We start from the raw sequence: 55,050 nt of genomic DNA, 5'->3' as shown, positions 1-55,050 counted from the left end.
GGTCCCTGCAGTTCGTAGACCGTGCCAGCAGTCGGGGCCTCCCATTTACGGCGGGGCTCAGCACGCGGAACCGCTACATGCCGGGTGAAGTCCTCGGCAAAGCCATTGTCAATGGCGGAACGGAACGCCTCAAAGTCTCCTGACTGCTCAATCAAGCCAGTGGTTGTGTTGTGATCAAGCCCCTTGGTGAAGCTCATCGCGTAATTCGCGGATTCGTAGCGCTGTTCGTCGCCATTGGCTTGATGGCGCGGGTGAATGCGACCGGCAGCTAAAGCATTGGCATCTTCTCGGACGCGTTGAGCCGTGAGTTTGCGTTGATCTGTCATTTTCAAAAATACAAATGGATGATTTCAGCGGAGTTCATGCTCCGATTCATTCACCATTGCCGGATTCAACTGATCACTCGATGATCTGAATCAGCGGAGATTGTGATCTTGCTCACAGAGCCGATGGCTCCCAAAACTCAGCCTGGAATCCATAGGCTCTGGGGCCAAAAGCCTGATGTCAATCGTTGCTTGACCAGTGCCGTAAAGCCTTATTAATAGACAATGATAATCAACTTCTCTGAAAACCCATGATTCAAATCGCACTTTGGATGAAAGTCTTGCTAAGCCTATTTGAACCTTTTGGTGCACCGGAAGCTAGCGCTAAGAGCTTTGCGCCAAGCTTTGATTGTAGCCGTGCACATTATCCAGATGAAATCACAATTTGCAGTGACCGCAAGTTGTCTGAGCTTGATCAAATAGTCTCGCGCGGTTATAGCCAAATCAAGGGAGAAAGGCGATCCATCGCGCAAGATTTTCTTTTATCGTCCTTGCGTGCTCGCCATGCTTGCGGGAGTAATAAGCTCTGCATTCTTGACACTCAGACTCAGGTTATTGACGGACTTAGTGAGTTTGGAGCACATGTTTCTAATCCGCCATGGATTGGTGCGTTCAGGCTTTCTCTTATCGAAAACGGTAAGACACCCATGGTGAGTGGCGTGCCTGAGAGAGTCGGGACTTGCTCTCGAACCAAGATCAAAGCAATCGGTACACGGTTTCATGACCGACCGATGGTCATCCCGCCTAAGGATTACACGCAAGACGAAGGAACAACCATTCAATATGCCAATGGAGGCGTTCAAGTCTCATATGAATTTAACTCCGATGTGGCGGCATCACGAATTGGTGATCAAGTTGTTTTCTGCCTGGTATCTATTCCCCAAAATTGCCCGCCTGGTGATGATCGCGGCAAGGTCTACTCAGCAACAAATCTCCGTAATCAAAGGTCTTGGATCATGCCAGCAACCCAGCACTCGTGCGGGGGGGCGTAATTACTGTAATCGCGATAGTTGAGCTTCTTCCCGTACCTCTGAGGGTCGCAAATAAGCCGCACACGCAGGTGCGCGCGAGTAGGCCGCTTGTGTCGGCGTTATGCCGCTGTTGATGTTGCCAATGCGCCTCAACCATGGCTACACCGGAGCACGTCGCTTGTGCCAGTCGGTGACTTGCTCATACGCACGTGCGAGCTTCAAGACGCTTGTGTCCGCCCCACTCGGCCCGGAGATCTGCAAGCCGATGGGGAGCCCCGCGCTCGTGAAGCCGCACTGCACAGATATGGTCGGCCACCCCAGGAGATTGAAGGGTGCGGTATTTCGTATGGTTCGGGTTCCGAGAGTCATCGACGTCTCGACATCCTTGCCGACCTCGGCCAGCAGAGGAGGCGGAATAGGTGTGGTCGGTGTGACAATCACATCGACTGACTTGAACGCCTCGCCAGAGGTTCGACGGATAAGCTCCACTTCCTGCCGTCCGCGGACGTACGAAGCAGTGTTCACCGCGGCATCAGCGCGTAACCGCCTCAAGGTCTCAGGCTGGTAAAGCTCAGGGCTCTTCTGGACAAACGCCTCGTGGTACGCGTACGCCTCCCCGGCTCTCACCGTTGCCCGCAGGTCGAGCAAGGCTTGTGCGGTTCCCGGCAACACCACATCACTGAGGCTCGCCGCGAGCCGCTTGAGCACCCGAAGCGCCTCGGTGACCGCCTGGTCGATCTCAGGATCGAGGTCCTCAAAGAAGAACGCTCGAGCAACGCCGACGCGAAGAGGCGACGCCTTGTCGAGAAGGGCGGCACCGTAGTCAGGAATCGGCATCGACCGGCCGCCGATATCGGCATGATCGTTTCCGGCTATGGCTTGGAGCAGCAGGGCCGAATCGGTGACAGTGCGAGCGAGCGGGCCGACGTGATCGAAGGTCCAGGACAACGGAATCACCCCACGCGCGCTCACAAGGCCATAGGTCGGTTTCAACCCGACGATCCCGCAATAGGCTGCCGGTTGCCTGATCGAAGCCGCGGTATCGGATCCAAGCGCTGCAAAACACAGGCCAGCAGCGACAGCGACGGCCGACCCGCCAGATGATCCCCCTGAAATTCGGGTGGCGTCCCACGGGTTCCGGACAGCGCCGAAGTAGCTCCCAGCGGATGTGGCGCCGTACGCGAACTCTTGCATGTTCGTCTTGCCCAGGAGCACGGCACCGGCATCCTTCAATTTCTTCACGACCTCTGCGTCCTCCTTAGGAACCCGATCCTTGAAGAGCGCACTTGCCGCGGTCGTTCGCACATCGGCGGTGTCGAACAAGTCTTTCAATGCGATAGGAATTCCGTGGAGCGGTCCGCGCCAGTGGCCTCGCTGAATTTCCGCTTCAGCGGTTCGTGCGCTTGCCAAGGCGGACTCGGCGGATACGGTGATGAACGCATTCAGCAAGGGATTCAATCTTTCGATCCTGCTGAGACATGCGTGCGTTAGGTCGACAGGTGAGAGACGTTTACTCCGAAGCTGCTCCGAAGCGTCTTGCAGCGTCAGTGTGGTTAGTTCTTCTCCCTTACTCATGTTCGCTCGAATCCGTCGATCCGAACGCCAGAGACCCAACTACCCCCGCAAGAGCCAGAGCAATGAAGGACCTCCGCGGAGGCTCCGCCGGCTCTTTGGATAGGTCTGGTCTGGAATCGGTCATGGAAGCCCTGAGATAGTGATGATGTTGAGTTGGGCATAACAGTGTTTCGGCGGTCCGTAGAAGTTTTCACAAAGAAGATTTTTAACGCGTAAGCGAGCCATCTACTTCTTCAGGCTGGATCAGCTCTCTCCAGGTAGCAGTCAAACCCCACCAGTGTTTTCATCTCCTCAAAGCTGAGCATCTGCTCGGGAGTTTTGCCTGATTGGAGATCAACCAGTGCCTGCCGCATCGCGAAGGCGGCCGATGAGAGCAGGGTGAGTGGGTAGGCCGCCAGTGCAAAGCCCATTGCCCCCAGACGCTCGGTCGACAACAACGGTGTGATGCCTCCTTCCAGCATGTTCGCCATGCGTTTCCCTGATACTTCGTCGCAGAATCTGAGCATTTCCTGCTCGTTCCGGGGTGCCTCTAGAAACAGCACATCTGCACCAAGCTCAGCAAAGGTCTTCAAGCGCCAGAGCGCTTCCTCCAGGGCGGCCTCATCACCGTGGCTGGTTGCCAGCGCCGATCGCGCATCGGTGCGCGCCACGATCACCAGATCGGCGCCCTGGTTGCGGGCATCAACGGCTGCCTGAATCCTGGCGATCGCCGACTCTCGATCGACGACAGCTTTCACTCCGGTGTGGCCGCAGCGCTTGGGAGCCACCTGATCTTCCAGCATGATTCCGGCAAAGCCCGCTTTTGCAAACTGGTGCATCGTGCGCTGCACATTGGCGGCATTGCCGTGGCCGGTGTCGCCATCACCGATCACCGGAATCGATACGGCATCGCAGATCGAGCGACCCTGATCGAGCATCTCCGTCACCGTGAGCAGGCCCGTGTCCGGCAGGCCGGCGCGGGCTGCCGCCACGGAGAAGCCACTCATGAAAGTGAGCGCACAACCGGCCTGCTCCACCAGCCGTGCTGACAAGGCATCAAAACAGCAGGGCATCAGATGGCAGGTGTCCTGCTCCAGCAAGGTGTGGAGCTGCTCAGCTGATCCTGCTCTTTGGGGCACGGTGTGCGATCAATCGTGGTTCTGGCTCACCATCTTCAACGATCAGCGCCTGATCGATCGTTCAGGCCAGCAACGCTGCTGATGAATTGGAAGGAAGCGGTTCGATTCGGGCGCTGATTGATCGGAGATGGCTACCTCAGGGGAGACCAGCGTGCAGAGCCATTCACCATGACAATCACCACGCGGCAACCTGAACTCGCCCTTCTCAAATACCAGCCTTTCCCCTCAGCGCAGAACCCTTGCTTCAGCCACATGCTGGTTTGCAGCACCGCACCCCTGGAGGCTGAGAGGCCCTTTCGCTTGGCTCTGACGCAACCCGATTTTCGAGCGGATTTTGACAACAACGCCCAGAACTTCGCGCAGCTGCGCACTCATCTCTTCGATTACTTCCAACGGCAGCAGAGCAACGGCAAGTCTCAGCGTGTGCGCGTGGTGGTTCGCATCCACGGCTACAACGTTCCCTTGAAGAGTGTGAGGGAGGAATACAAGCAGGCGGAACGCAAGTTCAGAGACGACGCCTGTCGGCTCACTGAATCACCACCTGATGATTATGTGTTGTTTTTGCACTACGCCTGGCCGTCCGAGCGGATTGGTGCCGGAGGCCCCTTGCGCTGGATCCGTGCCATGCCGATGGGCCTTTGGTTGCTGTTCGCGCTCGGCAGCCTGCTCGCGTTCTTGGCTGCAGGTTGGCTCGCAGCCATCGGTCAATTGTGTCTGGGGATCGGAATCACACTGATGCTGCTGCGCATGGTCACGTACTTCCGCGACCGTGAACGCGCCAGCACGTTTGGTGTGTTCGATGCCGTTGAGATGGTTAGAGCTCTCCACCACCTGGTCAAGGAGGTCATCCCCGATCGCAGCTATTTGTCTGATCTTCAGAGCGGTAAGGAGCCGCGGATCAGCCTCAGTTTCCTGGGCCACAGCATGGGCACGTTCCTGACAACCATGCTCATCCGTGTTCTCACCAATGTCTTCGATCCCGAAGCGGATTCTCACCTCTGGTCGGCTAATACCCAGTCAGGTCCCTTTGGTGGTCCAAGCTGCCCGCCGTCCTTCGATGAGCAAGCGAACGAACGACAGCGAGAACAGCTCGCGCAGATTGGCGATCTGTTCAGCCTTGATCGTCTGATCCTCGTTGCTGCCGACATTCCTGTCTGGACAATCACCACAGGACGGTCCAATTACCTGCGCAGTTGCTTGCGCCGTTTTCGCCAGACATTTTTGTTCGTCAATGATGCAGATATGGTGTTGCGGCTCGCCTCAACCCTGGCCAATTACTTCGTGTTTCCCTCGGGCACGCGCATTGGTGGCTATCGCCTCGGCAATCTGAGCATCAAAGGGCGTACACGATTGCAGGGTTACGGCAAGCGTGTCGGCGACCTGAGTGAGCTTGAACTCCATGGCGCGTTGCGGACGCAAAGCCTCTGTGATGAGAGCACATTCCGCTGTCAGCGATGGATCGGCTACCCGCTCAATGTGATCGACTGCACCGACTACGACGATGGCGGGCGCTATCTCAGTGTGTTCACGGCTCGCAATGCCGCGCAGAGGTTTTTCAACTACACCGCCACGCTCATGGCGATGCTCGCTGGGTCGTTGAAACTCAGCAAGATCGATGGCCATGGTGGTTATTTTCAGGGCAAGTTCTGCATGAATCTCCTCTACGAGTTGGCTCTTTATGGAGATAGCAATTCAGAACAGCCACTCGTCGGTACAGACGACAAGCTGCGTCAACATCAGATCAGCTGGATCGCGATTCCAAGCCATCAGCCTGGATTCGATTAAGGGGGGCTGCCTTGTCGAGTTGTCCATGCCGTTGATGATTCCACCGTTGCATAGGTCTTCGATGTACGTCACCTGCGTTCACGTCCACTTGAAATCCGAACGGATTGGGGAGTTTCCTCAGACCTCCATCCTCAATCAAGAGGAATCCATACAGAAACCTGGCAATCAATGCTTTGACATCTCAGCCGGGTGCAAATTGTTCAAGTGATATCGATCCAGTCGTTAGTTTTTCTATCAGAAATTAGTCCCTATGCATGCGTTTGTTTAATTTGAGATTCTTGGCAACTTATACGCTACTCGCCGGTCGCATGGGCAAGAAATAATATTTAACCAGCTTCGCTTGGCTGATAGTTTGCGTTTGGCCAGGCTTTATTTATCTCTTCTGCTTGTTGCTCTGCGTTAAATGACTCCCAAAGAATCCCGTTAACATCCTTTGATGCTGTAAAAGCTTTTGCATTTGAATCTTCAAAGCCAAGATGCCTTAGCTCGCCTGGATTGCAGCTAGCGTCTTGCCTTATTGATAAATTGATTTGCTCTGTTCTCCATAATGCATATTCATCTGGAACAACAATGCTTTGCTCTACGCCCAGCCTTTCTGTGTAATCTCTTACACTTTTTTCTATTTCATTGGTGGCGATCGCTAGGTGAATAACTTTCATTTGAATGCTTTCTGAACAATTGAACGATTGATTGGAGGTTTCCGGCAACGACCTCCGAGCAGATTCAGAATTTTTTGTGGTGCATGCTACGTAGGCTTGGACGTCCAAATCTTAGTCATGGATCACGGGCCTGATAGCCAGAAATCAATAAGAGCACAAAGATGTAAATCGTGCTCCATGGCATCTATTCGTTACTTGGAACGGACATTCGCCTTCCCAGCACAGAGATCGCATCATCCTTGTCGCTAGTCAATTTAGGACTGTAAATGCATTCAAAAACTTGATTGTCTATTGAGGCAAGGTCCTCTGCAATGTTGATAAAACTACGTCTTAACAGTACGTCGACTGATTTGCTATATGTGCTTCACCAGGTTTTAAGTCTATTCTCAGCAAATATTAATCTTGTAGTTTTAATGAGCAAATGTTGTGTTTTTCTCGGTGTTCCTTAAATTCCATTTAAGGACTCTTGCTTGTTGGCATGCCATTAGGCGACATCGTTGGTAAATCATCTGCCTTGACGGTCGTTACCCCGCTGTGGTGTTCTTGGATTAACCGTTTTTTGTTTGCTTTATATCGATCCCTTCCTGCTCAGTTTTTCCCGCTGGTGAATCTTCAAATGATCCATTTTGCAAGATGGGTGATTTTGCCGAAGGATCGATGGCCCGGGTGCTCCGAAAAGTTTAAAACGCGTTATTCGTACCTTTTGTTTGCCTCAAATTTCAATGGGACCTGGGATGTCTATTTGGATGAGTTTTCGGATGTGATCTCATTGGGGATGGACACCATGTGGTATCGCAGTATTGGCTATCCAAAGTCGATCCCAAGCAGCCCATTCAAATCTTACATCGACGACAATTCAATAGAGTGTTCTTACTATTACAACGCCCTTCCGGGATATTCGCTGCGAGATGTTGCTAGTGCCTTGAGAGTACGCAAGGCAATTAATTATTTAGAGGAGCAGCTGTCTGACATTAATACAGATCAAGATAAGACTGATGCAACGAAGGATGATTTGTTTTTTCAACACTTTCAGTCTGTCATGGCGAATTTGGCCAATCATTTCCCTTCCACCGGTAAGCCACCTCCGCACTCACTCGACAACTCTCTAACTCAATTTTCAACGGAGAGTCTTTAATATGCCGAGCCATGAGGCAGGGTTTTATCAGTTGACGGCATTGTTGCCGATCAAGTCTGGTCTATATACTAGTTTGCCATGCCAAGAGAATGTTTCTGGCCCGTGTGATGGTACTCAATCGTATGCTCATCACCTTAAAGCCTATTTGAATCAACTATCTGATTCGTTCCTGAAAAATATTGATCCTCAGCTGTCAGAATTGTATAAGTTGCATTTATTTGATCATACGCGCTGTACACATTTTGCCAGATTCGTTGTTGTTGATCAGCTCTTCTACAATGGTCGCCGCAGGAATGACTCCCTGATTGATTTTTTTAGGGTTTTGCTTGGAAATAAGGATCTTCTCTCAAAAAAAGACAGAATCGACAAACTTGAGTCGCCCTATCTCCTAATAGCTATTGATTTCGATTGTCATCCCAGTTCGACGTCGTGTGTCCAAGACTATTTATCTGAGTTATGGCCCTACGCGAGCTATGAGTTGACTAAAATTTTTCATCATTGTGAGGGATTTTCTCTTCCATCTCCTCCTCAAAATCAGAAGACTTTGGAGTCATATCCTCAGTATTGGCATGCTTATCACACGGTAGAGCGATTGCTCCTGTCTCATGAAGTTGAGACGACATATCCATTTTCTGCCTACTTTTGGGTTGCCGACAAAGTGCAACGTTGGAACCCATCAACAGATCAAGTATCACCTTCTGAATTTAAAAATCGATGGGCTCTGATCATTATAGGAATTTTGCCCTTCATTTTAGTTGTTATGGCTCTTCTCATGCTGGCTATTTGTTTAGGAAGTTTGTTCTTGAATCTTTTATATGACACAGCATTATCGCAAGTGAATCTGAGTGATGTTTACCAAGCATTGAATCAATGGTGGCTCATAGGTTTTGGCGGGCTCTCTGTCGCATCCTTGGTTTTATTTATGTTTGCATGGCGTTATTTTATCAAGAGTGCAAATATGCCTCTGCCTCAAATTGATGGTGTTGATTTAAAGTCAATTGCAAAATCATTGTATCTTCAAGGAAAGCTTCTTGAAATGTATGGCGATTGGCAGGAAAGCGATCGGTTTGATAAGGGCAGAATTCGCCAGCGCTTTTCAAGTTTTTTAGACGACCACAAGCCTTCCGATATTCACTCCCCTTCCTTGCAACCTGGCAAATATTTTTCTATCCGTTAACGCCATGACACTAATTTTTGATCGTCTTGATATCCAGGGAAATATCTTGCTCCCCTATGGTCGATCTTCCTACCCTGTTGCACGTCACTTCATTTTTAATGTTCGTGATCAAGACGAAGCTCGAAAATTTCTGAGTTGGATTCAGCCTCAAATCACGACAGCTCAATTTTTCCCGTCAAAGCGATCTGATCAAATGCAGATTCCTGCGGATCAGCTGAGAAAGGATATTCCAGAGGTTCTGCTTAATATTGCTTTTACTGCATCTGGCCTTAATGCTCTAGGAGTTCCCAATTCAGTGCTTCGTCAATTCCCAGATGCTTTCTTAGATGGAATGTGGGAAAGAGCTGAAATGTTGAATGATAATCGACTCGATTGGAATAACGCCTGGAAAGATAGTGAGCACGATAAAATTACTCATATAATGATCAGCTTGCGTGTTGCATTTAATTCTTGTTTGAAAGAGGTCTGTCTGCGTAGTGGTGATTCCTTCTCGAAGTCTGATTATCACTCTCAAGAGACTTTTAAGTTAGCCCGATCCATGATGATTGAAAATCTGGATCAAGTGTCCAGGCACTTACTGGAACAGGCTGAACGGCACAGTTTGGTTGCTTTGACAGGACACTCCAGTGCTGATCCTGAATCGAAATGGCTTGAGTGTGAATCATTGTGCCACTCGCGACTCCAGGATCTTGCAATTGCCGGCATCAGTGAAGATCAGTATTTAGCTGATTTAGATAACCAAAAGAAGCGCCGGCATGTTGCATCATCAGCAGATCTTACAGATTTGCGATATAGCGAATATGAACACTTTGGATTCTTTGATGGAATTGGAGATCCTGTTTTTAATGGTCAATACCCAGCTTCTTTTCAAGCTGAGATGGCACAAGGGCAAGGTCATCTTTCTTGTGGTCAGTGGAGACCAATCGCCCCAGGAGAATTCCTCTTGGGTTATCCCAATGAAGCTCAGGAAACCACGTGCCATCCAATGCCCTATACCTTCAGCAGAAATGGAACATTCATGGCTGTTCGTAAATTAGAGCAGAATGTCACCGCGTTTCATAACGCCTTGCTGAATCAGACTCCATTGATGGAGCATTGGCTTGATCAGGTTGAATGCTCTACATCTTCTAAGCAGCCTTCCACTACTTATCAATTCACCAAAGCGTTAAAAATTCTTCGTGCGAAACTTGTTGGGCGTTGGGATGATGGCACGCCTTTAGTGCATGCTCCAACGTATGAACTATGGCTGAGCTTTCGAGAACGTCTTCTGACATTGGCAGGCGAGGCTAGAAAGGGTGGACCTGCTGCAAAAGAAGCTTGGAAACAATTCAAAACTAAATTTACTCGCTTTACCTTTGAGTCTGATGATACAAAAGGCAGAAGGTGCCCATTTGCCTCACATATACGTCGGAGTAATCCTCGAGATAGTGGTGATCCTTCAGTGCGCAATGATTCTGATCCGTCAGAAACATCTCAAGCAAGCTCTCTGCTTGTGAATCGACGACGGATATTAAGGCGTGGTATGACCTATGGACCACCTTCGGAGCTGAAGCACGAGAATCCCATTGATCATGATCAATCCACTCCAGCTGATTCAGAACGAGGTACTTTTTTTGTCGCTATTTGTGCAGATCTTGCAAGACAGTTTGAGTTTATGCAGCAGCAGTGGTTGAACTATGGATCTGATTTCAATTTAGGTAATGACATCTGTCCTATCGCTGGAGCACTCCATCCTTCTGATGTGAGTGACAGGAATAGTACAAAAGTGATGATCTCGTCTGAACGGCCAGATGGTTCATGCTCGCTTCCTTTTGTTGCCAGAACTTCACCACAGCCAGTTGTGTGTAGAGGTGGAGCTTATTTCTTTGTACCGAGCCTTTCAGCGATCCGCTTGTTAGCTGAGAACCGTTTCTGATGTTCATGGCTAGTTATCCGATTCACTCTCTTGCTTTCGTGTTGGTGCCATCTTTCACCATTCTTTTCCTCACGATCTCAGAGGATCTGTCCTCATTTGTAGATGTCGCTTTGGGGAGTGTTGGAAAATGGATTGAGTTATCTGGTCAACGAACCGAACCTTTTCTTGATGCATTGTTGTCGCATTATGAGTTTGTTTTGTTTGCGGCGGTACTTCTCTATTTTTTCGTGCGTTCGTTGCGCATGCTGTTTTTGTATAGTCTGCAGTTGATCGAATTTGTTGTACGCGTGCTTCGCTTCGTAGGCGATTTGCTGTCTGAGTTGTTTTGGGTAAATCCCCGTTTTCGTATCAATCGTGAATTCAGCTATCGTTCCGATACGAGCTTTACCCTGGTTTCTATTTTTGCTCGTTTTGTCAAGGAAGTCTTGTTGCTCCCTATTGATTGGATTCGCTCACTAGGCATTAACGGTGTTTTTGGCCCGGATCCACTTACTGAAAGTAAACACTACAGAAAAACAGCATTTTATCCTTCTCTGCTGCAGCGGTTGTTGGTCATAAAAAATAAGCACATCACGGTTTATTTTTTCTTATCGATGATGCGTCTATTTGTACATCGCTTTACTCTGCCCGCATGGTTTCCAGGCGTCAACATCAAGGAAAACAGTCATGGTGATGAGTTTCCTGTCATGCGACAACTTCATCTCTTGAAGCGACACGATGTGGAAGAAGTGTTGGAACGTTCCGAGGATTTTCGCGTTGTTTATGGACCGAGAATGTGTGATGTCACGCAGAACGGTCATTCATCTGGAAATTTTCTTCTTGGCATGCAATCCACATCACCAACCTATATCCGTGATATTTCTAATATGAGATTAATTTTTCGTCGCGATGATGTGCATCGATGTCGCAGGATTGCTGCCGATGCATCTGTTGATAGTTTTCTTGCATTCGAATCGCGAGTCGATGTTCTTCGCGATCTCGATGGCTCGAAGGTTTTGAGTTTGCCAAAAGATCTTGTTCTACCTGTTATTAAATCATTTATTGAACAATATTTCGGTGTACGTCTTCCGCTTCAGGCTGAGAATGCCGACGGAACAACCGAGATCGATTTCAACTTTGTTTGGTTCTCACATCTCTTCAACTATATTTTTTACGACCTTAATGGTGACGATAGTCGTGAGGCTGCCTTGGCTTCTGCAGTCTTGCTGAATCAGGATCTTGATCGTCAGATCGCTGCTGTAAAGCAACAATCCAGTAAACACTTAGAGCCTGCCAATACCGTGCTTGCTCGGTGCCTCAGGCTCCAAGAGTCCGGTACCCCAGGCATGGATGATCTTGCAATTCGGATCAACCTGACGGGATTTCTTGTTGGAGCAGTCCTGCCCTTGATCAATACGATATGCCAGGTCATTGACGAGTTGATCTCTCGTCCTCGCATTCTTGAACAAGCTGTAAGCACTGCTACGTCTGCGACGGAGGGGGGGCAATCGTTTTTGAATCCGTTACAAGGATTTGTGTTGGAGGCACTTCGATTTTCCCCAGGTGATCCTGTGATTTATCGTCACTGCAAGACGCGAACTGAGTTGGTGAGTGCTTCTTGCCGCTCATCGGTCTCAGCAAATACTCTGGTGATGGCCTGGAATTCTTCTGCGATGTTTGATCCAAAATATGTGGATCAACCGTGGCAATTCAATCCAACTAGGCCACCCAGAGATTACTTGCACTTTGGCCATATGTATCATGTTTGTGCTGGTAAATACATTGTTATGTCAGTCATACCGGCTATTGTTCAGGAACTTCTCTCTCGTTATGAGTTGTTTAGGATCCCTGGTGCGCGTGGATATCCCGTAAAACATGGAATCATGGTTTCGGGATTTGATGTGCTTGTCCGCCCCCGTGGCTCTGCTGATTAAGTGAAACCGATTTTTCTGCAATGACTTATTCTGAGCGGCCAAAAAATCATCTTTCGACAGATCGTCTTCCGATTCGCTCTGATGTGGTTGATTTGCTTAGGCGCGCTGGTGTGGAATTCTTTCGATTCCCTCTGTCTCCTGAGGGTGAGGCAATGCAGGAATACTTCAAGTCGGATGATTATATTCATTGTCAGTTTACGTCCCCGGAAATATTGGAGTCAGGTTCTGCGCTCTTTCTCTTGCAATCATTTTTACAAGATGTACATCCAGACGATCGGGAATATATGTCTAGTGTTGCTCAGCGGCTGTTGGAAAGTGATGGTTTTGGTAATGACATCACTAGCCGGCCATTTCGTGGTGTTTCTCCCGAGGGTCGTTGGTCGTGGTACGAGGTGAGGATGACTGTTACTCGCCAGAAAGATCTCCTGATCTGCGAGGGACTAATGGTTAATGTCGATGTTCAACAGAAGTCATCGCTTTCACTGCAGTCAAGTCTCTTGTGTGATCAGCTTACTGGTTTGGGGAATTTAAAAAGTGCCTATGCACTCTTGAAAGATATTATCTCCACTGGGTTGCCTGTTTCTCTTGTATGGCTCGATTTGAAGGGTTTTGGTCGCCTCAATACTTATCTTGGCCGAGCAAAGGGTGACGAAATTCTACGTGCCACTGCCGACGTTTTAAAGGATTGGCTTCAGGATGGTGACTATTTAATTAGGCCTGACTCTGACGAGTTTCTGATTATTTTAAATGGACGCGATTCCAAGGCTGCGCATTCTGCTGCTCTTCATCTTGTCGAGCATTTGCCATCTCTATTGGAATTGCATGTTGATGGTTTTTATGGTCTCGGTTTTCACGCAGGCATCAGTTCATTTCCGGACCATGGAGACAATGAAGATTCCATCCTTTCCAATGCAGCATCTGCCTTGGATCAGGCACGGCGAATTAATTCTGTATCAGAACCAATTGTCATCTTTGGAGACGACATTACAACGAGAACGGCCGAATTATTGAATCTTGAACTCAGCCTGCGTCAAGCTGTTGTCAATGATGAATTTCGACTTGTTTTCCAGCCACAATGGAATGTCTCAGGGCAGATTGTTGGTGCTGAGGCTTTATTACGCTGGGATAGCGCAAGACTTGGCCCTGTCAGTCCGGGAGTTTTTATTCCACTTGCTGAGCAAACTGGTCAAATCCATTTAATTGGTGAGTGGGTCATAGAAGCTGCTTGCCGCGCTCTTTCTTCGTTCCATAGAGGTGTTGATAAAATACCTCCGCTGTCAATTAATATTTCGGCCAGTCAGCTTTCTTCTCGGCAGTATGATCTCGTGGAAACATTGTTGGTGAATCTGCAACGTTTTCGGGTCTCGCCTAAATCTATCCATGTAGAGATTACAGAATCTGGATTCTTAGACGACCTTGCTATTCGTCGGCTGAATGGCCTTCATGAGGCAGGTATCTGTCTTCATATCGACGATTTTGGAACAGGTTTTGCAAGCCTTTCAAGTCTTCTTTCTTTGCCGATCTATTCTTTGAAGTTGGATCAGAGCTTTGTTGCTCAGCTTCATTCTTTTGATTCCAGCAACCTTGAATCTGTTCCCTCTTTTGCTATTTTGAAGGCGAGCCTTGCTCTGTCTTCGTCGATTGGTGCTGAAGCGATTGTTGAAGGGGTTGAGGATTTCCGTCAGTTCGATGCCCTTCGCCGTATGGGCTACCAATTCTTCCAGGGATATTATTTCTCCAGGCCATTGGAATTTGCCGATTATTGTGATCTCTTGGGAAATCAAGCCCAAAAGTCTGCCCTCTTTTCTGCACCTTCTGATGGTGATTCTGTGTAATTGTCTATGAGAGTGCCTTGATTCCTCTTGATCACTTTCTCTTGTTTGCAGTCTCAACGGTTGATATTTAAGGATTGCTCGGTGGTTGTTGAATTGTTCTCAAAGTTTTCGAGTGTTTTCATCTCCTCGAAACTGAGCATCTCCGCCTCGCTGTGCGACGGCCGTCAATCGCCAGAGCGCTTCCTCCAATACAGCCTCCGGCCTCACGCTCACTTCCATTGACGAGCGCACATCACCCCTTCACGCCAGTTCGCCGCTCACGCGCAGCCGCTGGCTGGAGCTGAGCATTCGTTCCAGCAACTCTCGTTGTGGATGATCAGGCGCCAAGGCCCTGATATCCAATGGGTCGAGATGCAATGGGCAACTGAACTTCACTGAGGCCTGTGTGGCCGCAAGGAAGCCTGCTCGCTGGATGGTTGGATTGGAAGTCACCATTACACAGGTCTTCGATGTACGTCACCTGCGTTCACGTCCGCGTGAAACCCGAACGGATCGAGGAGTTTCGTCAGGCCTCCATCCTGAATCACAAGCAATCCATCCAGGAATCTGGCAATCAACGCTTTGACATCCTCCAAAGCAAAGACGACTCCAGTCTTTTTTTGCTGTACGAGGCGTACGAATCCGAGGCCGCAGCTGCAGCCCACAAGAGCACAGCGCATTACCTCAAGTGGAGGGAAACCGTCGCGGATTGGATGGCTGAACCGCGGAAGGGGGTTCCCTACGAATCCGTTGCACCATGACGGTCTCGTTTTCTTTTGCGCGCGTCCCACCGATTCACTGCGGAACCGGAACGCTGAAAGAGATCACAGCCTGGCTGCGCTCACTTAAAGCTGAATCTGTTCTTCTGGTCACAGGCCGGGCTTCGCTGGAGGAGATGGGGCAGCTGAGCGTGGTGACGAGCTTGATCGCTGATGCCGCAGCCAAGCATGACCATGTGGTGTGTGCTGGTGAACCCAGTACAGAGCTGGTGGATCGAACCACGCAGCAGTTTTTTAACCATGGCATTGATGCTGTGATTGGCATCGGCGGCGGCAGCGTGATCGATTTCGGCAAAGCGATTGCCGCGATGATTCCCCATGGAAACTCTGTGCTGGATCACCTGGAGGGGGTTGGCCGTGGTCTGGCTCATAGCGGAATCACCCTGCCTTTTCTTGCGATACCCACCACATCAGGAACGGGTGGAGAAGTGTCTAAAAATGCAGTGCTGAGCCATGTGGGCACTGATGGCTACAAAAAGTCGTTGCGCCATGACAACTTTGTTCCAAGCGCAGTGATCTTGGACGGGGCTCTCCTGACCGGTGCCGCTGTCGATGTGACGGCAGCGTGCGGGATGGATGCCTTCACGCAGCTTCTTGAGCCCTTTTTCTCCCCAACGGCATCACCTCTGAGTGATGCGATTGTCTGGAGCGGGCTTCAACATTTAGTGCCGAATTTGCGTCGTGCCTGTGGAGAGGGATCAGCCGACCCGCAAGTTCGCCTGAACATGGCCTATGGCTCTCTCTGTTCAGGGATCGGATTGGCAAATGCCGGCCTGGGAATTGTTCATGGGTTGGCGGGGCCGATTGGGGGTTGGTTCCCGATGCCCCACGGCGTGATTTGCGGAACGTTGATGGCTGCAGCTCAACAACAAAATTGGCGTGCTCTAAAACAACGCGATCCCCACAATCCTGCGGTTGAACGGATGGCCCGTGTTGGCCGTTTGATGCCTGGTGGCTGCCACCTCACTCAGAACACGTCAGCAGTGGATCACCTCACGGCCTGCCTGGGGCAATGGGTGGATGAGCTCAAGATTCCTCGCTTGAGCGACTACGGCATCACCCATGGAGATCTGGATCGAATCGTTGGCGCAGCAAGCAACCGCAATAATCCAATTGCGCTTACACCATCAGAAATCAAGACATTGCTGGAAATAAGGCTTTAATCATGCGCTTGCACCTGCCTTGTCGAGTGCGGCGGAGAATTTTTTGGCATAACTTTCAATCAGATCGGCTTTGTCCATGCCGTTGATGATTTTGCGGGCGTGAAAGTAGTCCACGATTTGCCCCTTGTGTGGATCTCCGATGAAGTTCTTCAGAGCCCATCCTGTGAAAACTCCACAAAACATGCCGTCAAACATGATCACTGCCGCATAGCGATCATCTTTAACCGCATCTGGGTGTTCAGTGAAATCAGGCGCTTCGGGGAAGATTGATTGCACCACGCCGCTCATTTTTGTGTAGTTGGTTCGGCCTGTGAGCTGCACAAAGCCTCGCCCATGAAACCTGGCTCCATCACCAGGTTCAGTATTGCCAAGGTCAGAGCGATTCTCGTACATCTGTGTGAAATAGGCTGTATCTCCGTATTCATCAATCGGTTGCATCGTGGAAGCTGTTTCATGTTTTGTGGTGGCGAGCATGTAAGCCAGCCACCCGATTGAGCGGATGTCCCAGTTGGTTTTGAACGCGCCTGTGGGTGGGTTGGCTGGAGCGTCCCAGAAGTTCAGGATGGCCTCCATTCCATTCACGTTCTGCTGCCTCAGCACCCCGTTGAACAGATCATCTCGAATGCAGTCGTAGAAGATCTTGCGGTCCAATCGTCTTCCCTTTCACGAGGCCGGAGACTAGTCGGACTGTCTGTTGCCGGCATGGCGTTCCCTTCTCAGCTGCTGCTGGGTTGGTCGGGGCCTGAAGGGACTACCGCGCCGGGAGATGATCAGGATCTGAATTCGTTCACCGCTGCTTTCCATGCTGCGCATCGCCCAGGCTTTAGACACCCAGTTGCGTGAGGCGATGCAGCGGGCCTTCCCCGACGTGGATGCTCTGCTGGATCCCCAGTTGGCGCCTGCAAACAAGCCGGAATTTGGTGATTTTCAGGCCAATGGCGCCTTGCCCTTGGCCAAGCCTCTCAAGCAGGCTCCACGCCTTATTGCCGGGGCGATTGTGGAGGCGCTTCAGGCTGATCCAGCCTTTGCCGCCCTGTGTCTGGAACCCCAGATTGCTGGTCCTGGTTTCATTAATCTCACCATCCGGCCAGAGCGCTTAGCGGCTGAAGTGTCAGCACGGCTGGGTGATCCGCGCCTGGGGGTACCAGAGGTGCAGAGCGATGCAGCGGTGGTTGTGGATTTTTCCAGCCCCAACATCGCCAAGGAGATGCACGTTGGCCATCTGCGCTCCACGATCATTGGCGACTCTCTGGCTCGAGTGCTCGAGTTCCGTGGTCATCGGGTGCTGCGCCTCAACCATGTGGGTGATTGGGGAACTCAGTTCGGGATGCTGATCACCCATCTCAAACAGGTGGCTCCCGAGACCCTCAACAGGGCCGATGCGGTTGACCTTGGAGATTTGGTGGCCTTTTATCGCGAGGCCAAGAAGCGTTTCGACGAAGACGAAGCTTTTCAGGCCACGTCTCGAGAGGAGGTGGTGAAGCTTCAAGGCGGGGATCCGGTGTCTCTCAAGGCGTGGGGATTGCTCTGTGATCAGTCGCGGCGTGAGTTTCAGAAGATTTACGACCGGCTCGATATTCGTCTAAGCGAACGAGGCGAATCGTTTTACAACCCGTATTTGGCGTCAGTCCTCAGTGGCTTGAAGGAGGCTGATTTGCTCGTCACCGATGACGGTGCGGAGTGTGTCTTCCTTGAGGGTGTGAACGGGAAGGATGGCAAGCCCTTGCCTGTGATTGTTCGGAAAAGTGATGGTGGTTTCAATTACGCAACGACCGACCTAGCTGCGATTCGCTATCGCTTTGCGCTGGCTCCGGATGGCGATGGTGCGCGCCGCGTGATTTACGTCACCGATGCGGGTCAGGCCAATCATTTTGCTGGTGTGTTTCAAGTGGCGAAACGGGCGAATTGGATTCCAGAGCACGGCCGGCTGGAGCATGTTCCCTTCGGGCTGGTCCAGGGCGAGGACGGCAAGAAACTCAAAACCCGTTCGGGTGACACGGTTCGGTTGCGGGATCTGCTCGACGAAGCGGTGGAACGGGCAGAAGCCGATTTACGCCGGCGCTTGGAGGAGGAGGGGCGTAGCGAGGACGACCAGTTCATTGAGCATGTGGCTGGCACGGTGGGGCTCGCGGCGGTGAAGTACGCCGACCTCAGTCAAAACCGGATCACGAATTACCAGTTCAGCTTCGATCGGATGCTGGCCTTGCAAGGGAACACAGCCCCCTATTTGCTGTATGCGGTGGTGCGCATTGCTGGAATTGCGCGCAAGGGTGGAGATCTTGAGGCAGAAGCGGGAATGCTGCAGTTCAGCGAGCCACAGGAATGGTCCCTGGTGCGTGAGCTGCTGAAGTTCGATGCGGTGATCGCCGAGGTGGAGGAGGAGTTGCTGCCCAATCGCCTCTGCAGTTATTTATTCGAGTTATCGCAAGTGTTCAATCGTTTTTATGACCAGGTCCCAGTGCTCAAGGCTGAGGGCCAGTCCCTGCCATCCCGTTTGGCGTTGTGCCGTCTCACCGCCGATACCCTGAAGTCAGGTTTGGGATTATTGGGCATTGCCACGTTGGAGCGAATGTAGTGACACCATTCCGGGCCAGTTCAGGAGCTGTGGTTCGAATTCACTTTCACGTTCTGATCGTTTCGTGACGTGGGATTTGCTGTGAACGGACACCCTCAACGCAAAGCACCCCGCGCCCGGCCTGAGGTTGAGCAGCTCAAGGCCTACAGCGCCCCTCTCGAAGGGCGACGCAACTTGTTGCGGCTCGACTTCAACGAAAACACGATGGGTCCCAGCCCCAGGGTCGCGGAGGCGATTCGCGCCTACCCGGCCGATCAAATCGCGATTTATCCCGAGTACGACGGCCTTCGCGAAGCCCTGATTGCCAATCTTGAGTCTTCCCCGGCAGGCTTGGCCTGTGCGTTGACGCCTGCGCACGTTGGGGTGTTCAACGGGGTGGATGCTGCGATCCATGCCGTGATTCATGCCTATGGCGCGGCCGGCGACACGCTGCTGACCACCAGTCCCACCTTTGGGTACTACGCCCCCTGCGCGGGCATGCAGGGGATGGCGATTGAAGCTGTGCCCCACGAGATGCCCGGGTTTGCGTTCCCGATGGAGGCGATACGAGCGGCCTTGTTGCGGACACCGCGCATCTTGATGTTGTGCAATCCCAACAACCCCACAGGAACGCGTTTGCCGGCGGATCAAGTGTTGGATCTGGCCGCCGCGGCGCCTGAAACGCTTGTGGTGGTGGACGAGTTGTATGAGGCCTTCACGGGAGACAGCGTCTTGCCGTCAATTGATTTTCGTGCGGTTCCCAACCTGCTCGTGCTCCGGTCATTGGCGAAAACCGCTGGTCTTGCCGGCTTGCGGATCGGGTTTGCCCTTGGCCATCCCGATGTCGTCGACAGAGTAGGCAGGGTCACGGGCCCCTATGACGTCAATAGTTTGGCCGTCACGGCGGCGATGGCGGCCTTAAACGATCAGCCCTATACCGACGCTTATGTTGAGGAAGTGTTACGGGCGCGTAACTGGATCGTATCTCAACTGACGCGTCGGCGTGCCGTCTGCCATGTAGCCGGTGGTAATTATCTGTTGCTTTGGCCTAATCGTTCGTCTGAAATCGTTGAAGCCGAGCTGCGGGCGGCAGGGATTTTGGTGAGATCGATGGCGGGGAAGCCCCAGATCGATCGTTCGCTGCGCATCAGCATTGGTACCACTGAGCAGATGCAGCGCTTTTGGCAGGCTTATCAAGCGATTGATTCAGAGCTTTGAGGGTCGAGCAGCCCACCCCACCCCCGAGCTTGCTCCTGCTTGCCACGGGTGGCACGATCGCCGGCCGTGGTGTCACCAGCACCTCTCTCAGCTCCTACACCGCGGGGGCGATGTCTGGATCGGAGCTCCTTCAGGAGCTGCCGCAGCTGCAAGAAGCGGCCCAGATTCAGGTGGAACAACTGGTCAATTTGGATAGTGCTGATTTGCAGTTTCAGCATTGGAAGCGTCTGGCGACGCGAATCCGTGAGGCTTTTGCCGAGTCCTGCGAGTTGGCGGGAGTCGTGATCACCCACGGCACCAACACCTTGGAAGAAACCGCCTGGTTGTTGGAGTTACTCATTGATGATCCGCGGCCAGTGGTGTTGGTGGGAGCGATGCGTCCGGCCACAGCCCTCAGTGCTGATGGTCCGCTGAATCTTTTTCAAGCCGTGCAAGTGGCAGCTAGCCCTCAGGCCTGCGGGCATGGGGTGCTTGTCGTGATGGATGGCCAGATCCATGGAGCCAGGGCTGTCACCAAAGTGGCAACACAAGGTGTAGGTGCGTTTCAAAGTCCAGATTTGGGCCCCCTGGGTTGGGTGGATGACAGCGGAGTGCACCTGCCGGTGGCATCCGGGTTCCGATCCGTTCCTTTCGCCACGCTTGCATTGCCAGACCAGTGGCCCGAAGTGGCCATCCTTTACGGCTGTGTGAATCCTTCGTTGGCTTTGGTTTCGTCCCTCTTTCAGGCAGGCGTGAAGGGGATGGTCTGGACTGGCACCGGGGCCGGCCAGTTATCTGCAGGGGAACGTGAGGCCATCAAAACCTGGCCTGGTGTGTTGCCCCTGATGTTGCGCGCGAATCGTTGCGGTAGGGGTCCTGTCCATCCCTGTGCGCTTCAGGATGAGCTTGGCTTGTTGCCGGCAGGAACCCTCAACCCTCAGAAGGCGAGGATTCTTCTCCTCTTGGCCTTGATTGCTGGGATGGAACGAGCCGAACTGTCAGCGCTGTTGGTGACGATGTCGATGAATGTGGGGTGAGTGCAGACCCCGATCAACGCATGACTTCGATCACGGTGTTGTCACCGAGGTTTCCAGGCAGGTTGAGGTTTGGCCCCACGTTGCGCACCTTCATACCGGACATCGCATCCAGGAAAGGTTGGACTCCTCCCTGGTCACATCCGGAGGGAGCCTCGCCATTCACGTATTGAACAGGAATCACCCTGCGGGGATTGAGTGCGCGCACGACTTCGGCAGCCTCCTCTCCGTTGTAGACCTTGCCGCCACCGCCGACGCCGATGATTAAGACGTCGGGGCGACCGAGAAGCACTTTGTCCTCACCGCTGAGTTTGGCGGCGGTGCCTCCGAGATGGGCAAAGTTGAGACCTGCCTGTTGCCAGCGCCAGACAGTGGCTTGGCCAAAACGACGGCCCCCCACTCGGTCATGGGGAGCGGCGAACCCTTCGATTCTGAGGCCTCCGACGCGATAAGAGCCTGGTTTGGCCAAATAGGTACCGCCACCGATGCGGGCCCCTTCATCTGGTAATTCCGAACTAGCAAGAATCACCGTTGCGTTCACGCGTGGCTCAGCCAGTCCTTTGGCGCAGCCCACGGCTCGAAACGGATTCACCATCACGGATTGGCCACCTCCGCGGATGAGTAAGGCGCTGTGGCCGTAATTGGTCACGGTGACCCCTGCGGCCCGAACTGGAGCACCAGTTCCGATCGCCACGAGTGCCGAACCACTCAAAACAATGCGGCAAAGACTCTGAACGCGTTCGTGGACCGACATTGTTGATCGTCTTCTTGCTCAGGAAGCTAGCAGTGATGTCACGGCTGTTCTGCTTGACGCAGGAAGTTGGCCAGCAGCTGGTGCCCAGCTTCTGTGAGCACACTCTCAGGATGGAACTGCACTCCCTGTAGTTGGGGGTAGTCGCGATGGCGCAGCCCCATGATCGTTCCGTCGTCCAGCCAGGCAGTGACTTCAAGGCAGTTCGGAAGGGTGTCTCGTTCAGCAATCAAGCTGTGGTAACGGGTTGCGGTAAGCGGTTGGGGAAGCCCGGCGAAGACGCCTTCCCCGCCATGCTGAACAGGAGATGTTTTCCCATGCATCAGTTCGCTGGCTCTCACAACGCGACCGCCATAGGCCTGCGCGAGCGATTGATGCCCGAGGCACACACCAAGGGTTGGGATGGTGGGTGAAAGTTGGCGTAAGACCTCGAGGCAAACGCCGGCTTGATCTGGATCTCCTGGACCAGGTGAAAGCAATATGGCTGATGGGTTGAGGTCGCGAATCTCCTCAAGACTCAGGGCGTCGTTTCGCTCCACGCGTAAGTCGGACGCAACCGGGAACTGGCTGGCAAGTTCCCCCAGGTATTGCACGAGGTTGAACGTGAAACTGTCGTAGTTATCGATGACCAGGAGCATGGTTTAGAGGCCCAGGCGCAGAATTAGGGGTGGTAGGAGAAGAAGGAGCGCAATCAGCATGGAGCTGATCGCAGAGACGAGAACAGCGGCTGCTGCACAATCCTTGGCAATTCTGGCGAGGGGATGAAACCGGCGGCCGATCGCCAAGTCCACCACCGCCTCGATAGCCGTATTAAGCAGTTCCAGCACCAACACGCCAGCTACCGTGAGAACCAAAATCGCCAGCTGGATGGCGGGAAGCTGGAGCCAAATCCCCATCCCTAAGACCAACGCTCCCGTACAAACGTGGATACGGAAGTTCCTCTGGCTCAAGAAGCCGTAGCCAAGGCCTTGGGCCGCGTAGCGGAAGCTGGAGGGCAGATCCCCCGCGATCCTCCAGGCACCCCGTTTGGCGGCACGATGAGCACGCTTGGTGCTGAGCTGGCTGATCTCCTCCGACACCGGTGCTCCGTCTTCAGGGGTCAGCAGTGACTTCATCTGCTGATTCAAAGTTGATCTCACTTAGGAACGAACGTTACTGCCCATGCCAAGTAGGTGCTCCTGTTTTTGCAGCATCGCAGCGAGGGCGTCTTCATCGGGATGATCCCAGCTCAGTAAGTGCAGAAGCCCGTGACTGACCAACCAGCGCAGTTCCCGCTCCAGGCCATGCTTCTGTTCCAGAGCTTGACGACGGGCGGTGGGCACCGACACGACGATGTCTCCTAGCTCAAGCTCCTGGCCTGCAACCATCGGCATCTCACTCTCAAGAGCAGCAAAGGAGAGCACATCTGTTGGAGTGGGTTTCTGGCGCCAGTGGAGATTGAGTTCGGCGATGCTGGCGTCATCGAGCAGCGAGATACCCAGACTGAGCGAGTCGCAGGTCCTCACGACTTCGGGACAGTGATTGCCGTGGTCCTGACGAAGGGCTTCAATCCAAGCGCTTAATTCACACTCCCAGTCGCCGGCTTCTTGCAGCCTGGAGCGCGTGCCTTCGTCATCCGCTGCATCGATGAGGTCAGCGGATGCAGGGCTGAAGGCCAGGTCGATCGTGATCATTGCGGGAGTGTTGGTCGCCCCAACCAGGCCACAACAAGAATGAAACCAATAAAGCCTGCAGCGGTCAGGCCGAAATGGAACAGGCTCTGCCCGCCTTTGCGCACCATGTTGCGCATGGCCAATTTCACGAAACTCGGCGGTGGTGCTCCCTTCTCGTCGCTTTGGGCGGTGGAGGGGGCGCTGTCGTTTTCGGGAGCCTGAGTCATGAAGGAATCATCGTGATGGGTGCACGTCGGTCAGCTGTCGTCGTCGCTGCCTGGGCGGTCCACACCTTGGCGCAATAACGCCTGGATGAAGGGGTTGAGATCTCCATCCATCACGCCTTGCACATCTGTTGTCTCCTCTTGGGTGCGCAGGTCTTTCACCATTTGATAGGGGTGAAAGACGTAGTTGCGGATCTGATTCCCCCAGGCTGCTTCAACGATGTCGCCGCGAATGTCGGCAATTTCTGCTGCACGCTGCTCCTGGGCAATCACCAGTAATTTCGCCTTGAGCAGAGCCATGGCCTTCTCCTTGTTCTGAAGCTGAGAGCGTTCTTGGGTGCAGCGCACAGCTAGGCCAGTGGGCACGTGGAGGATGCGAACGGCTGTTTCCACTTTGTTGACGTTCTGACCACCTGCCCCGCCGGAGCGGGAGGTCGTGACCTCGAGATCTTTTTCAGGAATATCGAGCTCAACTTCTTCATCCAGCTTGGGCATCACTTCCACCCCCGCGAAGCTCGTTTGCCGTTTGTCATTGGCATTGAATGGCGAGATCCGCACCAGTCGATGGGTGCCCTTTTCGTTGCGTAAATAGCCGTAGGCGTAGCGGCCTTCGATCTCAATCGTGGTGCTTTTGATGCCGGCCTCTTCTCCCTCCGATAGCTCATTGACGCTCACGCTCATCCCTTGGTCTTCGGCCCAGCGGGTGTACATGCGTAGCAGCATCTGGGCCCAGTCCTGGGCATCGGTACCCCCGGCACCGGCGTTGATGCTTAAAACAGCCCCTTCTTTGTCGTATTCGCCGCTGAGAAGACGTTCCAGCTCCCAACGATCCAGAGCTTGTCGCAGCTGGTTGAGTCCCTGTTGAGCCTCACCCAGGAGGTCTTCGTCAGGCTCTAATTCATGCAGCTCAAGGGTGGCTTGACCATCGTCGATCGCTCCACGCCAATCCACAAGTTGCTGGAGCTGTGCCTTGACTTCATCAAGGCGCCGCATCTGCTTCTGCGCGTTTTGCTGATCGTTCCAAAAGTCGGGTTGAGCGGCGAGTTGCTCTAGATCCTGCTGCTTGGCATTCAGTGCAGGTACGTCAAAGACAGTCCTGGGCATGGCCCAGGCGGTCAGTGAGCTCGGAGAGATCGCGTTTGAAGTCTGTGAGATCCAGCAATGGTGCAAGGGAGTCTTGTGGACTCGACGCTATCAGCGCGGTCGTCCTGCATAAGATTCAGCCTTTGTATGCGGCAGTTCGATGGCCAAGGTTGAGATCTACACCTGGAGCACCTGTCCGTTTTGCGTGCGCGCCAAGGGTTTGCTGGACCGCAAGGGTGTGGCCTACTCCGAAGTCTCGGTTGATGGGGATGAGCCTGGACGTGATGCGATGGCCGCTCGTGGCAACGGCAAGCGCAGCGTTCCTCAGATCTTTATCAATGACCAGCACGTAGGAGGCTGCGATGAACTGCATGGCCTGGAGCGGGCGGGGAAACTAGATGGCCTGCTCGCCGGTCAGGCCTGAAGAGGTGTCAGCCATGCGCCACCTCTTCGTGTTGGATCCGCTGGATCGGATCAACCCTGCAAAAGATTCCACAGCCGCCTTGATGCAGGCGGCTCAGCGCGCCGGCCATGAGGTCTGGGCGGCTACGCCTGCAGATTTGATTGCTCTGGGTGATGAGCCCTTAGCGGTTGCTGTGCCAGTGCAGCCCGATCCCTGGATTGAGATCGGCGAACCAGAGCGCTGTCCGCTCAATCGCTTTGGAGCGATCTGGATGCGGAAAGATCCTCCCGTTGATGAGGCTTATCTCTATGCAACCCACTTGCTCGATGTGGCCGAGCGAGCGGGTGCCTTGGTGCTGAATCGTCCGGCATCGCTGCGTAGTTGGAATGAAAAGCTTGGAGCCCTGCGCTTCAGCCGCTGGATGGCTCCCACACTGGTATCGGGACGTGTTTCGGAGCTGTCGGCCTTTGCTCTTGAACAAGAAGAAGTGGTTTTGAAGCCCCTCGGGGGAAGGGCTGGCTTAGGTGTTGTGCGCGTTTCAGCGTCCGCGCCAGGACTTGGGGCGTTGCTTGAACTGGTCACGGAACAGGGCTCCCTTCCGGTGATGGCTCAACGCTTTCTGCCTGCCGTCACCGAGGGCGATAAGCGAATTTTGCTCGTGGATGGAGAACCCCTGGGCGCCGTGAACCGCAAGCCCAAAGAGGGGGAGTTTCGAAGCAATCTCGCCGTTGGCGGCTTTCCGGAGGCCACGGAGCTCACGGAGCGTGAACGCTTGATCTGTGAGGCCTTGGCCCCGGCTTTGCGCTCGGAGGGTTTGTTCTTTGTGGGTATCGATGTGATCGGCGGGATGCTGAGTGAAATCAACGTCACCAGTCCAACGGGTATTCGCGAGGTTGAGCGACTGATGAATGTGCCCCTGGCCGACATGGTGATTGCTCGCCTGAGTGGTTCTTCGTCCTGATCTCAGGAAGGAGAAGCTTCAAGCCGTCATCACTGGAGTGGCGTCTGCGTTCGCCCCCTATTCCCTGAGTGAAGATCAAGCTGGTCGGCCAAGACGGCCAGCTTTTGGCTGACCTCCTGAAGCTCCCGTTCGGCAATGGATCCCCGCACAAGGCCAGCTCCTGCGGTGAGATCAAGTTGGTTTCCGCGCAGGTGTCCGCAGCGGATGGCAACCCGCAATTCCGCATCACCGGCTTGGTCGATCCAGCCGATGGGCGCTGCATAACCACCGCGTTCGAATGGTTCCAGTGTTTGCAGCCAATGCATCGCCTCCCTCCTCGGCAAGCCCGCTACCGCTGGAGTGGGGTGGAGTGCGGCGGCGAGGGCAAGGGCCTGATGCCCTGTGGCATCGGCACAAATAGGGGTATGAAGGTGGATCAAATGCCCATGTCGTGCCAGTTGGGGACGCCGAGGCCTTTGGGGGGTGAGTCCCTTTTCGCCAAGGCTGTCGCTGATCGCCTTGACCACTAGTTCATGCTCATGACGGTCCTTACTCGACTGCATCAGGGTGTCGCCGCCTTCCCCTCGTCCTGCAGTCCCAGCGAGGGCATCACTGCGCAATCGCCCGTTACGCAGATTGAGCAGTCGCTCAGGGGAAGCTCCAAAAAAAGCATCGTTGCTTCCTCGTTGCCAGAGGAAACGGCAGCTGCCCGTCTGCTGATGCCGCAGCCGTCGCAACAGAGGTAAGGGAGAGAGAGGTGTGGTGAGTTCGATCGATTGACGCACTGCCAGCACCAATTTGTGCAGCGCTCCATCGTTCACTAATTTCAGCCCTTGCTCGAGAGCTGGTTGATAGCGCTCTTTCCAGCAACCCACTGGGGTGCCCAGAACCATTGCATCGTCTTGCTCAGCGAGTGGCGAGGTTGCGTTGAGCACTTCGGCCATCTGCCATAGCGCTTCCGTTAAAACACGAACATCGGAGTCATCGCAGGCATGGCCATGCATCCGCAACCAGCTTTGTTGGCCATGCCGACTCAATTGCCAGCGTGGGAGCAGCGCCTGCAAGCAGGGAACGGCGTCAATATTTTCCTGCTGCTCCTTGCTTTGTTCAAAGAAGCTGAAGGCCAGCAAGACCCTTGAACGGGCCTGGCAAGGTGCTTCAGGGCTGGCATCAATTAAGCGTTGCAGGGTGGTGTCGCTGAACCGTTGAGCAATCTCAAATCGCCGCGGACCTGCCAGCTCAAGGTGTTGGCATTGACCAGCCGCAGCGAGGCAGAGGCCTGGGGCGCTGTCCCATAGGAAACGAAAAGAGCTGTCTGCCGCCAGGCATGGCAACTGTTTGAGAGGATCCTGAGGGGCTATCGGCAGGGCGATGCTGAAGGTGCCCTCCTCGACTTGGCGCTGATTCCAGGCGCGTTGAGCCCTCTCCAGCAGGGTGCCGAAAGATTGAGCAGCCGTTGGTTGTTTGAAAGCGGCTGTCATGCGCGGGCGAATCAGTGCAGCATCCTGTTCAAATGTATGAGCCATGTCGCGGCGTGTCTGGATCTAGCCCATGCCAGATCCCCAGGCTGTCGCAACCCGTTACGCCATGTCCGATCGTCAACGCCTCTGGAAGGCCGCAATCAAGTGGCGGATGTATTCGGTTGCTGTGATGCCCGTGGTGTTAGCAGCGGGCTGGCGACTGGGTGTCCAGGCGTCGGTGCGCTGGGATCACTTTTTGGGGTTTTTGCTCGCGGCGGTGCTTCTTCTCCTTTGGGAGAACCTCAGCAATGACTTGTTTGATGCAGAAACAGGCGTTGATGTGGCCGGCAAACCTCATTCGATCGTGGCGCTTGTAGGGCAACGCCGGCCTGTACGTCGTTGGGCTTGTCTTGCGTTGCTTTCAGGCCTGGCCTTGATGTTGACGCTCGCGTTGCGAAGTTCGTTCGCCGTGCTTCCTCTGGTGCTCGTGAGCTGTGGGATGGGATACCTGTATCAAGGTCCACCCTTCCGGTTGGGGTATCGGGGATTGGGGGAGCCTCTCTGTTGGCTGGCGTTTGGGCCGTTTGCTACCGCAGCAGCGTTGCTTGTGTTGGCTCCTGCTGATCAAGCTGCAGTGCCTTGGCAACTCGCTCTGATGCTTGGCTCAGGCCCTGCACTTGCAACGTCTCTGGTGTTGTTTTGCTCCCACTTTCATCAGGTCGATGAGGACGCAGCCCACGGCAAATGCTCCCCGGTGGTGCGTTTAGGTACGGCCAAAGCGGCCAGCTTGGTGCCCGGGTTTGTGGCAGGCACCCTCGCGCTCGAATGGGTGCCAGTTCTTCACGGTGATTGGCCTCTCACGGCCTTATTTAGTGCGATTGGCCTTCCAGCGGCAGCGGCGCTGATTCGTTTGCTGCGTGATCACCATGCCGAACCGGATCGAATCACTGGCAGCAAATTTTTGGCGCTCCGTTTTCAGGCTCTCAATGGTCTTGGCTTAAGTGCGGGATTAGCGCTGGGCCCCCTCCTGAGTTGAAAGGCATGGAGCTTCGGTTGCAGATCAAGCCCTATGTGTTTCAGCTCAGCCAGCCGCTGCTGACGGCCGCAGGTTTGTTGCAGCACCGTCGGGGGTGGTTGTTGCGCTTGGAGGACTCGGCCGGCCGTCTCGGATGGGGAGAGGTGTCGCCCTTGGAGGCTGATCAGTATGAGGCTTGCCAGGTCGCCTTGGTTCGGATGATGGAGCTTGGGGTGGTCTGGACTTTCAGCAGCCTTGAACACTTGCTCGCAACAGTGCCAGCAGCGTTGGCTTTCGCCCTTGGTGCTGCCCTGGCTGAGCTGGATGGCGAGCTGGGGAGTGCCTCCCCTGCTGGTTGGCTACAGGCGCCAACGTCGGCGTTCTTGTTGCCGGCAGGAGTCGCGATGCGGGATGCACTGGATCGCTTGTTGTCCTCAGTGGATTCCAACTTGCCTTTCACTCTCAAGTGGAAGGTGGCGGTCTGCAACCTCGAGGAGGAATGGTGCTTGCTTCAGGGGCTGCTCGACAAACTTCCGTTTTCCGCCCGAGTGCGGCTCGATGCCAATGGCGGCTGGGACAGGCTTCAGGCTTGGCGATGGGTGGAGCAGCTTCGCGGGGATCCACGCTTGCAGTGGTTGGAGCAACCGCTTGCGGCCGATGACTGGGAGGGCCTTCAGGCCATCGCTGCAGTGGTTCCGGTTGCTCTGGATGAGTCTTTGCAGGCCCATCCCGCCTGGCGCGATCAGTGGGAGGGCTGGCAGGTGCGCCGACCGTTGTTGGAGGGAGACCCAAGGCCTCTCCTGCGGGATCTGCTTCGGGGTAAGCCTCGCCTCATGCTGAGTACATCGTTTGAAACCGGGATTGGTGGCCGCTGGTTGGCGCACCTATCGGCTCTCCAGGCTCAAGGGGAAACACCGGCGGCTCCTGGGCTGGCCCCAGGGTGGTGTCCGGCTGGCCCATTATTTAGTTCCGATCCGTCAGAGGTGTGGGCCGCAGCTGAGGTGAGCGGGTGAGCTCCGACTTCCAGGCACTGGTGCCATTGGTGGTGCAACCCGGGGGAGGCAGGGAGACCTTCGCTGCCCTGCAGCAAGCGGTGGAGGCCGGGCATTGGTTGCACCTACAAGCGGTGCAGGCTGGCGGGCGTCCAGTCGCTGGGGACCTTTCAAGCCCTGCCTTTGATTGGCCGCTTGGCGGAGGTGTGGTGTTGGCCAGTGGTGGCAGCCAGGGGGGGCGCAGCTTGTGCCTCCAGCCCTGGACCCACTTGGATCGCTCTGCTGCAGCGTGTGGTCGGTGGCTGGAGGGGATTGGGCTCAGCCCCGAGGGGTTGATCTTGCTCAACCCCCTGCCGCTTCATCACATCAGTGGCCTGATGCCCTGGTGGCGAGGTCGTCTTTGGGGCGCACAGCACGTGTCGCTTCCGCCTCCCTTGATGAAAGATCCGCCGTCCTTGCTGGCGACCTGTTTGGACTTACCTCGTTGGGGCCAGAAACAGGCTGTGGTGTCTTTGGTGCCCACACAGCTCAAACGGTTGCTGGATCACCCAGAGGGGATGGCGTGGTTGCAGCATTTGGCGCTGGTTTGGGTGGGAGGAGCCGGCCTGGCTGGACCCCTGGCTGAGCGTGCTCGCGAGTTAGGGATTCGCCTTGCTCCTTGTTATGGAGCTACCGAAACAGCTGCGATGGTGGTGGCGCAGGCGCCCGAACGCTTTCTTCAGGGCGAGCTGGGCTGTGGTGCGCCCCTCGATGATGTGGAACTGCACCTGGATCGGGATGGTGTGTTGAGGGTGCGGACGCGGCGTTTGGCGCTCGCGCGCTGGCTTGATGGTCGGCTGGCCCCTCTTGTGGATGCCGAGGGCTGGTGGAGCAGCGGAGATGCGGCCGCTTTGATCACCGCAGGAGATGGGGCTCTAAACGTTCAGATACAAGGTCGGATCGATGGTGCAATCCATTCCGGTGGTGAAACGGTGTTCCCTGAGCAGCTCAGTCAACGCCTGCTGCATCAAGCCCAGGAGCAGGGACTGCCGTTGGAAGCGGTGCTGCTGCTTCCGATTGCCAGTCAGGAATGGGGGCAGCGTTTGGTGGCGTTGGTGCGTTGCCGTGATGGCTGGATCGAGTCCGAGGGCTGGGCTTCTGTTCAAGCCAGCCTGCGCTCGATGACCTCAGGCTGGCTACCGGCCGAGCAGCCCATGCAATGGCTGGAATGCGCGGTTCTTGAACCTTCGTTAGAGGGCAAATGGGAACGGGGCCGTTGGCAGGACTGGTTGGAGTCGCAAGAATCAAGTCTTCTGCGCTACGTCCATGACCGTGCTGTCGGAAACTGAAATCAGCAACAAAAAGCTGGCAGCAGGTCTGTTGGGCGTTTTTTTGGGCTCATTCGGAATTCACAAGTTTGTATTGGGATACAACAACGCCGGAATCATCATGTTGGTGGTGAGTTTGGCGGGCGGTGTTGTGACATGCGGCATCGCGACTGGTGTGATGTCAGTCATTGGAATGATTGAAGGCATCATCTATCTCACAAAATCCACAGACGAATTCCGGGAGATGTATCTCGAGCAGCAAAAGGCTTGGTTCTGATGGCAATGCCCCGTGCTTGGCCATCAGTGACCACCTTGCTGCTAGCCATGGCAGCTGGCGTCAGCGGAACAGCCTTATCCACTCATGCGCATGATGGCTTTCATCCTTTGGTGATTGCGGCTTGCATGCTGCCGCTCCAGGTTGCTGGATTGGTGTGGGCGATCACTGTTGTGTCTTCGCAACGACGCTGCCCTTAGATCGGTTCGAGTCTCCCTACGGTTGAAGCCTCCAGCCAGAGATCGATGGGTTCCGGCAAGGCGCAACGCCTGCGACTTTCAGACTCGATGGCTAGGTGCCGAATGAGACCACGAGCAACATCCATATCCTCGAGCTGGAAGCGGTATTTCACCTCGAAGCAGCCGGGGTTGAGCCGTTGAGGTTCGAGAAGGATCCGCAGGTCATCGCCGCCATGCACTGGCCGTTGGAAATCGGCTTCGCAATGCACCACTGGTAGGGCCACGGTTGGCACCTGACAGATATCTCGACAGCCTGGGAAGATGGCGGCCGCGGCGATGCCATAACGAGCCAGGCTCTCTTCCCAGGCTTCGTGGCACCAGCGAAATAGCTGGTAAAAATGCACGACGCCGGCGGCATCGGTTTCCCCAAAACGCACGTTGCGTTGGAGCTGAAGCCAGTGGTCGGAGGATGGCACGTGATGGAGAAGGCGACGGAGAAGCGCAGTAGATGGGCTCAGCCTGTTGCTGGAAAGCCTGGCGAACCAACGACTCCGAAGCCATAGCTGAGCACTAGCCGAAGCAGCCAATAGAGAACGAAGGCTGAGGTGATGATGCTCATCGGTGCAAGAGCGACACGCACCGGGATCAGCCGTCGCTTGCGTAGAGCCATGAGGCTCCAGCCAAGCAACGCTGCCGCCACGATTGGTCCAAACAGATGGAAGCCCAAGGAAAGTTGAAAGTCGCCGTTGAGAGCGGCTGAGGTGGCTCTAGTGAGGTAACACCCCGGACCGGGAATCCCTGTAAGGGCTCGAAAAGGGCAGCCCCAGCCAGGAACTTGTGGGTGGCGTCCTTTCAACCACAGAGCGGCGGTCAGGGCGCTTGGGATGAAGAACCCTGACCGGCGAAGTTGGCGCACAATGAGGTTCAGATCGTTCAGCGATCAACGGATCCCATGATCACGTCGATCGAGCCCAGGATCGCCATGATGTCGGCAACTTTGTGTCCCTTCAGGATGTGAGGAAGGATCTGGAGATTGTTGCTGTCAGCCGCCCTGATCTTGAAGCGCCAGGGGGTGACATCGTTGTTGCCCTGGATGAATACTCCGATTTCACCCTTGCCTGATTCCAGCCGGGAGTAGAGCTCCCCATTGGGAATCTTGAACGTAGGCGCCACTTTTTTGGCCACGTATTGGTAGTCGAATCCGGCAAAGGCACTGTCTTTGCCTTCTGCCATGCGGTGGGCTTCGAGATTTTCTGTAGGGCCGCCGGGGATCATGTCGCAAGCTTGGCGCAGGATTTTCAGCGATTGACGCATCTCTTCAATGCGCACGCGATAGCGAGCAAAGCAGTCACCCTCCTTCTCGCTGGCCACATCCCAATCGAAATCGTCGTAACACTCGTAGTGATCCACCTTGCGGAGATCCCAAGGCACACCGGAGGCCCGCAACATTGGACCTGACAAGCTCCAATTTATCGCCTCTTCTCGGCCGATGACGCCGAGTCCTTCAATGCGGCGACGGAAAATGGGGTTGTTGGTGATGAGTTTTTCGTACTCATCAATTTTTGGACCGAACCAATCGCAAAAATCCTTACATTTCTCCAACCAGCCCCAGGGCAAGTCGGCGGCAACACCACCGATGCGGAAATAGTTGTTGTTGATCAGTCGCTGACCCGTGGCCGCTTCCCAGAGGTCATAAATCATCTCCCGTTCACGGAAGATGTAAAAGAACGGTGTTTGAGCACCAACATCAGCGAGGAAGGGGCCAAGCCAGAGCAGGTGGTTGGCGATCCGGTTGAGCTCCAACATCAAGACCCGGATATAGCTAGCCCTCTTTGGCACAGGGATGTTGGCGAGGCGCTCTGGAGCGTTCACCACGATCGCTTCGTAAAACATGCCCGCTGCGTAGTCCATACGGCTCACGTACGGCACGTACATCACGTTGGTGCGGTTCTCGGCGATCTTCTCCATGCCGCGGTGGAGATAGCCGATCACTGGCTCGCAATCCACAACGTCTTCACCGTCCAGGGTCACGACGAGCCTCAGCACCCCATGCATGGAGGGGTGATGGGGGCCGAAGTTGACCACCATCGGCTCGGTGCGCGTTTCCAGCTGCGTCATGATGAGCCGAGATTCATTGCGTTATCGGGATCTTAGGAAGGACCGATGCCCGATCACCCGCTGTCTTCTGGTGTGGCGTTCAGCCACGTGCCCGTATTGGCTGAAACGCTGATGCAGGTTTTGTCTGAGCAGCCCCCAATCCTTTGGCAGAACACAGCTGTCATTGACGCCACGCTTGGCGGTGGTGGTCATAGCAAACTCATCCTGGAACGCTTTCCTGGCGTGCGTTTGGTTGGCTTGGATCAGGACCCCTCCGCTAGGGCTGCTGCTGCTTCCAGGCTGGAGCCCTTCCTTGATCGCGTGCAGATCGTTCCGGTGAACTTTGCCGCGTTTGAACCACCGGAACCGGTGTCGCTGGTGCTGGCAGACCTGGGGGTGAGCAGTCCCCAATTGGATGTGGCCTCCAGAGGATTCAGCTTCCGGCTGGACGGTCCCTTAGATATGCGCATGAACCCAGTGGCTGGAGGTGAAACGGCAGAGGAGATGATTGCGCGGCTGGATGTGAATGCCCTTGCTGACTTGATTTACGCCTTTGGAGAGGAACGCTTGTCTCGCAGGATTGCTCGACGGATTAAGGCGGATTTGGAGGCGGAAGGCGCCTATGCAGGCACGGCGGCATTGGCTTATGCCGTGGCTGGTTGTTACCCCCCCAAAGCACGACGGGGAAGGATTCATCCCGCCACGCGCACCTTTCAGGCGCTGCGGATTGCCGTGAACGATGAACTGGGGGTGCTGGACCGATTGCTTCAGACAGCGCCTGGATGGCTGAAGCCAGGGGGTGTGCTGGCGATCATCAGTTTTCATTCGTTGGAAGATCGTCGTGTCAAAACCGCTTTCCTCCAAGAGGAGCGGCTCGAGCGGGTCACGCGCAAACCGTTCATGGCCTCAGAACAGGAACAGGCAGACAACCCGCGCAGTCGCAGCGCAAAACTAAGAATTGCCAGACGGAGGCCCGACACCGCTCGGTCTGGGCCATGAATGTCCCATTGTCTCTCGACTTGTTCTGGTGGATGGCGCTGTTTGTGCAGCTGCTGGCCATTCCAGGCACGCTCTTGCCCTTGCTCCCAGGTTTGATCTGGCTTCCTGTGGGTGGATTGATTTGGATCGTTGCTGTCGGATGGCAACAGGCCTGGCCTGAGCTCGTTGTCGCTTTGCTGTTGTTTGGTCTGGGGCTCGTTGCCGACCTCTTGGCTTTAGGCCTGGCCTCGATGCGCCTGAAGGCCAGCCGTTGGTCAGCAGCAGGGGCCGGGGTGGGTCTGCTCTTGGGGGTGTTCGGCCTCCTACCCGCCCTTCCGTTTGGAGGTCCATTGCTTGGGGCCTTGTTCGGCCCCTGGCTTGGGGCCCTGGTGGTGGAAACCTGGGTTAAAAAAAAGCCACCCTTGAATCTCGGGTGGCTCGAATCATTACGGCAAGGAGCAGTCGTGGGGTTAGCGGTGGTGGCCGGACTGCTTGTGAGTCGTCTGGCTCAGCTGGTTTTGGCACTGCTCGGCGTAGTGGCCTTTATCGGACTCAGTTCTCGCTAAGAAAACCGGTTTGATCTTCTGTGCCAAACAGTTGGCGGTAGGCCGCTGTTGAGATGCAGATCACCAAGGGGCTAGCAACCAGGAGGCCAACTCCGTTGAGCAGGAGTCCAATCCCCAGGATCACAACTTCCACGATCAGGAGCAGGAGCATCCACCACCAGCTGGGATCCACGACGGCTCTGCCACGCTGAATTTTTTGAAGAGGATTGCCTTCTTCCGCGATCGCAATGAAGGGAAGGAACTTTTGATTCACCCCCAGATAAAGAAACACGATGCCGGCCACCAGGCCAGGGATCACGGCCAAAGCCTGATTGATTTGGAAAAGGCCAGTGCCGATGGCAACGGCGATGAACAAAATGATCACCAGAACAATGGCTAGCACTAACTGGTTGATGAACAGGCGACCTGCCGCTTGACCATCCCAGCGAGTGAGGTCTCCAAAAGACGGCTTATGGCCACTAAGGGCCTTCCATGCTCCGCGAATCAGGCCTGTGACCGCCCACAGGCTGATCACGGTGCTGCCAATCACGGAGATAATCATCAGCAGGACGGTGCCTGGATCAAATCCTGACCCTGCTGAGGATCTCATGGCGGCTGAATGGCTGATCACTTGAAAGATCAGCCCCAGCGCGCCCGATAAAAGTGTGAAAAGAACAAAGGGCAATGGCGCTTTGGCGAAGCCTGACCAGCCATCTTCAATCGCTTGCAGGACTTGGAGCCTGCTGCTCTCCGTGGTGTCGCTCATTGCCAGATGTTGATTAAAAGGCTTGGCCGGAAAGTAGCGACGCGCACTATTAATTTCACGCTTTATGACGTAATTGGTGTACGACGTCGTTAATGGCCTGAATAGCTAGGTCGATGTCGCGGTCCGAGGTGCTGCGCCCCAGGCTGAGCCGCAGGGATGCTTCAGCTTCTTGTCGGCTTCGACCTAAGGCCATCAGCACATGGGAGGGTTCGCCGCGACTGCAGGCCGAACCACTGCTACAGGCCACTCGGGATCGCAGCGCTCGATGCAGCTTGTTTCCCGAGACGCCTGGAATGGTGATGTTGAGATTGTGCGGCAGTCGAGCTGTGGCATGGCCGTTGAGCATTAGCTCTGGCTGCCTTTGCTTCAGGCCCTCCCAAAGCCGATTGCGCAAACGTTCGATGCGTTGACTGCGGCTAGCGAGATCGCTTTGTGCCAACTCTGCCGCTTTGGCAAATCCGATGATGAGCGGCACCGGCAAGGTGCCAGGTCTCAACCCCCGTTCTTGCCCCCCTCCCCATTGCAGCGGCTCGACCTTTAAGTCTGGGTTGCTGATCAGAGCGCCAACCCCCTTTGGCCCGTTCAGTTTGTGGGCGCTCAGGCTGAGAAAATCGGCGCCAAGCCCTTTGCTATCTAAGGGGATGTGGCCGAAGGCTTGAGCGACATCGCTGTGCAGAGTCACACCCTGATCTCTGCAAATGGCCGCGACTTCAGGGAGTGGCTGGATGACGCCGATTTCGTTGTTGGCCAGCATCACACTCACCAATTGGGTGTCTTCAGTGATGGCGGCCTCAAGCTTTTTGAGCTCGAGGAGACCATCCGACTCTGGTGAGAGAAGGGTGATGCGAAAGCCTTCGCGCTGAAGCTGCCGCAGGGGGTCGAGAACAGCATGATGTTCACTGACCATGCTGATCAGATGCCCCGGTTTTCCCCTCTCGCGAGCGATGGCGCGTGCATGTCCGAGCAGAGCAATGTTGTTGGCCTCCGTGGCTCCGCTGGTGAAGATCAGCTGTTCAGCTGAGCAGTTCAGGCAATCGCTTATTTGTTCTCGGGCCATTTGAACGGCGGCGGCGGCCGTCAGTCCGAGTCGATGTTGCCGGCTAGAAGGATTTCCCCACTGTTCAGTCCACCAAGGCTCCATGGCCTTCACCACATCCTGGTGACACGGCGTTGTGGCTTGATGGTCGAGGGCAATTGGTGCCGATTGAGTCAAGACGGCTTCGGGGCTTGGCAGCATGGTGTGAGTCTGTCGTCCTATCTGATGCGTACGGCTTATTGCATGACCAGCTTGAGTCTGCTCGCGATCAGTGTTCTGCAGCCCTGCTTGGCAGAGCCATCTCTGCGCGAGAAGGTCCTTGAACAGATGCGGGCGTCGAGGCCTGCCGACTTGGTCGTGCTCGAGACGCGTGAGCTAGGTGGCACTTCCCTTCTCGGAATTTTTGCCATCCAGTTGGATTCGACTGATCCTGATTTAAGGCAATACAAGCTTTGGAGGGAATCGCCTGAGAATCTGATCATCCCAACGGAATCGGTGAGTTGCAGTCGGACTGATCCCATGCGTGTCACACGCGATCAGAATGCGATTTATCTTCAGCGGCTCAATCCTGGTGGTTTGGTCACCTCGGCGAATCGGGAAAACCATCTGGTGTGGTGGGCTGCCTGTGAGCCAGAGCTTGCTGGTGAAGATCCCTCTGCTTTGACTGAGAAGGCCAAGGCGTTGGGTTTCTCCACGCTGCAGAAGGAATCTCAAGAGATTTTGCGGTTGCCAAGCCAATAGCGCCTCTAGATTTCGCGTTAGATGCGTCAGGTCCATGACGGAGACTCCCAGCGAGGTTCTGACCCCACGGTTGCTGCTCGTAGATGACGAACCTGGTTTGCGTACTGCCGTTCAGGCCTACTTAGAGGATGAGGGATTTGATGTCACAACGGCTGAGGATGGTGAAGAGGGCTTCATCAAGGCCCAGCAGATGCTTCCTGATCTGGTGATCAGCGACGTGATGATGCCTAGGCTTGATGGATTTGGGTTGCTGCGCAAGCTGCGTGAAGACGAGCGGCTTGGCGGAACGCCGGTGATTTTTCTCACTGCCAAAGGGATGACGGCGGATCGTACTCAGGGTTATCTCGCGGGCGTGGATGACTACATCCCTAAACCATTTGACCCTGATGAACTCGTCGCCAGGGTCAGAAATGTTGCCCAGCGGCAGCAGCGGTTGTTGCAGGAGGCAGCACGGTTCGCTGACACCGATATGGGTCAGATGGCCAAGCAGATCACAGAGATCCGCTCGCTTCTTGCCCAGGCTGATGCCCTACCCAATCAGGACCCCGTTCAGCACAATTTCACGCCAAGGGAGGCAAGTGTGTTGCAGCTTGTGGCTGAGGGCTTAATGAATAAGGAGATCGCGCGGCAGCTCGAGACCTCGATTCGCAATGTGGAGAAGTACGTGAGCCGGCTTTTCATCAAAACGGAAACCTCTAGCCGCACGGAGCTCGTGCGTTATGCCCTCCAACATCACCTTGTGAATTGATGGCTGAGCCGGCGGGATGGCGGCCGGCGGCGTTGAACAACGGCTGGACCTACTGCGATCGGGTTCAGCCAGGGGAACAGTCCACCCGATTGAGTGCTGTGCTGGCGCTGCGCCATCGCCACTCCTGTCCGGCGACGTGGCAGCAGCGCTTGGCCAGCGGGGAAATCACTCTGAATGGTCTGGCTTGTTCCGATGACGTCGAGGTCAAGGCGGGCGATTGGATTCGTTGGGCGCGTCCGCCCTGGGTAGAGGCTGCGGTTCCGGATCAATTGGAGGTCATTCACGATGACGGGGATGTGCTGGTCGTGAATAAGCCCTCAGGATTGCCGGTGATGCCAGGTGGCGGCTTCCTTGTACACACGCTGACGTCCTTGTTGGAGCGGAGTAGCCGTTCTGTTGGAGAGGTCTTGGTGCCAAAGCCTATTCATCGCCTCGGAAGGTTCACGTCTGGCCTTCAGGTTTGCGCCCGTCGGCCCGAAACCCGGGCTGCGTTGTCGAAGCAATTTCGACCTGAGGGCGATTGCCGAAAAACGTACCTGGGCTTAACGCATCGCTTGGAGAGCCTCCAACAAGGTCAGACGCTTGTGATCCAAACCGATGTTGTGGAGAGGCAACATCCTTTGCTCGGTTGGGTTTGGGGACCAGAGCCATCGACTCCGGAGCCATTGCGTAGGCGCCTATCGGCTCACTCTGAAGTGCAACTGCGGGAGCGAGGGGAGAGGGAAGACCTCTTGGAAGTACAGATCCATACAGGCCGCCCCCATCAGATTCGTATTCATCTTGCCCAACTGGGATTCCCCTTACTCGGAGATCCCTTGTATCAATCCGATCAGGGGCTCTGTGCAACCGCAACGCCAGGGGATGGTGGATACCACTTGCACGCTTGGCGCCTGGAGGGTTTGTGTTGGCCGACGTCCAAGTGGCTATCGCTCAAGGCTCAGCCGCCCAAGTTGTTGAGAGACCGAGACGGTGCCGGGCCTTGAAGGGATTCGCGCTGAGTGAGATCAGTTCTTTTGGAATTCCAAAAGGCGCGAAAAGTAAAACGGTGCCTTGTTCAAGCTGCGGCGCACCAATTTGAATCCACAGGACTCAGCGGCTTGCACGATGCCCGTTTCTTTCAGGGTGTAAGCCCGGGTGGTTTTACTGGGGCCAGGGAAGAGTTGGCCGATGCCTTTGAGCAATGCCAGCAAAGGGGTGTAGGGAGCAAAGCTCACGATCAGCCTCTGTTCGGTGAGGCTGCAGAGGTGGCGAACCATCTCCTCTGCTGCTGTTTGTGGGTAGTGAATGAACACATCCAGGCAGCACACGGTGTGAAATGAGCCGCTGAGGCTCTCGAGATCACTGGCAAAGAAATTCAGTTTGCTCATGTTCAAGCCTGCCTCCTCGGCCCGGCGCTGAGCCTCCTTCGCCATCGCCTCAGAAATGTCGCTTGCATCGATGGAGCCTGCTCCCATTTCCGCTAAGGGCAAGCTGAGGCTGCCCACACCGCACCCCGCATCACAAAAGCTCACATCGCTGAGCGCATCACTTCCCTCAATCCAGGTCAACACCTCATCCACGGTCTTCTGGTGACCGATGCGAATGTTGCGCTGCACTTTGTTGACATCATCTGTTTCGCTGTAGATGCGATTCCAGCGTTCGAACCCTGTGGTTTCGAAGTACCCCTTGACCACCTGCTTTTCAGCTTGCTTGTCGTCCAGCAGTGGCTCGGGTGACATGGGGTTAGGGGGAAAGGTCGCGAAATCTTAGTCAGCGTGTTGCCAGCTAAGGATTTTGGTTTCGCTATCCCAATGCCAGCGCAACAGTTCGTTTAGAGGGCGTCCCATCAGCTGGAACGTTGCCTTTGAGTTCAGGACCTTCCTGGGTGCAACGGTTGCGGCATGAATCGCTGCAACTGGATTGGAGCCCCAGCTCGCGAGTCGCTTCACTCCCTCAAGGAGTGGCAAGGTCACGCCTGCAAGAGTTCCATCTTCAAGCCGGCAGGTGCCGTCTTTAACAAGCAGCGCACGCTCATCCCAGTGGTGAACTCCGTCTTCTAATCCGTAGGGGGCGAGTGCGTCGCTGACAAGCACGAGTTGATCGCCCGCCAGCCGCTGCAAGAGCACCGCCATCGTGGGATCCACGTGAACCCCGTCAGCGATGAGGCCGAGAGCAATGTCATCGCGTTGGCAGGCGGCTCCGATGGGGCCGGGATTGCGGTGATGCAACCCCGGCATCGCATTGAAGCTATGGGTCAGCATCGTTACGCCTCTAGTAAACGCTTCGTTGGCTGTGGTTGCATCTGCTGTGCTGTGACCAAGGGCCACACGAATGCCCAGGCCGCAAAGGTGTTCGATCAAGGTTGCGGCCCCATCGAGTTCTGGAGCGAGCGTGACCAGGGCAATCTCATTCTCAAAGCCGTTAATCCGTGCTTTGAGTTCGGTCATGGTTGGGGTGGCGAGATGTTGGCGTGGATGGGCTCCCCGCCTTGCATCGGCAAGAAAAGGGCCTTCCAAGTGGGCACCAAGCAGCTGGCAGCGATACGGCTGGTGAGCGCTACGTGCCTGTCTGAGCACTGCAAGGGCTCGGCGCAAGGGCTCGACGCCGCAAGTCACAAGAGTGGGACTGATCGCTTCCACGCCATCGCGCCAGAGCTGATCGAGGAGCTGCAGGAGTTGCGGCAATTCAGCTTCTGTCAGCTCTGGGAACGGCAGTCCAAAGCCCCCATTGATCTGGAGGTCGATGCCCATCGGGCTGAGCACATCTCCGCGCCAGTTTTCACCTGCCATGGCAGATCCCTCAGGCATGAGCCCCAGATCAACAATGCGGTCTTGCTGATCGACTTGAAGCCACCACTGCTGAGCGTGCCCGTCTTTGGCCGCGCTGTGGGCTAGACGAACGTGTGTGATCCGGCGCATGGGGAATGGTCCTCAGAAGCCAATGCGGGACGATGGCAGTCTCGCTGCAAGCTTGCTGTGTCCAAGCCATCGGAGCCCACGATCGTCGCGACTCCCCTTGTTGCAGTGATCATGGGAAGTGATTCTGACTTACCGACCCTGACGCCAGCGGTTTCGGCTCTCGAAGAATTAGGCGTCAGCGTTGAGGTGCGTGTGCTTTCGGCCCATCGCACTCCACTGGAAATGGTGGACTTTGCACGTCAGGCCAAACAGCTGGGATTCCGGGTGATCGTTGCTGGTGCCGGTGGCGCTGCTCATCTCCCAGGAATGGTCGCCTCACTCACCACGCTTCCCGTGATCGGTGTCCCTGTGAAGAGTCGAGCTCTCTCTGGAGTGGACTCCTTGCATTCCATTGTGCAGATGCCTGGTGGAATTCCTGTGGCCACGGTTGCGATTGGCGGAGGTTTAAACGCTGGTTTGCTGGCCGCTCAGATTCTGGCGATCAGTGATTCGTCCCTGTCTGAACGACTGGAGGCGTACCGCCAGCAACTCCACGACATGGTGGTTGCCAAGGATGCCCGCCTCAAAGATCTCGGTGCTGACGCGTATCTGGATTCAATGTCGAGTAGCTGATCACACAGCTTCGGCCCTGGTCCGTTTCACAATTCACTCTCAACGGAACGTTTGATGTTCGGTCCTGTCTGGCTGCGTTGGGGACTAGCCCTACCTCTTTTGACGCTCAACTTATTTGTGTTGCGTCAGTTGCTTGTGCCGCTAGCGCCCTTCCCGGGGTTGTTCTTGACGGCTGCCTTGATCGCCTTCCTTCTCAGCATTCCCTCCCGTTGGCTTCGTGCCAGGGGGCTTCCGGATTGGCTTGCAATTTCCCTCGTTTTTTTTGTAGCCGTTGGAATCTTGGTGATCTCAGGGATCACGTTGGTTCCTCTTCTGATTGACCAACTCGCGCAATTGATTAATGCCTTGCCAGGCTGGCTTGAAGCATCCCAAGGCCTGATCGCTCGTCTCCAGGGATGGGCCATGGCCCATGGTTTGCCCAGTGAATTTGGTGATCTGAGCAGCGATGTTCTGACGCGAGCCAGTCGTCTAGCCAGCCAGTTAAGTCAACAGTTGCTCAGCATCCTTGGCGCGACCCTCGGCACCACCATCAACACAGTCATCGTTCTGGTGCTGGCGGTGTTTTTTCTGCTTGGAGGCGATTCCATCTCTGCCGGGTTGGTTCGTTGGTTGCCGCAGGAATGGCGCCAGCTTGTCGTGACTACGATCACGCGCACTTTTCGGGGCTATTTCGCGGGTCAAGTCGTGCTCGCTTTGATTTTGAGCGCTGGTCAGATTGCGGTGTTCACGTTGCTGAAGATTCCTTATGGGGTGTTGTTTGCTGTCTTGATTGGTTTAACCACCTTGATCCCCTATGCCAGCGCTTTCACTGTTGTGGCGGTGAGTGTTTTGCTGGCAGTGCAAGATCTGGGAATGGGCGTAGCCATCCTGGCGGCAGCCATTGGCGTTGGTCAGATCGTGGATCAAGTGATCCAGCCACGCTTAATGGGGAGCATCGTTGGCTTGCAGCCGGCTTGGCTGCTCATTGCGCTCCCCCTTGGTGCGCGAGCGGGCGCTCTCTTCGGTTTTGGAGAGCTTCTCGGACTGTTGTTAGCCGTGCCAGTGGCGAGCTGCATCAAAACCCTGATCGACGCCTGGGCTGATCGTCAGGGCTTTGATCTCCCTTCAAGAACGATCAGCTCTGCGCAGGAATGACTTTTTTGTCGATCAGATAGCGGATGACCTGATCAACGCAGCTATCCAGGCTGCTGTTGCCTGTGTTCACGTTGAGCTCAGGCTGTTCGGGTGCCTCATAGGGGCTGGAGATACCTGTGAATTCTTTGATTTCACCTGCACGTGCTTTGGCATAAAGCCCTTTGGTGTCGCGTTCTTCGCAAACGCTGAGATCGGCTGCGCAGTGGATCTCGATGAAGTCTCCAGTGTTCACAAGGGCTCTGGCCTTATCGCGGTCAGCTCGAAACGGGGATACAAACGCAGTCAGAACGATGACGCCTGCATCGAGGAACAGCTTGGCGACCTCTCCAATGCGACGGATGTTCTCCTCTCGGTCGGCGTCGGAAAAGCCCAAGTCCTTGCAGAGGCCGTGGCGAACGTTGTCGCCGTCCAACACGTAAGTGGCAAGTCCGCGTTCAAACAAAGCAGCGTTCACGGCATTGGCCAAGGTGCTCTTGCCCGCTCCGCTTAAGCCCGTAAACCAGAGAATCGAACTGCGGTGCCCGCGTTGCTCAGCTCGAGTGTCGCGATCGACCGAGGCCTGGTGCCAAACGATGTTGGTGGCTTTTGGATTGTCGGCGGCGGCCATGAACGGAACGCGAAAGATTGCATTGTCTCGTGGCACAAAGTGGGCTGACGTCTCAGCCTCCTGCTCTCTTCGGTTTATATCCCTCTTTTTTGAGGTACTCGAGACTGAGCTCGACCTGATCACCTTGCAATTCGATCACGCCATCTTTGGCAGTGCCGCCGCTGCCAATCCGTGTTTTTAACTTTTTCAAAAGGGCTTTAAGCCCATCTGGATCTAACTCAAGACCTCTGATCACAGTGACGGTCTTGCCTCCTTTCCCGCCTCGAGTGGGCTGCACGCGAACGACCTGCTCCTGTTTAGGTGTGAGCCCCGCTGATGGTGCAGTTGGGCGTTGCAGACTGTCTGCATTGCTGAATTCTTGCCAGCCACCCTTGCGCATGAGCTATTCGCAACCCCCCCATCCTGCCGCTTCTCACGATGAGTGAGTCCGCTCCAGCTCCTCAATGGGCTGATTCCAGTCGGGGGCTCGGCCGCTGGATTGAACGGTTGATCGGCATTCGCCTGTTGCGTCGCCCATTGTTTTTTCAGGCACGACAGCTGATCATCCGAACAGCTGAGCGCAATGGAATCCCTTGGAGGAAGCGACGGTCTGAATTGCGGGAGGCTGCTGCGCCCCTTTTGGCCAAGAGCCGAACCGAGGGTCTGGTTCCTCCTTCCTATTACCAAGCGCGTTTCCATGCCTATGAGCAGGGCAACCTTTGCTGGCAGGCAGCAGCGGAGGCTGAGCAAGCCACCACTGCGATGGCTCTGCGCATTTGGCCTGAGGAAAAGCTTGCACCGCTTGAGGCTCAGACACGACTTCGTGATTCGATCCATGCGGTGGTGGAACCGCTCTTAAGCGATTCGATCCATGAGGTTTTGGATTTGGGTTGTTCCGTTGGCGTCAGCACCCAGGCGCTTGCCCATTGGCTGAATGATCGAGCAGACCAACAGGGACTGAAGAGGCCGCGGCTGATCGGGTTAGATCTCTCCCCGGAGATGCTGGCTGTGGCACGGGTGAGAGATCGCGACAGTTTGATCAGTGAGTGGCACCATGCCGCTGCCGAACACACTGATTGGGCGAGCGAGACCTTTGATTTCATCAGTCTTCAGTTTGTTTGTCATGAGTTGCCCCAAAAGGCCACCCGTGAGGTTCTGGAGGAAGCGGCGCGTCTGCTTAAGCCTGGAGGCGTGCTGCTGATGGTTGATCAGGATCCAGCTTCATCGGTGTTGCAACGCTTGCCAGCCGCCGTTGCGACCCTTCTGAAAAGTACGGAGCCTTATATCGAGGACTATTTCGGTCTCGATATGAGCGCCACCCTCCTGAAGGCTGGGTTTCGAGATCTTCGTATTACGGCCTGTGATCCACGACATCGTGTAATTGCCTGTTTACGCTGACGCATCGCAAGACGCCGTTTCAGCGGCCTGCAAGATCTGTGACAAGCACTCTGCCGACTGCAAACACACCCGATCCCGCCAGCCTGATGCCTTCGGTTCGACCTGAAGCACATGGCCGGTACGGACGTTATGGAGGTCAGTACGTTCCTGAAACGTTGATGCCAGCGCTGGCGGAGCTTGAGCAAGCGGCCGCTGAGGCTTGGAAGGATTCAGCCTTCACAACTGAGCTGAACCGGTTGTTGAAATCGTATGTAGGTCGTGCGACTCCTCTTTACGAAGCGGAGCGTCTGTCGGCTCATTATCGGCGTTCCGATGGTGGCCCACGCATCTGGTTGAAGCGGGAAGATCTCAACCACACGGGTGCGCACAAAATCAACAATGCCCTTGGTCAGGCGTTGTTGGCCTTGCGCATGGGCAAGAAGCGGATCATTGCGGAAACCGGTGCGGGTCAGCATGGCGTTGCTACAGCGACGGTCTGCGCACGTTTCGGTCTGGAGTGTGTCGTTTACATGGGCGCTGAAGACATGCGTCGCCAGGCGCTGAATGTGTTCCGAATGCGCTTACTGGGAGCCACCGTTCAGGCGGTAACGGCAGGGACGGCCACCTTGAAAGACGCCACGAGCGAAGCCATCCGCGATTGGGTGACCAATGTGGAAACCACCCACTACATCCTTGGATCTGTGGCAGGCCCGCATCCCTATCCCATGTTGGTGCGTGACTTCCATGCGGTCATTGGCAATGAAGCCCGTGAGCAATGTAAGGAGTCCTTTGGGCGTCTCCCTGATGTTTTGTTGGCTTGTGTGGGTGGAGGTTCCAATGCGATGGGTCTTTTCCATCCATTCGTTCAAGACACCTCTGTTCGCCTGATAGGAGTTGAAGCTGCTGGTGATGGAGTGGCAACCGGACGTCATGCGGCCACGATTACCGAGGGTCGCGTGGGTGTGCTGCACGGAGCGATGAGCCTGCTGCTTCAAGATCAGGACGGTCAGGTGCAGGAAGCGCACTCCATCAGTGCTGGGCTTGATTACCCCGGGGTGGGGCCAGAGCACAGTTATCTGCGGGACATTGGCCGCGCGGAATACGGTGCTGTGACCGACGATGAGGCGATCACAGCTTTACGGCTTGTGAGTGAGTTGGAGGGAATCATTCCTGCGTTGGAAACAGCCCATGCGTTTGCTTGGCTGGAAATGTTGTGCCCAACGCTTCCAAACGGCAGTGAAATAGTGATTAATTGTTCTGGTCGTGGAGATAAAGATGTGAACACCGTGGCAGAAAAACTCGGAAATCAACTTTGAAAACTGTGCTTCAGCGATTGTTGAAGCACCTCAAGAAGTTGGGCGTCAGCTTGGGTTTTTGGGACTTTCTGCTGATCCTGGTAGTTGTTGTCTCCGGGATTTTCCTTGTTCAGTTTCTTGGACGAGAAAATCTTGATGTAATTAGTTCTCGAGAATTGCTTCGGCTCACAAGTACTCCTCATATTCGCAATGAAGCGCCTGATGCTGCGGTTCGTGGCAGGCCATTAAAAGGAGCCGAAATTCTGCGTGATTCAGAACTTCTAGAAGCCGCGAAATATAAGGTGTATGCAGGTATTTATGTGGCAAATAATTTTAGCCTCGATCTTGAAATTCCTAGCTTTTCCAGCAAGGGATACATTTGGATGCGTTGGGGAAAGTCTTTTCAAGATTATTTGGAAAAACGTGGTCTAGCTATCTCCGAGGTTATTGGGCTTGAGAACGACATCAATCCAGAAACCTCTTTGATTACTCCTTTGCGAAATGTTCGAGAATTCGATGATGGTACTTTTGGGCAGGGCCTGTTGTATACAGGGGACTTTTACATTGATAATTTAGACTTAAGAAGGTTTCCTTTTAACTCGGTTAGTCTTCCGGTTGTTTTAGAGGTTGACGACCCAGTTGGGGATTTGACCTATAAGAGCTTGCGCTTGATTCCTGATTTAAGAGATAGTGGGATTGGTCAATATTCGGATCTCTTTGGCTGGCTAACTCGCGGTTGGTCCTTTGGTGAGTTCAGACATCATTTTGCCTCAGGCCTTGGATTTAGCACGGAAGATGAGGAATATAGCCAGCTTATCTTTGATGTCTCCTATCAACGGTCATCGTGGTCTGCTTTTTGGACTTTAATTCAGCCATTAGTGGTTGTGATGGCCTCGATCGTATTAATTACTAGGGTGCTAACAGAATTCCGTGTTGAGATTCCGATTGCGGTTCTGTTGACGTTGATCTTTTTGCAGGACGGATATCGATCAGAGCTCCCGAATCTTCCCTATCTTTCATTCCTGGACTCAGTTTATGCAATTGCGTACATTCTTTCGATTGTGAGTTTTGCTCTGGTTCTTTATCTTGAAGCTCTTAAGAGGCAGGCCAGCTTGGGGCCAAGTGAGCGAAAAAAAACGATTTTGAAACGTATTCATTTCTATGAACAATTCTGGCCTCCTATTTCTCTTCTTGTCATGGTGTTGTTGTCAGCAGCCAGCTGGTTATTGATTTGACATTGGATTTCAGGGTTCCCAGGGATCACTGCCGAGAAACACAAGATCAATGCTGCGATGTAGCCCCGGAGTGGTTCGCTTGAGCTCCTTCATAAGGCGTTCTCGGGTGACATTGGGAGCGATCGCTTCCATTGCTTTTACGAGCCATTGCGCTGCCATGAAGCCCTCGAGGCTGTAAAAATCGAAATCAACGTCACCATCCGGCTGCTGTTGACGTAAAAGGCGTTGATAGCTCGCGACATCTGGATGCCGTGCATCCCACGGGAACGGCACGACTTGTGTGACACCAACGCCAAAGGCTGCTGCTTGAGGAAGATCCCGGAAGAGCGCTTTGGTCCCTGTTGGAGAGATCGTCATCAATTGCGGGCGGCTGCCACTTCGATGCACGTTGTTCACCAGCGAGGCCATCGTTTTGCTGAGCGAGATCACGATGAGGGCATCGGGTTTCGATTTGACAATCGTGTCGGCTGCTTGCGTTGTTTCCGTTGAGTTTCGTGGCAGAGCCGCTGTGCTGACAGCGCGGAGATCGTGGCTCTGCAAGGCTTTCTCCGTGCTTGCAAGCACATCTTTCCCATAGGCGTCGTTTTGATATGCCACGGCAATTCTCACGAAGCCGTCGTTGACGAGGTGGTTGACGATGCGTCGGGCTTCCTCCCCATAGCTTGCACGGAAGTGCAAAACCCCTGTCTGGCCTTGTGCTCTTAGGGCGCTAGCACCTGTGAGAGGTGCAACGAGCGTGAGTCCCGCCTTCTTGGCGATCGGTAAAGCCGCCTTGCTCGTGGGGGTACCAAAAAAGCCAAACAGGGCCAAAACATCGGGTTCCGCGGCAAACCAGCGGGTATTACGCAGGGTATTTTCTGGCTCATAGCCATCATCGATTCGCCAGATTTTCACGGGTCGTCCTGCGATGCCACCGCGGTTGTTTAATTCCCGTAAAACGGTGTCGATTCCCAGGGCGAAGCGCTCTCCGATGAGTCCAGAGGGGCCTTTTAGGGGCAGTGATTGTGCCAATAACCAAGGGCGAGGTTCTTCGTCGAGAAGTGAATCAAGGTTCTCGCTAGCAACGCTTCGATTTGCATCGTTGGAAGCAATCGTGGTGGTCTGTGCGGTCTCAAATTGATCCTGTTTGGTTGTCTGATTGACACCCCCCCAAATGGCAAACAACGCCCCCGTCATGCTGAGTCCGAGGACGATTGCGAGGCGCGTTTTCAATGTTCTCCCCTGGAGCGCCATCTCAGTTCAGGAGATAGTCGAGACGATGTGCAGCACTCTTCACTGCAGCAAGTGCTGTGGCATAGGCCATGCGCATCGGACCCACAAGTGCCACGTGTCCGACTCCATCAGTGGCGCTCGTGTAGGTGGCTTGGACCACTGAGCATTGGTGAAGAGCTTGTTCAGGATGTTCTTGGCCAATCCAGACGCCGCAGCCAGGACCGGGAGCGGAGAGGGTCACGGCTCCGGGACTTTGATCCATCAGTTCTAGGAGTGGTCTGACCTTGGCGCTTTGGCTGAATTCGGGCTCGGCGACGAGACGAGATACACCGTGAAATAAGGCCTTGGTCTCTTGAGCGGTCTCCAAGGTCTGATGGCTGTCGATGGCATCCCGGAGGGCCCTGCCGCAGGCCTGCAGTTCTCTTGGAAGTGCGTTCCAATTCAAACTGCCGTTGCCATCGAGCTGCCGGCGCGCCCACTGATCCATCGCTTCGATTTGATGTTCACTGCCGTGTGGCAGCCGCAGGTTGAGGTGACTGGCTTGGCTGGAATTCTTCACCAACATCACCAGCAACCGCTCCTCGCTGCGAACCAGTCGGATGGCTTCCAGTGCGGGTTGGCTTTGGGTGGGGTGAGTGATCAGGCTCATCAGTCCCGTGAAGTCGGTGAGCCTCCTAGCCATGTTTTGGAGCAGGTCATCAAGAGCTGCCCAGCGAAGGCTGAGTTGGTTGAGCTCTTGATCGAGATGTTGGGCGATTGCTCCGGGCCTAGGGAGCAAGCAGTCCACGTAATGTCGGTATCCATTTGGGCTTGGAACCCGTCCCGCAGACGTGTGTGGTTGGGTCAGAAGACCCCGTTGCTCAAGGGCCCCCATGGCTGAACGCACTGTGGCAGCACTGGCTTGCAGATCGAACCTTTGAACCAGTGTGCGGCTTCCCACTGGCTCAATGGTGTCGACGTAGTGGTGCACCGTGGCCCTGAGTACCTCCTGTTGTCGGCGGGGCAGCGGCTGCACAGGCACACAATCAGCATCTCGATCGTACGGAGGTTTCCTCTCGGATTGGTGGCGTTGTCATGAACCGCTGCTCAGTAGCGGGGAACGGTGGGGTCAACCTCCACGCTCCAGGCATGAATGCCACCTTCTAAGTTCCAAACGTCGTAACCCTGTCCCTGATCTAAGAGCCAGCAGCCAAAGTTCCTGCTGCGGATCCCGGCGTGACAAATCACCACGATGGGCTTGCTGGTCGTCAGCCTTGCGGGCAGCTCGGAGAGCCAGAGATTGGATTCGCTCAGCGGTAAATGTTCCACCTGTCCGGGGAAGGGAGCAATTTCCACTTCGGAGTGCTCTCGAACATCAACAAGCTGAAGGGAGGTGCCGCTCGACAGCCACTCGTGAAGGTCTCTGGCGGTGATGGATTGGGGTGAAGAGGATGTCATGGGATTCATCATGAATAAAGATGAGGCCATACCCACGCCTGCTGCTTCATGAAGGCGCGCTCCTTCCTATTAGCTGTCGCTGCAGCGGTGTTGTTGCTGCTAACCACCGCATTGGGCTTGTGGTGGGCGATGGCAGAGCAGAGTCCCCTCAAACTGGTTGGGCAACCCCTCGTGTTGCCACGAGCCGCTCGGTTCGTCCCGAGAGACGCATCTCTCAGTTTGCATTGGCTCACTGATCCTGTGCGCATGCCTGCGTATGCCCAGGCGGTGGCTCCCGTGTCACGCCGACGCCAAGCGCGGGACAGTACGCAGCAATTGCGGGATGGAGCTTTTGCGTTAGCGGGCTTGGACTTTGCGGGAGAACTCGCGGATTGGATCGGTCCCCAGGTCAGTCTTTCTTTGGTTGGACCCGTCGCCGATGCACCATCGGGTTGGGTGCTTGCTCTCACAAGCCTTGATCAAGACGGTGCAAAGCGCTTCCTCCAGCGTTTTTGGCAAACGCGCAGTTTGGCTGGCACTGATCTGCAAATCAGTCGTTACCGGGGAATGGGGGTGATTAGCGGCCGGGGAGCATTGCTCGGACGAGAGCCACAGCCAATCGCTACAGCCTTGATCGACGATGACCTGCTTCTAATCGCCTCCAGTCGTGGTGTGCTGGAGCAGTCCCTGGATGTGTCTCAGCTTGATGCTCTGCACCAACTTGGAGACGAAGCTCTTGTCGCGGATTTGCAGCAGCTGGGTCGGGGTGCGGCTCTGCTGACCGCCGATCCCGTTGCGATGGCGAGGTGGCTTGGAATGCCCAGCTCCATCTCTGATCACGATGACCTTGTTGGCCTAGTGGCAGCACTGGAACCCAAAGGGACTGCCCTCAATTTGGATGCTGTGTTGCGTTTTCGTCAGCCGCTCGGGAGTTCAGGGAATGGGGTACCGCTGTCGCAGTCTTTGCTGCGTTCAGCTGGAGGATCAGCATCTGCCTTGGCTGTGCTTTCGGATCCTGCCGATCTCCTAAGTCCAAATAGTCAGGACCCTGTCGCTCGATGGTTGGCGCCTGTTCTTGAGGAGACCCTCCAAACGCTAGGGGCCGAGGGAGCTTCGACTGTGGTGGGATTGGATCCGGGCCCACTGCTATGGAAGCAGGGCAAAGAGGGATGGCTGTTGGGAACAACGAATGATCAGCCCGGTTTGGAGGCCGTGGATGCGGACCTCCAGTCCAAGGGTCTCGTGCGCTCGGCCCTGCCTTCTGATGGCGCTTCCATTGAGGTGTGGACTCGGTTAGCCCGGCAGCGGCAGCGCGGTGAAGCCTCTCTCCAGGCCCAGCTTGCAGTGGCCTTAGAACGCGAATCTGGCCAAGACTGGTGGGGGCAGACATTGGATGCTCTGACAACGCGTCAGGATCATTCAGCCCTCGAGCCTCGTTTGGATCAACTAAAAGCCTTGCAGGATGAGGGGACGGCACCTTTGGCACAACAGTTGGCATTGGCGACCGAGCCCAGCCGCGCTCAGCTTCAAAGGTGGCGGCCCTGGAGCTTGATTCAGTCGGTGGCTGGACGGCCGCTACTTCCAGCGGTGCAGGGGCTTGCTTTGGCCGCTGGTGTCGAGACAGAGGAAGCTGCTGACCGAGTAGGTGCCAACCGCTTACGTCTCCGCGCTCAGCTGCGGTTTGGCTGATCTACTGCTCCTGCGTCACGGCATCGCGGTTGAGCGCAACCAAGGTGTGGACCATCCAGAACGTTGTCTGACGCCTCTGGGGTTAGAGCGCACATTCAAGGTGTGCTGCCGTCTGCGCGATCTCGGACTCATCTCCGACCGCTCGTACAGCAGTCCTTATCGTCGAGCGCGTGAAACGGCTGAACTGGCCGTGAAAAGTGGCATGGCTCCAAAGGTTGAGCTCACCAGTTGTCTTGCGCCTGGTGGGGATCCGTGGCCCTTGGTTCAGCGTTTGCAAGGCTCGTGTTTGCTTGTGGGGCATGAACCTGATTTGAGTCGGCTGGCTGCGCTGTTGATGGGGGCTCGACCCAGTGGCCTCCGTTTGCGTAAAGCAGGGTTTTGTCATCTCCGTTGGGACTCATCCCATCAAGATCCACGCGGCTTGGCGCAGCTGCAGGGGTTGCTAAGGCCAGGTCTGTTGTTGCCGGGCTGCGTTTAAGTTGCGTTGATGAGTTGTAGTGGTGGGTGGTGGTGAGTCAGACGGGTGGTAACGAAATCCGGCATGAACGCACGGGGTTGTTGTTCAGGCCTGGTTTGGAGGGTGTCCCCGCAACCCAATCTTCGATTTGCGATATTGACGGCCTGCAGGGGCGTCTCTCCTATCGGGGCTACTCCCTCGGTGACCTTGCAGTCCACAGCAGTTTTCTGGAGACCACGTATCTGTTGATTTGGGGTGAATTGCCGACACCTCAGCAATTTCGTGATTTCGAGCACGAAGTGCAGATGCATCGTCGCGTCAGCTTTCGGGTGCGCGACATGATGAAGTGTTTCCCCGCCAACGGGCATCCGATGGATGCTCTGCAATCGAGCGCGGCCTCTTTGGGGCTCTTTTATTCCCGTCGGGCCATCGACGATCCTCAGTACATCTATGACGCCGTCGTCAGGCTGATTGCCAAAATTCCAACCATGGTGGCGGCCTTCCAGTTGATCCGTAAAGGCCAGGATCCAATTCAGCCCCGGGATGACTTGGCGTACTCAGCCAACTTTTTGTACATGCTCACGGAGCAAGAGCCCGATCCTCTCGCTTCTCGGATCTTTGATCGCTGCTTGATCCTTCACGCTGAGCACAGCCTCAATGCCAGCACGTTCAGCGCAAGGGTGACGGCAAGCACTTTGACGGACCCCTACGCCGTTGTGGCATCGGCAGTAGGCACCTTGGCGGGCCCTCTTCACGGTGGAGCCAACGAAGATGTCCTTGCGATGCTGGAAGAGATCGGGACTCCGGAACAAGCCGACTCCTACCTCGAGTCAGCCGTGGCGAGCAAACGCAAGGTAATGGGTTTTGGCCATCGCGAGTACAAAGTCAAAGATCCGCGGGCGGTGATTCTTCAGGCATTAGCGGAGGAGTTGTTTGTTCGGTTTGGTCACGACGAGCTCTATGACGTGGCCCATGCCCTTGAGACGGCTGCCGCTATTCGACTGGGGCCTAAGGGGATTTATCCCAACGTTGATTTTTATTCAGGCCTTGTGTACAGGAAGCTTGGGATTCCAAGAGATCTGTTCACCCCTGTGTTTGCGATTTCCCGCGTCGCTGGTTGGCTGGCTCACTGGAGGGAGCAGCTCGGTGCGAATCGAATTTTCCGCCCTTCTCAGATTTATACCGGCACATCCATGCGTCATTGGGTCCCTGCGGATGAGCGTGTGAATGCCGCGGGCGCTTAAGTTGCATCAATCTCTTCTCCGACCATGGTGACTACCCTCGCCACCACCGCGCCGGCTCTGGTGAGCCCGGGTCTTGATCTTGAGCAGAGCTTCAGTCAGGCACTGGAGGGGCTTGGGCTCTCAGCCCAGGCTGCACGCATGCTCTGGCTTCCCTTCCCGATGTTGCTGGTCCTTGTGGCCGCTGTTGTAGGGGTTCTGGTCACGGTTTGGCTCGAACGAAAAATTTCTGCAGCCGTGCAACAAAGGGTCGGACCTGAATATGCCGGAGCGCTGGGCGTTCTTCAGCCTCTTGCCGATGGGCTCAAGCTGCTCGTCAAGGAAGACATCATTCCGGATCGTGCAGACAGCATTCTTTTCACTCTCGGCCCTGTGCTGGTGGTGGTTCCGGTCATTTTGTCCTGGTTGATCGTGCCCTTCGGTCAGAACCTGTTGATCAGCGATGTGGGCGTTGGCATTTTTCTTTGGATCTCGCTCAGCAGCGTTCAGCCCATTGGGCTTCTAATGAGTGGCTATGCCTCAAATAACAAATATTCGTTGTTAGGTGGTCTCCGTGCCGCAGCCCAGTCGATCAGTTATGAAATCCCTCTCGCGTTGGCCGTATTGGCCGTCGTGATGATGAGCAATTCCCTAAGCACCGTCGATATCGTTAATCAACAAACCGGCGCTGGGGTTCTGAGTTGGAACATTTGGCGCCAGCCAGTTGGTTTCCTGATTTTCTGGATCTGTGCGCTTGCCGAATGTGAGCGTCTGCCTTTTGACCTTCCGGAAGCTGAGGAAGAGCTCGTTGCTGGCTATCAGACGGAATACTCGGGGATGAAATTTGCCCTCTTCTACTTGGGCAGCTACATCAATCTCGTTCTTTCGGCTCTCCTCGTCTCCATCCTTTATTTAGGTGGTTGGGGCTTCCCAATTCCTGTTGAGTGGCTTGCTTCGTGGTTAGGTCAGCCCATTGATGCTCCTCTGGTGCAGTTGATCACAGGCACTGTGGGCATTGTGATGACTGTCTTGAAGGCCTACTTGCTGGTCTTTATCGCGATCCTTTTGCGTTGGACCACTCCACGGGTCAGGATTGATCAGCTGTTGGACCTTGGCTGGAAATTCCTGTTGCCTCTGGCCTTGGTCAACCTCTTGGTCACAGCAGCCCTCAAGCTGGCCTTCCCGGTTGCTTTTGGCGGCTGATCTCGTCACCTCCCCCTTCCCGGCGGCATCATGAGAGCCGGGTTCTGATTCCTCGATCGTTCACTTCCCCGATTCCAAACCATGTTCGGCTTCCTTAAACAGGTTGGTGATTACACCAGGGATGCAGTGGATGCGGCCCGTAATCTCACGCAAGGCCTGTCGGTCACCTTCGATCACATGAAGCGCCGTCCGGTCACGGTGCAATACCCCTACGAAAAGCTGATTCCCTCGGAGCGCTATCGAGGACGCATTCATTACGAGTTCGATAAGTGCATTGCTTGTGAGGTCTGTGTGAGGGTGTGTCCCATCAATCTCCCAGTGGTTGATTGGGTGATGAACAAGGAAACGAAGAAAAAAGAGCTACGCAATTACTCGATTGATTTTGGGGTTTGTATTTTCTGTGGCAACTGCGTT

The 55,050-nt window shown here is 55.1% G+C and carries 59 protein-coding genes (2 of these 59 running past the window's edge); 34 read left to right on the top strand and 25 right to left on the bottom strand.

The features are described from left to right. Nucleotides 1-326 carry the 5' end (the start) of a vanadium-dependent bromoperoxidase 2 gene (locus SYNC_RS12345; RefSeq protein WP_011620573.1) on the bottom strand. The gene continues 1,543 nt to the left of window position 1, outside the view, so 326 of the gene's 1,869 nt are visible here — the first part of the coding sequence; it begins with the start codon at nt 324-326; its stop codon lies off the left edge, out of view. A gap of 248 nt (nt 327-574) precedes the next feature. Here SYNC_RS12345 and SYNC_RS13600 point away from each other — a divergent pair, with 248 nt between their 5' ends. Next, nucleotides 575-1,315, top strand: coding sequence for a lysozyme inhibitor LprI family protein (locus tag SYNC_RS13600; RefSeq protein WP_049750365.1), 741 nt, complete (start codon nt 575-577; stop codon nt 1,313-1,315). A gap of 138 nt (nt 1,316-1,453) precedes the next feature. On the opposite strand, the gene SYNC_RS12330 is transcribed toward SYNC_RS13600, so the two are convergent. Then, nucleotides 1,454-2,869 carry an Asp-tRNA(Asn)/Glu-tRNA(Gln) amidotransferase GatCAB subunit A gene (locus SYNC_RS12330; protein ID WP_011620571.1) on the bottom strand — a complete coding sequence of 472 codons (1,416 nt, stop codon included), beginning with the start codon at nt 2,867-2,869 and terminating at the stop codon, nt 1,454-1,456. A 233-nt stretch (nt 2,870-3,102) separates the two neighbouring features. After that, entirely contained in the window at nt 3,103-3,987 is an 885-nt protein-coding gene (locus SYNC_RS12325) for an oxaloacetate decarboxylase (protein WP_011620570.1), read from the bottom strand. A 168-nt stretch (nt 3,988-4,155) separates the two neighbouring features. Between SYNC_RS12325 and SYNC_RS12320 the strand changes: the two genes are divergently transcribed. Beyond that, nucleotides 4,156-5,772 carry a hypothetical protein gene (locus SYNC_RS12320; RefSeq protein WP_011620569.1) on the top strand — a complete coding sequence of 539 codons (1,617 nt, stop codon included), beginning with the start codon at nt 4,156-4,158 and terminating at the stop codon, nt 5,770-5,772. Nucleotides 5,773-6,098: 326 nt separating this feature from the next. Here the strand turns inward: SYNC_RS12320 and SYNC_RS12310 are convergent, their stop codons facing one another. After that, entirely contained in the window at nt 6,099-6,479 is a 381-nt protein-coding gene (locus tag SYNC_RS12310; protein ID WP_237699228.1) for a hypothetical protein, read from the bottom strand. A gap of 418 nt (nt 6,480-6,897) precedes the next feature. Between SYNC_RS12310 and SYNC_RS12305 the strand changes: the two genes are divergently transcribed. The 5 genes from SYNC_RS12305 to SYNC_RS12280 are packed head-to-tail and all read left to right on the top strand — an operon-like array spanning nt 6,898 to nt 14,406. Further along, entirely contained in the window at nt 6,898-7,566 is a 669-nt protein-coding gene (locus tag SYNC_RS12305) for a hypothetical protein (RefSeq protein ID WP_237699227.1), read from the top strand. A 1-nt stretch (nt 7,567) separates the two neighbouring features. Continuing rightward, on the top strand, nt 7,568-8,743 hold the full coding sequence (locus SYNC_RS14435) for a hypothetical protein (protein ID WP_011620566.1): 1,176 nt from the start codon (nt 7,568-7,570) through the stop codon (nt 8,741-8,743). 4 nt (nt 8,744-8,747) lie between these two features. After that, nucleotides 8,748-10,658, top strand: a complete 1,911-nt coding sequence (locus SYNC_RS13595; RefSeq protein WP_011620565.1) for a peroxidase — start codon at nt 8,748-8,750, stop codon at nt 10,656-10,658. Nucleotides 10,659-10,663: 5 nt separating this feature from the next. Then, nucleotides 10,664-12,571, top strand: coding sequence for a cytochrome P450 (locus tag SYNC_RS12285; RefSeq protein ID WP_167897233.1), 1,908 nt, complete (start codon nt 10,664-10,666; stop codon nt 12,569-12,571). Nucleotides 12,572-12,591: 20 nt separating this feature from the next. Then, nucleotides 12,592-14,406, top strand: coding sequence for a bifunctional diguanylate cyclase/phosphodiesterase (locus tag SYNC_RS12280; protein WP_041426763.1), 1,815 nt, complete (start codon nt 12,592-12,594; stop codon nt 14,404-14,406). Between the two features lie 240 nt (nt 14,407-14,646). Here SYNC_RS12280 and SYNC_RS12275 read toward each other — a convergent pair whose 3' ends face one another. After that, nucleotides 14,647-14,841 carry a hypothetical protein gene (locus SYNC_RS12275; protein ID WP_041426762.1) on the bottom strand — a complete coding sequence of 65 codons (195 nt, stop codon included), beginning with the start codon at nt 14,839-14,841 and terminating at the stop codon, nt 14,647-14,649. A gap of 14 nt (nt 14,842-14,855) precedes the next feature. On the opposite strand from SYNC_RS12275, the gene SYNC_RS12270 reads away from it, so the two are divergent. Together SYNC_RS12270 and SYNC_RS12265 are read left to right on the top strand one after the other, a co-directional pair. Then, nucleotides 14,856-15,146, top strand: coding sequence for an antibiotic biosynthesis monooxygenase (locus SYNC_RS12270; protein ID WP_041426761.1), 291 nt, complete (start codon nt 14,856-14,858; stop codon nt 15,144-15,146). After that, nucleotides 15,143-16,327: an iron-containing alcohol dehydrogenase gene (locus SYNC_RS12265; protein WP_011620561.1), complete on the top strand. Its 1,185-nt coding sequence runs from the start codon at nt 15,143-15,145 to the stop codon at nt 16,325-16,327. Before SYNC_RS12270 ends, SYNC_RS12265 begins: the two co-directional genes overlap by 4 nt. Here SYNC_RS12265 and SYNC_RS12260 read toward each other — a convergent pair whose 3' ends face one another. Next, on the bottom strand, nt 16,328-16,801 hold the full coding sequence (locus SYNC_RS12260; RefSeq protein WP_237699226.1) for a hypothetical protein: 474 nt from the start codon (nt 16,799-16,801) through the stop codon (nt 16,328-16,330). A gap of 328 nt (nt 16,802-17,129) precedes the next feature. Here SYNC_RS12260 and argS point away from each other — a divergent pair, with 328 nt between their 5' ends. The 3 genes from argS to SYNC_RS12245 all read left to right on the top strand — a co-directional run bounded on the left by argS (nt 17,130) and on the right by SYNC_RS12245 (nt 21,115). Further along, nucleotides 17,130-18,902: an arginine--tRNA ligase gene (gene argS, locus SYNC_RS12255; RefSeq protein ID WP_011620559.1), complete on the top strand. Its 1,773-nt coding sequence runs from the start codon at nt 17,130-17,132 to the stop codon at nt 18,900-18,902. Between the two features lie 69 nt (nt 18,903-18,971). Further along, entirely contained in the window at nt 18,972-20,099 is a 1,128-nt protein-coding gene (locus SYNC_RS12250) for a histidinol-phosphate transaminase (RefSeq protein ID WP_011620558.1), read from the top strand. A gap of 29 nt (nt 20,100-20,128) precedes the next feature. Further along, entirely contained in the window at nt 20,129-21,115 is a 987-nt protein-coding gene (locus SYNC_RS12245) for an asparaginase (RefSeq protein ID WP_237699225.1), read from the top strand. Nucleotides 21,116-21,128: 13 nt separating this feature from the next. Here SYNC_RS12245 and SYNC_RS12240 read toward each other — a convergent pair whose 3' ends face one another. The 6 genes from SYNC_RS12240 to prfB all read right to left on the bottom strand — a co-directional run bounded on the left by SYNC_RS12240 (nt 21,129) and on the right by prfB (nt 24,901). Next, nucleotides 21,129-21,866 carry an MBL fold metallo-hydrolase gene (locus SYNC_RS12240; RefSeq protein ID WP_041426760.1) on the bottom strand — a complete coding sequence of 246 codons (738 nt, stop codon included), beginning with the start codon at nt 21,864-21,866 and terminating at the stop codon, nt 21,129-21,131. Between the two features lie 38 nt (nt 21,867-21,904). Next, a complete protein-coding gene (locus SYNC_RS12235; RefSeq protein WP_011620555.1) occupies nt 21,905-22,501 on the bottom strand; it encodes an aminodeoxychorismate/anthranilate synthase component II in 597 nt (198 codons plus the stop codon). Nucleotides 22,502-22,504: 3 nt separating this feature from the next. Next, nucleotides 22,505-22,978 carry a diacylglycerol kinase family protein gene (locus SYNC_RS12230; RefSeq protein ID WP_011620554.1) on the bottom strand — a complete coding sequence of 158 codons (474 nt, stop codon included), beginning with the start codon at nt 22,976-22,978 and terminating at the stop codon, nt 22,505-22,507. 24 nt (nt 22,979-23,002) lie between these two features. Continuing rightward, nucleotides 23,003-23,536, bottom strand: a complete 534-nt coding sequence (gene ybeY / locus SYNC_RS12225; protein WP_011620553.1) for an rRNA maturation RNase YbeY — start codon at nt 23,534-23,536, stop codon at nt 23,003-23,005. Next, nucleotides 23,533-23,742, bottom strand: a complete 210-nt coding sequence (locus SYNC_RS15090; protein WP_011620552.1) for a DUF3285 domain-containing protein — start codon at nt 23,740-23,742, stop codon at nt 23,533-23,535. Before SYNC_RS15090 ends, ybeY begins: the two co-directional genes overlap by 4 nt. 30 nt (nt 23,743-23,772) lie before the next feature. Next, a protein-coding gene (gene prfB, locus SYNC_RS12215; RefSeq protein ID WP_011620551.1) for a peptide chain release factor 2 occupies nt 23,773-24,901 on the bottom strand; the annotation gives its coding sequence in 2 pieces (ribosomal slippage) (nt 23,773-24,825 and nt 24,827-24,901; 1,128 coding nt in all). 81 nt (nt 24,902-24,982) lie between these two features. Here prfB and grxC point away from each other — a divergent pair. Together grxC and gshB are read left to right on the top strand one after the other, a co-directional pair. After that, nucleotides 24,983-25,246 carry a glutaredoxin 3 gene (gene grxC / locus SYNC_RS12210; RefSeq protein ID WP_011620550.1) on the top strand — a complete coding sequence of 88 codons (264 nt, stop codon included), beginning with the start codon at nt 24,983-24,985 and terminating at the stop codon, nt 25,244-25,246. 13 nt (nt 25,247-25,259) lie between these two features. Continuing rightward, nucleotides 25,260-26,186, top strand: coding sequence for a glutathione synthase (gene gshB, locus SYNC_RS12205; RefSeq protein WP_011620549.1), 927 nt, complete (start codon nt 25,260-25,262; stop codon nt 26,184-26,186). A gap of 29 nt (nt 26,187-26,215) precedes the next feature. On the opposite strand, the gene SYNC_RS12200 is transcribed toward gshB, so the two are convergent. After that, nucleotides 26,216-27,646, bottom strand: a complete 1,431-nt coding sequence (locus SYNC_RS12200; protein ID WP_041427132.1) for an isochorismate synthase MenF — start codon at nt 27,644-27,646, stop codon at nt 26,216-26,218. A gap of 70 nt (nt 27,647-27,716) precedes the next feature. Between SYNC_RS12200 and menA the strand changes: the two genes are divergently transcribed. From menA to SYNC_RS12175, 5 genes are all read left to right on the top strand, one after another. Next, complete coding sequence (gene menA, locus SYNC_RS12195) at nt 27,717-28,661, top strand: 2-carboxy-1,4-naphthoquinone phytyltransferase (protein ID WP_011620547.1); 945 nt, start codon at nt 27,717-27,719, stop codon at nt 28,659-28,661. Nucleotides 28,662-28,666: 5 nt separating this feature from the next. Then, nucleotides 28,667-29,653: an o-succinylbenzoate synthase gene (locus tag SYNC_RS12190; protein ID WP_041426758.1), complete on the top strand. Its 987-nt coding sequence runs from the start codon at nt 28,667-28,669 to the stop codon at nt 29,651-29,653. An 80-nt stretch (nt 29,654-29,733) separates the two neighbouring features. Next, complete coding sequence (locus tag SYNC_RS12185) at nt 29,734-30,960, top strand: AMP-binding protein (protein WP_011620545.1); 1,227 nt, start codon at nt 29,734-29,736, stop codon at nt 30,958-30,960. Continuing rightward, nucleotides 30,938-31,216 carry a TM2 domain-containing protein gene (locus SYNC_RS12180; protein ID WP_011620544.1) on the top strand — a complete coding sequence of 93 codons (279 nt, stop codon included), beginning with the start codon at nt 30,938-30,940 and terminating at the stop codon, nt 31,214-31,216. Before SYNC_RS12185 ends, SYNC_RS12180 begins: the two co-directional genes overlap by 23 nt. Next, nucleotides 31,216-31,413, top strand: a complete 198-nt coding sequence (locus tag SYNC_RS12175) for a hypothetical protein (RefSeq protein ID WP_148201911.1) — start codon at nt 31,216-31,218, stop codon at nt 31,411-31,413. Before SYNC_RS12180 ends, SYNC_RS12175 begins: the two co-directional genes overlap by 1 nt. Here SYNC_RS12175 and SYNC_RS12170 read toward each other — a convergent pair. The 3 genes from SYNC_RS12170 to SYNC_RS12160 are packed head-to-tail and all read right to left on the bottom strand — an operon-like array spanning nt 31,410 to nt 33,510. Beyond that, on the bottom strand, nt 31,410-31,868 hold the full coding sequence (locus tag SYNC_RS12170) for a thioesterase family protein (protein ID WP_011620542.1): 459 nt from the start codon (nt 31,866-31,868) through the stop codon (nt 31,410-31,412). The two genes, SYNC_RS12175 and SYNC_RS12170, sit on opposite strands and share 4 nt — an antisense overlap. Before the next feature lie 38 nt (nt 31,869-31,906). Beyond that, nucleotides 31,907-32,308, bottom strand: coding sequence for a DUF2752 domain-containing protein (locus tag SYNC_RS12165; protein ID WP_011620541.1), 402 nt, complete (start codon nt 32,306-32,308; stop codon nt 31,907-31,909). A 17-nt stretch (nt 32,309-32,325) separates the two neighbouring features. Next, entirely contained in the window at nt 32,326-33,510 is a 1,185-nt protein-coding gene (locus tag SYNC_RS12160; protein ID WP_011620540.1) for an NAD(P)H-quinone oxidoreductase subunit H, read from the bottom strand. A 45-nt stretch (nt 33,511-33,555) separates the two neighbouring features. Here SYNC_RS12160 and rsmH point away from each other — a divergent pair, with 45 nt between their 5' ends. Together rsmH and SYNC_RS12150 are read left to right on the top strand one after the other, a co-directional pair. Continuing rightward, nucleotides 33,556-34,488 (top strand): 16S rRNA (cytosine(1402)-N(4))-methyltransferase RsmH, encoded by a 933-nt coding sequence (gene rsmH / locus SYNC_RS12155; RefSeq protein ID WP_011620539.1) that lies wholly within the window; start codon nt 33,556-33,558, stop codon nt 34,486-34,488. Then, entirely contained in the window at nt 34,485-35,033 is a 549-nt protein-coding gene (locus SYNC_RS12150) for a DUF456 domain-containing protein (protein WP_011620538.1), read from the top strand. The genes rsmH and SYNC_RS12150 overlap by 4 nt, the downstream gene beginning before the upstream one ends. On the opposite strand, the gene SYNC_RS12145 is transcribed toward SYNC_RS12150, so the two are convergent. Further along, complete coding sequence (locus SYNC_RS12145) at nt 35,020-35,778, bottom strand: hypothetical protein (RefSeq protein WP_011620537.1); 759 nt, start codon at nt 35,776-35,778, stop codon at nt 35,020-35,022. The two genes, SYNC_RS12150 and SYNC_RS12145, sit on opposite strands and share 14 nt — an antisense overlap. Before the next feature lie 55 nt (nt 35,779-35,833). Then, a complete protein-coding gene (locus tag SYNC_RS12140) occupies nt 35,834-37,015 on the bottom strand; it encodes a cysteine desulfurase family protein (protein ID WP_041426757.1) in 1,182 nt (393 codons plus the stop codon). A 42-nt stretch (nt 37,016-37,057) separates the two neighbouring features. On the opposite strand from SYNC_RS12140, the gene SYNC_RS12135 reads away from it, so the two are divergent. Genes SYNC_RS12135 through SYNC_RS12125 form a run of 3 tightly spaced genes read left to right on the top strand, consistent with a single transcriptional unit; the run spans nt 37,058 to nt 39,286 of the window. Then, a complete protein-coding gene (locus tag SYNC_RS12135; RefSeq protein ID WP_237699223.1) occupies nt 37,058-37,555 on the top strand; it encodes a hypothetical protein in 498 nt (165 codons plus the stop codon). 34 nt (nt 37,556-37,589) lie between these two features. Next, nucleotides 37,590-38,303 carry a response regulator transcription factor gene (locus tag SYNC_RS12130; RefSeq protein WP_011620534.1) on the top strand — a complete coding sequence of 238 codons (714 nt, stop codon included), beginning with the start codon at nt 37,590-37,592 and terminating at the stop codon, nt 38,301-38,303. Next, nucleotides 38,303-39,286 carry an RNA pseudouridine synthase gene (locus SYNC_RS12125; RefSeq protein ID WP_011620533.1) on the top strand — a complete coding sequence of 328 codons (984 nt, stop codon included), beginning with the start codon at nt 38,303-38,305 and terminating at the stop codon, nt 39,284-39,286. Before SYNC_RS12130 ends, SYNC_RS12125 begins: the two co-directional genes overlap by 1 nt. Nucleotides 39,287-39,307: 21 nt before the next feature. Here SYNC_RS12125 and bchM read toward each other — a convergent pair whose 3' ends face one another. Beyond that, nucleotides 39,308-40,021 (bottom strand): magnesium protoporphyrin IX methyltransferase, encoded by a 714-nt coding sequence (gene bchM, locus SYNC_RS12120; RefSeq protein WP_011620532.1) that lies wholly within the window; start codon nt 40,019-40,021, stop codon nt 39,308-39,310. A 27-nt stretch (nt 40,022-40,048) separates the two neighbouring features. Beyond that, entirely contained in the window at nt 40,049-41,200 is a 1,152-nt protein-coding gene (locus SYNC_RS12115) for an amidohydrolase family protein (RefSeq protein ID WP_011620531.1), read from the bottom strand. A 111-nt stretch (nt 41,201-41,311) separates the two neighbouring features. On the opposite strand from SYNC_RS12115, the gene purE reads away from it, so the two are divergent. Both purE and SYNC_RS12105 read left to right on the top strand, forming a co-directional pair. Continuing rightward, complete coding sequence (gene purE, locus SYNC_RS12110; protein WP_041427129.1) at nt 41,312-41,812, top strand: 5-(carboxyamino)imidazole ribonucleotide mutase; 501 nt, start codon at nt 41,312-41,314, stop codon at nt 41,810-41,812. A 54-nt stretch (nt 41,813-41,866) separates the two neighbouring features. Continuing rightward, nucleotides 41,867-42,946, top strand: coding sequence for an AI-2E family transporter (locus tag SYNC_RS12105; protein ID WP_041426756.1), 1,080 nt, complete (start codon nt 41,867-41,869; stop codon nt 42,944-42,946). Here the strand turns inward: SYNC_RS12105 and cysC are convergent. Together cysC and SYNC_RS12095 are read right to left on the bottom strand one after the other, a co-directional pair. Beyond that, a complete protein-coding gene (gene cysC, locus SYNC_RS12100; RefSeq protein WP_041427128.1) occupies nt 42,927-43,553 on the bottom strand; it encodes an adenylyl-sulfate kinase in 627 nt (208 codons plus the stop codon). The genes SYNC_RS12105 and cysC overlap by 20 nt on opposite strands. Nucleotides 43,554-43,605: 52 nt before the next feature. Next, on the bottom strand, nt 43,606-43,932 hold the full coding sequence (locus SYNC_RS12095) for a translation initiation factor (protein WP_011620527.1): 327 nt from the start codon (nt 43,930-43,932) through the stop codon (nt 43,606-43,608). A 38-nt stretch (nt 43,933-43,970) separates the two neighbouring features. On the opposite strand from SYNC_RS12095, the gene SYNC_RS12090 reads away from it, so the two are divergent. From SYNC_RS12090 to SYNC_RS12080, 3 genes are read left to right on the top strand one after another with little or no spacing between them, the layout of a single operon-like run. Next, nucleotides 43,971-44,930 carry a class I SAM-dependent methyltransferase gene (locus tag SYNC_RS12090; RefSeq protein ID WP_011620526.1) on the top strand — a complete coding sequence of 320 codons (960 nt, stop codon included), beginning with the start codon at nt 43,971-43,973 and terminating at the stop codon, nt 44,928-44,930. Between the two features lie 38 nt (nt 44,931-44,968). Next, nucleotides 44,969-46,225 (top strand): tryptophan synthase subunit beta, encoded by a 1,257-nt coding sequence (trpB, locus tag SYNC_RS12085; RefSeq protein WP_011620525.1) that lies wholly within the window; start codon nt 44,969-44,971, stop codon nt 46,223-46,225. Between the two features lie 5 nt (nt 46,226-46,230). Continuing rightward, on the top strand, nt 46,231-47,439 hold the full coding sequence (locus SYNC_RS12080; RefSeq protein WP_011620524.1) for a hypothetical protein: 1,209 nt from the start codon (nt 46,231-46,233) through the stop codon (nt 47,437-47,439). A 9-nt stretch (nt 47,440-47,448) separates the two neighbouring features. Here SYNC_RS12080 and SYNC_RS12075 read toward each other — a convergent pair whose 3' ends face one another. The 3 genes from SYNC_RS12075 to SYNC_RS12065 form a co-directional block, all read right to left on the bottom strand. Further along, entirely contained in the window at nt 47,449-48,651 is a 1,203-nt protein-coding gene (locus SYNC_RS12075; RefSeq protein WP_237699222.1) for an ABC transporter substrate-binding protein, read from the bottom strand. Between the two features lie 22 nt (nt 48,652-48,673). Further along, entirely contained in the window at nt 48,674-49,666 is a 993-nt protein-coding gene (gene hrcA, locus SYNC_RS12070) for a heat-inducible transcriptional repressor HrcA (RefSeq protein WP_041427127.1), read from the bottom strand. Nucleotides 49,667-49,737: 71 nt separating this feature from the next. Continuing rightward, a complete protein-coding gene (locus tag SYNC_RS12065) occupies nt 49,738-50,088 on the bottom strand; it encodes a rhodanese-like domain-containing protein (RefSeq protein WP_041427126.1) in 351 nt (116 codons plus the stop codon). A gap of 48 nt (nt 50,089-50,136) precedes the next feature. On the opposite strand from SYNC_RS12065, the gene SYNC_RS12060 reads away from it, so the two are divergent. From SYNC_RS12060 to ndhI, 5 genes are all read left to right on the top strand, one after another. Next, complete coding sequence (locus SYNC_RS12060; RefSeq protein WP_011620520.1) at nt 50,137-51,756, top strand: DUF3352 domain-containing protein; 1,620 nt, start codon at nt 50,137-50,139, stop codon at nt 51,754-51,756. Continuing rightward, entirely contained in the window at nt 51,713-52,234 is a 522-nt protein-coding gene (locus tag SYNC_RS12055; RefSeq protein ID WP_011620519.1) for a histidine phosphatase family protein, read from the top strand. The genes SYNC_RS12060 and SYNC_RS12055 overlap by 44 nt, the downstream gene beginning before the upstream one ends. Before the next feature lie 32 nt (nt 52,235-52,266). Beyond that, nucleotides 52,267-53,457 carry a citrate synthase gene (locus SYNC_RS12050; protein ID WP_011620518.1) on the top strand — a complete coding sequence of 397 codons (1,191 nt, stop codon included), beginning with the start codon at nt 52,267-52,269 and terminating at the stop codon, nt 53,455-53,457. A gap of 60 nt (nt 53,458-53,517) precedes the next feature. Then, nucleotides 53,518-54,636 carry an NADH-quinone oxidoreductase subunit NuoH gene (gene nuoH / locus SYNC_RS12045; protein WP_011620517.1) on the top strand — a complete coding sequence of 373 codons (1,119 nt, stop codon included), beginning with the start codon at nt 53,518-53,520 and terminating at the stop codon, nt 54,634-54,636. 81 nt (nt 54,637-54,717) lie between these two features. Next, a protein-coding gene (ndhI, locus tag SYNC_RS12040; RefSeq protein WP_011620516.1) for an NAD(P)H-quinone oxidoreductase subunit I crosses the window boundary here: on the top strand, nt 54,718-55,050 show its 5' portion. It continues 327 nt past the right edge of the window; only the first 333 of its 660 coding nucleotides appear in the window; its start codon is at nt 54,718-54,720; its stop codon lies off the right edge, out of view.

Source organism: Synechococcus sp. CC9311 (assembly GCF_000014585.1).
Taxonomy (GTDB): domain Bacteria; phylum Cyanobacteriota; class Cyanobacteriia; order PCC-6307; family Cyanobiaceae; genus Synechococcus_C.
Note: the sequence above shows the minus strand (reverse complement) of the source record. Positions and strands in the feature narration are given on the sequence as shown.

What these genes read in the sequence shown, in the direction of transcription:
- SYNC_RS13600 (WP_049750365.1), top strand. Translation starts at nt 575, where the DNA reads ATGATTCAAATCGCACTTTGGATGAAAGTCTTGCTAAGCCTATTTGAA.
- SYNC_RS12330 (WP_011620571.1), bottom strand. Translation starts at nt 2,869, where the DNA reads ATGAGTAAGGGAGAAGAACTAACCACACTGACGCTGCAAGACGCTTCG.
- SYNC_RS12320 (WP_011620569.1), top strand. Translation starts at nt 4,156, where the DNA reads ATGACAATCACCACGCGGCAACCTGAACTCGCCCTTCTCAAATACCAG.
- SYNC_RS14435 (WP_011620566.1), top strand. Translation starts at nt 7,568, where the DNA reads ATGCCGAGCCATGAGGCAGGGTTTTATCAGTTGACGGCATTGTTGCCG.
- SYNC_RS13595 (WP_011620565.1), top strand. Translation starts at nt 8,748, where the DNA reads ATGACACTAATTTTTGATCGTCTTGATATCCAGGGAAATATCTTGCTC.
- SYNC_RS12285 (WP_167897233.1), top strand. Translation starts at nt 10,664, where the DNA reads ATGGCTAGTTATCCGATTCACTCTCTTGCTTTCGTGTTGGTGCCATCT.
- SYNC_RS12280 (WP_041426763.1), top strand. Translation starts at nt 12,592, where the DNA reads ATGACTTATTCTGAGCGGCCAAAAAATCATCTTTCGACAGATCGTCTT.
- SYNC_RS12275 (WP_041426762.1), bottom strand. Translation starts at nt 14,841, where the DNA reads ATGGTGACTTCCAATCCAACCATCCAGCGAGCAGGCTTCCTTGCGGCC.
- SYNC_RS12270 (WP_041426761.1), top strand. Translation starts at nt 14,856, where the DNA reads ATGTACGTCACCTGCGTTCACGTCCGCGTGAAACCCGAACGGATCGAG.
- SYNC_RS12265 (WP_011620561.1), top strand. Translation starts at nt 15,143, where the DNA reads ATGACGGTCTCGTTTTCTTTTGCGCGCGTCCCACCGATTCACTGCGGA.
- SYNC_RS12260 (WP_237699226.1), bottom strand. Translation starts at nt 16,801, where the DNA reads ATGCTCGCCACCACAAAACATGAAACAGCTTCCACGATGCAACCGATT.
- argS (WP_011620559.1), top strand. Translation starts at nt 17,130, where the DNA reads ATGCTGCGCATCGCCCAGGCTTTAGACACCCAGTTGCGTGAGGCGATG.
- SYNC_RS12240 (WP_041426760.1), bottom strand. Translation starts at nt 21,866, where the DNA reads ATGTCGGTCCACGAACGCGTTCAGAGTCTTTGCCGCATTGTTTTGAGT.
- SYNC_RS12235 (WP_011620555.1), bottom strand. Translation starts at nt 22,501, where the DNA reads ATGCTCCTGGTCATCGATAACTACGACAGTTTCACGTTCAACCTCGTG.
- SYNC_RS12230 (WP_011620554.1), bottom strand. Translation starts at nt 22,978, where the DNA reads ATGAAGTCACTGCTGACCCCTGAAGACGGAGCACCGGTGTCGGAGGAG.
- ybeY (WP_011620553.1), bottom strand. Translation starts at nt 23,536, where the DNA reads ATGATCACGATCGACCTGGCCTTCAGCCCTGCATCCGCTGACCTCATC.
- SYNC_RS15090 (WP_011620552.1), bottom strand. Translation starts at nt 23,742, where the DNA reads ATGACTCAGGCTCCCGAAAACGACAGCGCCCCCTCCACCGCCCAAAGC.
- grxC (WP_011620550.1), top strand. Translation starts at nt 24,983, where the DNA reads ATGGCCAAGGTTGAGATCTACACCTGGAGCACCTGTCCGTTTTGCGTG.
- gshB (WP_011620549.1), top strand. Translation starts at nt 25,260, where the DNA reads ATGCGCCACCTCTTCGTGTTGGATCCGCTGGATCGGATCAACCCTGCA.
- SYNC_RS12200 (WP_041427132.1), bottom strand. Translation starts at nt 27,646, where the DNA reads ATGACAGCCGCTTTCAAACAACCAACGGCTGCTCAATCTTTCGGCACC.
- menA (WP_011620547.1), top strand. Translation starts at nt 27,717, where the DNA reads ATGCCAGATCCCCAGGCTGTCGCAACCCGTTACGCCATGTCCGATCGT.
- SYNC_RS12190 (WP_041426758.1), top strand. Translation starts at nt 28,667, where the DNA reads ATGGAGCTTCGGTTGCAGATCAAGCCCTATGTGTTTCAGCTCAGCCAG.
- SYNC_RS12180 (WP_011620544.1), top strand. Translation starts at nt 30,938, where the DNA reads ATGACCGTGCTGTCGGAAACTGAAATCAGCAACAAAAAGCTGGCAGCA.
- SYNC_RS12175 (WP_148201911.1), top strand. Translation starts at nt 31,216, where the DNA reads ATGGCAATGCCCCGTGCTTGGCCATCAGTGACCACCTTGCTGCTAGCC.
- SYNC_RS12160 (WP_011620540.1), bottom strand. Translation starts at nt 33,510, where the DNA reads ATGACGCAGCTGGAAACGCGCACCGAGCCGATGGTGGTCAACTTCGGC.
- rsmH (WP_011620539.1), top strand. Translation starts at nt 33,556, where the DNA reads ATGCCCGATCACCCGCTGTCTTCTGGTGTGGCGTTCAGCCACGTGCCC.
- SYNC_RS12150 (WP_011620538.1), top strand. Translation starts at nt 34,485, where the DNA reads ATGAATGTCCCATTGTCTCTCGACTTGTTCTGGTGGATGGCGCTGTTT.
- SYNC_RS12145 (WP_011620537.1), bottom strand. Translation starts at nt 35,778, where the DNA reads ATGAGCGACACCACGGAGAGCAGCAGGCTCCAAGTCCTGCAAGCGATT.
- SYNC_RS12140 (WP_041426757.1), bottom strand. Translation starts at nt 37,015, where the DNA reads ATGCTGCCAAGCCCCGAAGCCGTCTTGACTCAATCGGCACCAATTGCC.
- SYNC_RS12135 (WP_237699223.1), top strand. Translation starts at nt 37,058, where the DNA reads ATGACCAGCTTGAGTCTGCTCGCGATCAGTGTTCTGCAGCCCTGCTTG.
- SYNC_RS12130 (WP_011620534.1), top strand. Translation starts at nt 37,590, where the DNA reads ATGACGGAGACTCCCAGCGAGGTTCTGACCCCACGGTTGCTGCTCGTA.
- SYNC_RS12125 (WP_011620533.1), top strand. Translation starts at nt 38,303, where the DNA reads ATGGCTGAGCCGGCGGGATGGCGGCCGGCGGCGTTGAACAACGGCTGG.
- bchM (WP_011620532.1), bottom strand. Translation starts at nt 40,021, where the DNA reads ATGTCACCCGAGCCACTGCTGGACGACAAGCAAGCTGAAAAGCAGGTG.
- SYNC_RS12115 (WP_011620531.1), bottom strand. Translation starts at nt 41,200, where the DNA reads ATGCGCCGGATCACACACGTTCGTCTAGCCCACAGCGCGGCCAAAGAC.
- purE (WP_041427129.1), top strand. Translation starts at nt 41,312, where the DNA reads ATGGGAAGTGATTCTGACTTACCGACCCTGACGCCAGCGGTTTCGGCT.
- SYNC_RS12105 (WP_041426756.1), top strand. Translation starts at nt 41,867, where the DNA reads ATGTTCGGTCCTGTCTGGCTGCGTTGGGGACTAGCCCTACCTCTTTTG.
- cysC (WP_041427128.1), bottom strand. Translation starts at nt 43,553, where the DNA reads ATGGCCGCCGCCGACAATCCAAAAGCCACCAACATCGTTTGGCACCAG.
- SYNC_RS12095 (WP_011620527.1), bottom strand. Translation starts at nt 43,932, where the DNA reads ATGCGCAAGGGTGGCTGGCAAGAATTCAGCAATGCAGACAGTCTGCAA.
- SYNC_RS12090 (WP_011620526.1), top strand. Translation starts at nt 43,971, where the DNA reads ATGAGTGAGTCCGCTCCAGCTCCTCAATGGGCTGATTCCAGTCGGGGG.
- SYNC_RS12065 (WP_041427126.1), bottom strand. Translation starts at nt 50,088, where the DNA reads ATGACATCCTCTTCACCCCAATCCATCACCGCCAGAGACCTTCACGAG.
- SYNC_RS12060 (WP_011620520.1), top strand. Translation starts at nt 50,137, where the DNA reads ATGAAGGCGCGCTCCTTCCTATTAGCTGTCGCTGCAGCGGTGTTGTTG.